This window comes from Xanthomonas sp. NCPPB 3174 (genome assembly GCF_056725205.1).
In genome coordinates, this window is sequence record NZ_CM161517.1 from 3564910 (window position 1) to 3622580 (window position 57671).

A 57671-nucleotide genomic window follows, 5' to 3' on the forward strand; every position below is an offset into this window, starting at 1 on the left:
CAGAGCACCGCGACGCTGGACAAGCGCGCCGCGCTGGTGGAGTACTTCGAGCAGGCGCCGCCCGCCGACGCGGCCTGGGCGATCTGGCTGCTCAGCGGCGGCAAACTGCGGCGCATCGCCAACACCCGCGAACTGCGCGAATGGATCGCACAGGAAAGCGGCCTGCCCGGCTGGCTGGTGGACGACAGCTACGACCACGTCGGCGATCTCGCCGAAACCCTGACCCTGCTGCTCGACGATCCGGCGGAAACCCCGGACCCGGCGCCGCTGCGCGACTGGATCGAGGAGCGCCTGTTGCCGGTGGCTGCGCAGGACGACGCCGCGCGCCGCGCCGCGGTGGTCGCCGGCTGGCGCAGCCTGGCCTTCGACGAGCGCCTGCTGTTCAACAAACTGCTGACCGGCGCGCTGCGTGTGGGCGTGTCGCAGCGGCTGGTGCAGCAGGCATTGGCGGCGATGTCCGGAATCGACATCGCACGCATCGCCCAGCGCATGCTCGGCGCCTGGTCGCCGACGCCGCAGGCGCTGGAGCAACTGCTGTCCGATGAGGTGCTGGCCAGCGACCGTCAGCAGCCCTACCCGTTCTTCCTCGCCTCGCCGCTGGAAGCCGAGGCCGCCACGCTCGGTGCCCTCGACGACTGGCTGCTGGAATGGAAGTGGGACGGCATCCGCCTGCAACTGATCCGCCGCGACGGCGAGGTGGCGCTGTGGTCGCGCGGCGAGGAACGCCTGGACGGGCGCTTCCCGGAAATCGAAGCCGCCGCGGCGACGCTGCCGCGCGATGCGGTGATCGACGGCGAACTGCTGGCGTGGCGCGAGGGCGAGGATGCACCGCTGCCGTTCACCGCCTTGCAGACCAGGATCCAGCGCCGCAAGCCCGGCGCCAAGAACCTGGCCGACACGCCGGCGCGCGTGCTCGCCTACGACCTGCTGGAACTGGACGGCCACGACCTGCGCGAGCAGCCGCTGCAGCAGCGCCGCGCGCAACTGCAGGCCTTGCTGGAAGCGCACGCCGATCCGCGCCTGACGCTGTCGCCGCAGGTGCAGGCGACGACGTGGGAGCAGGCGGCGGCGCTGCGCGAGGACGCGCGCGTGCGCGGCGTGGAAGGGCTGATGCTCAAGCGTGCGACGTCGCCCTACCAGTCCGGCCGCCGTCGCGGCGACTGGTGGAAATGGAAGGTGGCGCCGCTGACCATCGACGCGGTGCTGCTGTATGCGCAGGCCGGGCACGGCCGGCGCAGCACGCTGTACACCGACTACACCTTCGGTCTGTGGGATGGCGAGCAACTGGTGCCGGTGGCCAAGGCGTACTCCGGCCTGGACGACAGCGAGATCCTGGCGCTGGACCGCTGGATCCGCGCGCACACCACCGAGCGCTTCGGCCCGGTGCGCGCGGTGACGCCGTATCACGTGTTCGAGCTCGGCTTCGAGGCGGTGAATCGCAGCAGCCGGCACAAGTCCGGCATCGCCGTGCGCTTCCCGCGCATCCTGCGCTGGCGCCATGACAAGCCGTTCGCCGAGGCCGACCGCTTGAGCACGCTGCAGGCGCTGGCGCGATGAGCGCAGCGGCGGCGCGGCGGCGCCCGGCCGATGCGCCGCTGTACGCCTGGTTCGCGCAGCAGGGCTGGCAACCGCTGCCGTTCCAGCGCGCGTTGTGGGGACATTACCTGGACGGCGGCTCGGGGCTGCTGCACACGCCCACCGGCAGCGGCAAGACCTTGGCCGCATTCGGCGGCCCGTTGCTGGAGGGCCTGCGTGCGCAGGCCGCGGCGCAGGCGGCCGCCGCCAAGAAGAAGCCCGCCCGTGGCAACGGCGCCAGCGCGGCTGCCAAGACCGTCTCGCCGCCGCGCACGCGCCGGCAGGCGCAGCGCGACCTCCAGGTGCTGTGGATCACCCCGTTGCGCGCGCTCGCCGCCGACACCGTGCGCGCGCTGCGCGAACCGGCGCAGGCGTTGGGCCTGGACTGGCAGGTCGGCCTGCGCACCGGCGATGCCAGCGCGCGCGACAAGCGCCTGGCGCGCAGCGGCAAGCTCGACGTACTGGTGACCACGCCCGAATCGCTGGCGCTGCTGCTGTCCTATCCCGATACCGCACCGCAACTGGCCACGCTGCGCTGCGTGATCGTCGACGAGTGGCACGAACTGCTCGGCAACAAGCGCGGCGTGCTGCTGCAGCTGTGCCTGGCGCGGCTGCGCGGCTGGGCGCCGGCGCTGCGCACCTGGGGCCTGTCGGCCACGCTCGGCAACCTCGACGAGGCGCGCGACGTGCTGCTGCCGCACCTGCCGCAGGCGCCGATCGTGGCCGGGGTCAAGCCGCGCACGCTGACCCTGGAGACGTTGGCGCCGGCGGTCGGCGAGCGCTTTCCCTGGGCCGGCCACCTGGGCCTGGCGCAGTTGCCGCGGGTGCTCGAGAAGCTTTTCGCGGTGCGCACCAGCCTGTTGTTCACCAACACCCGCGCACAGGCCGAGCTGTGGCACCAGGCGCTGACCTCGGTGTGGCCAGAAGAGGCGCATACGCTGGCGCTGCACCACGGCTCGCTGGATCCCGCACTGCGCAGTGCCGCCGAGCAAGGCTTGCGCGACGGCAGCCTGCGCTGCGTGGTGGCGACCTCGAGCCTGGACCTGGGCGTGGACTTCCCCGCCGTCGACCAGGTACTGCAGGTCGGCAGCCCCAAAGGCGTGGCGCGCCTGCTGCAGCGCGCCGGCCGCGCCAAGCATCGCCCCGGCGAGGCCGGCCACGTGCTGTGCGTGCCCTCGCACGCGCTGGAACTGGTCGAATACGCCGCGGCGCGCCGCGCCATCGCCCATGGCCGCATCGAATCGCGGCCCTCGCCGCGGCTGTCGCTGGACGTGCTGGCGCAGCACTGCATCACCTGCGCGCTGGGCGGCGGCTTCGACGCCGACGCGCTGTACGCCGAAGTGCGCGGCACCGCCGCCTTCGCCGCGCTGGATGCGCCGACCTGGCAGGCGGTGCTGGAGTTCGTCGTGCAGGGCGGACGCGCGCTGGCGCAGTACCCCGACTACCGCAAGGTGGTGCTGGACGCGGACGGCCTGTACCGCGTGCACGACCGCCGCATCGCCCTGCGCCATCGCCTGTCGATCGGCACCATCACCAGCGACGGCAGCGTCGCGGTGCGCTTCCTGCGCGGCGGCCGGCTCGGCGCGGTGGAGGAGCAGTTCGTCGGCCGCCTGCGCCGCGGCGACCGCTTCCAGTTCGCCGGGCGCCTGCTGGAACTGGTGCGGCTGGAAGACATGACCGCCTACGTGCGGCTGGCCAAGGGCGGCGACGGCAGCGTGCCGAAATGGATGGGCGGGCGCATGCCGCTGTCTTCGGAACTGGGCCGCGAGGTGGAAGCGGTGTTCGCCGATCCGCGCGGCGAGGCCGAACTGCGCGCGCTGGCGCCGCTGCTCGGCCTGCAGCGCGCGCTGTCGGCTCTGCCCGCACCGCAGCGATTGCTGGCTGAGCGCGTGCGTGCCCGCGACGGCCAGCACCTGTTCGTGTATCCGTTCGCCGGCCGCCAGGTGCACGAAGGCCTGGCCGCGCTGCTGGCGCTGCGCTGGGGCCGGCGGCAGCGCAATACCTTCAGCTTCGCCGCCAACGACTATGGCTTGGTGCTGTCGCCGGCGGAGGACGCGCCGATCGATGCGGCGCTGCTGCGCGAACTGCTGAGTCCGGCGCAGTTGTTCGAGGATCTGCGCGAGAGCCTCAACCTCGGCGAACTGGCGCGCCGCCAGTTCCGGGAGATCGCCCGTGTCGCCGGCCTGCTACCGCCCAGCCTGCCCGGCCGCCTGCCGCGCAGCCTGCGTCAGTTGCAGGCTTCCAGCGGCCTGCTGTACGACGTGCTGAGTCGCTTCGATCCCGAGCACCTGCTATTGGCGCAGGCCGAGCGCGAGGTATTGCAGGGCCAGATGGAACTGACCAGGCTAGCCGCCACCCTGGACGATTGCGCCGCGCGCGAACTGGCGCTGCATAGCCCGCGCAGCCTCACCCCGCTGGCGTTCCCGCTGTGGGCAGAAAGCATCCGCGGCCAGCTCAGCACCGAAGACTGGAAGGCGCGTGTGATGCGTGCGGCAGCGCAACTGGAGCAGCGCCATGCGCGCTGAACTGGACTGGCTGCTGGCTGGCGAACCGATGCGCCTGCTCGGCGATCGCGCACTTTACTGGCCGGCGCGGCGGCGGCTGCTGATCGCCGACCTGCACCTGGGCAAGGCCGACGTCTTCCGCCGCGCCGGCATCGGCCTGCCGCGCGGCGGCACCGCGCTCGACCTGGCACGGCTGTCGGCCCTGCTGCAGGCGCAGGATGCGGCGGAACTGTGGATCCTCGGCGACGTGCTGCACGGGGCCGCGCCCGACGCCGACTGGCAACGCCAATGGCATGCGTGGCGCGCGCAGCATCCGCAGCTGCGCGTGGCGGCGATCGCCGGCAACCACGACCGCGCTCTGGCCGGCGCCGGGCTGGACATCGCCCTGCTCGGCGCGCAGGTGGAGGACGGTCCGTTCGTGCTGCGCCACGATCCGGTGACGGATGCGCAGCGCCATGTGCTGTGCGGGCACCTGCACCCGCTGGCCAAACTGCCTGGCCTGCGCCCGCGCTGGCCGGCGTTCTGGCTGCGCGACGGCATGACCGTGCTGCCGGCGTTCTCGCACTTCACCGCTGGCGTCGCCCCGGTCCTGGCGCCCGGCGAGCGCCTGGTCGCCTGCGTCGAAGGCGCGGCCTTGGCATTGCCGGTGGCGACGGCGTAGGTCGGAGGCGGCTGCGTCTCGTCGATCAGTGACGGACACCTCGAGGACGTATCCCCTCCCTTGTGGGAGGGATTTTGGTCCTGGCGCTTTCGCCATCAAGGCGTCGGGGCTGAAGCCCCTCCCACAGTGCAATCGCGAAGTCTTGCGCGAGAGGCTGGCAGCGGTACCGCCGGAACTTCAACGTGACGCCGAACAGTCTGATAGCTACGACTGAAGCAGCAAGCGCCCTGTGCTCTTGATCGCGACGACGGACGCAGCAGGCGCCTGCGCTCTTGTGGGAGGGACTTCAGTCCCGACGCGTTCGCCAATCAGGCGTCGGGACTGAAGCCTCTTCTACACGGAAGTAGCGAGGCGGGCAGCACGGCGTTGTTGCATTTGGAGAGACATGGCGATCGCGCCACCCCGCGATGCATTGCCCTCTCTCGTAGGAGCGGCTTCAGCCGCGACCGGGCTCTACCGGGAACGCCCGGTCGCGGCTGAAGCCGCTCCTACGACGAGGCAGCGTGGCCGCGCGCACTACGTCGTGTTCTGCAACACGCAGCCACCGCGGCGCATCGCGAAGATCGCCTGAAACTCCTCGCAGACCTCACCGCCTACGGCAGCGCCACGCGCCGCGCCATCGCCTCCTGCAACGCCGCGAAAAACTCCGGCGCCAGCGGCAGCTTGCCGAACCAGCCGTGCTGGGTGCCGCTGAGCACGCGCAGCATGTGTCCACGGCCACCCGGCATGCGCCCGGCCGGCAGCATCCCCACGTCGCGCAGCCGCGCCACCAGGTCGCGCTCGGACTGGAACAGCGGGGTCAACCAGCGACTCCAGAACTGGTACACCGCCACGTGCGCCTGCCGCTGCGCCTGGTAGCGCGCCAGCGCCGCGTCGATGTCCGGCGCGGTGCGCAGGCTCTCGCTCAGCGCCCAGGCGTCCATCAGCGCCATGTTGACGCCCTGCCCCAGCTGCGGACTCATCGCATGTGCGGCATCGCCGGCCAGGACCAGGCGGCCGCGGTACCAGTGCCGCTGCACCGCATCGCGGTAGCTGGCCCGCGCCAGTTGCGCGGGTGCGTCGATCTGCGCCAGGCGTTCGCGCGCCTGCGGCCACAGCTGCGCGATCTCCTCCAGCCACGGCTGCATGCCGCGCGCCTGCCAGGCCTCGAAGTCGGCGGTCGGCAGGCTCCAGAAGAAACTCACCCGCGGCTCGGCATCGCCCGGGCGCGTGCCCACCGGCAGCAGGCCGATCATCTTGCGCGCGGCCACGTAGCGCTGACGCAGTTCGTCGGCGAAGGCCCAGTCGCCGCGCGGCAGCAGGCACCACAACGCGCCCCAGGGATAGACCCGATCCAGCCGCGTCGCCTGCACCCGCCCACGCAGCGCCGAGGCCGAGCCGTCGCAGGCGATCACCAGGTCGAACGGTCCATGCCAGCGGCCGTGCTGGTCCTGCACCCGGCGCAGCGTGTCGTCGATGGCGACGATGCGCGTATCCCGCTGCAAGGTGGCGTAGCCGTCCCAGGCCTGCGCCAGCAGGGCGAACAAGGCGCCGCGCTGCATGCCCAACCCGAACAGGCGCGCGTCCAGGTCGCGATAACGCATGTCCATCACCGCGCGTCCGCACGGCGTCTCGCCGTACAGGCGATGCACCGGCGCGCCGTAGGCCAGCGCCTGCTCGAGCAGGCCGATCCGCCACAGCACCTGCAGACCGGTCGGCTGCAGCAGGAAGCCGGCACCGACCGGCCCCGGCTCGGCGGCGCGCTCGAACACCTGCACGCGGTGCCCGTCGCGCGCCAGCAGCAGCGCCAGCGCCTGGCCCGCGGTGCCGTAACCGACGATCCCGATCTGCAGTCCTTGCTTCATTGCATCCACTGTCTGCGAACGCCACGGCGGCGGCGTCTCCCACAAAAAACCCCGCCGAAGCGGGGTTCAAGGCACAACCGAGTCAACGCGAGCGCTTACTCGACCGGCGTGATATTCGAGGCTTGCGCGCCCTTCGGACCCTGGGTCACGTCGTAGCTGACACGCTGTCCTTCCTGCAGGCTGCGGAAGCCCTTGGAGTTGATCGCGGAGAAGTGCGCGAACACATCGGCGCTACCGTCTTCCGGAGAAATAAAACCAAATCCCTTGGCGTCGTTGAACCACTTGACGGTACCGTTCGGCATGGTGATGCGAGACCTTTTGCAGTGAATGGGTGGTGGTTGTGCGGCAGCCGCACCGGCGGAGTATGCAAAGCTTGCGCAGCGAAGACAATCACCCGCGCGCCAGTTCCCCCACCAGCTCCGGCAGGCCGACCGAGGCCGCCTCGACGTTGGCCAGCACCTCGGCCAGGGTGATCTCCTCGGCGTCGCCGCAGCCGGCCGCCCAGTTCGCCACGATCGCCAGGCAGGCGTATTCCAGGCCCAGCTCGCGCGCCAGCCCGGCCTCGGGCATGCCGGTCATGCCGACCAGGTCGCAGCCGTCGCGGCGCAGCCGCGCGATCTCGGCAATGGTTTCCAGGCGCGGGCCCTGGGTGGCGGCATAGCAACCGCCATCGACCAGAGCGGTGCCGGTGACGCGCGCGGCGGCCAGGATCTTGCTGCGCAGCAGCGGCGAATACGGATGGCCGAAATCCACGTGCAGCACCTCGCTGCCCGGCTCCTCGCACAGGGTGGAGATGCGCCCCCAGGTGTAGTCGATGAGCTGATCCGGACAGGCCAGCACGCGCGGGCCGAAGCGCTCGGTGATGCCGCCCACCGTGTTCAACGCGAGCACGCGCGTGGCGCCGATCTGCTGCAATGCAGCAAGGTTGGCGCGGTAGTTGATCTTGTGCGGCGGCAGCGAATGGCCTTCGCCGTGGCGTGCCAGGAAGGCGACGCGATGGCCGAGCAGCGTGCCGACCCGCACCGGGCCGGAGGGCGCGCCGTAGCGCGTTTCGACCTCGTGGGTCTGCACGTCGTCGAGCTGTGCGAGCTTGTAGACGCCGGTGCCGCCGATGACGGCCAGTGCGATGTTGTCCATGCGGATCCTCGAACGGAAGGGAACGCCTGCGCTGGCGACGCGCGCCGGCAGCGGCAAACGACGGCGGCGGAGGCGAGGCTCGCCTGACCGCTTACTCCTTCATCGCGTAGATCGCCGGCAGGTTGCGCAGGGCCTCGTTGACGTCCATGCCGAAGCCGAACACGTAGCGGTCGGGCACCTCGACGCCGATGTAGTCGGCGCTCACCCCGGGCACGCAGCGGTCGTGGCGCTTGACCGTCAGCGCGGCGATGCGCACGTCGGTGGCACCTTGCTCCAGGCACCACTCGCGCACCGCCTTCAGGGTCAGGCCTTCGTCGAGGATGTCGTCGAGCAGCAGCACGCGGCGGCCGTACAGCGCGGTGGCCGGGCGGTGCTTCCACACCAGTTCGCCGCCGACGGTCTCGCCGCGGTAGCGGGTGGCGTGCAGGTAGTCCAGTTGCAGGTCCTGGCCGCGGCTGCCCAGTTCCAGCGCCAACTGGCCGGCGAACGGCAGCGCGCCGTGCATGATGGTCAGGTAGACCGGGGTTTCGCCGCGGTAGTCGGCAGCGATGGCGTCGGCCATCTGGGCGATGGCCTGGTCGATGCGCGGGCGATCGACCAGCAGGTCGGCCTGGGCCAGGGCCTGGGCGATGGTGAGAGTGGACATCAGGCGGTTTTTCCGAAGGTGGAGAGGAGATGGGATTGGGCGTGGCCGTAGCGGGCGTCGGCCAGCAGGCCGTCCCAGCCGAGGCCGCCGCGGCCGATCAGGCCGAGCAGCGCGGCGGTGTTGAGCGGGCGGTCGCGCACGGCCTGCAGCGAGTCTTCGACCAGTTCCGGGTGGCAGACCAGCACGACATCGCAGCCGGCATCCAGGTGCGCGGTGACCCGCGCGGCGACGCCGCCGGCGGCGAACGAGGCGGCCATGCCGATGTCGTCGGAGAACACCACGCCGCGGAAGCCCAGTTCCTGGCGCAGGATCTGCTGGATCCAGCGCGGCGAGTAGCCGGCCGGTTCCGGCGCCACCTGCGGATAGACCACGTGCGCCATCATCACCGCGTCGGCGCCGGCGGCGATGCCAGCGGCGAACGGCACCAGGTCTTCCTGGCGCAGGGTCTCCAGCGGACGCGGATCCTCGGCGTCGTCGACGTGGGTGTCCTCGAGCACGGTGCCGTGGCCGGGGAAATGCTTGAGGGTGGCGCCCATGCCGACGCTGTGCATGCCGCGCACATAGGCCGCGGCGAAGGCGGCGACCACCTGCGGATCGTCGCTGAAGGCGCGGTCGCCGATGGCGCGGTTGCCGCGGGCCAGGTCCAGCACCGGGGCGAAGCTGAGGTCGACGCCGCTGGCGCGGATCTCGCTGGCCATCAGCCAGGCGTGCTGCTCGGCCATCTGCAGCGCCGCGGCCGGATCGCGCGCGTACAGCGCGCCGAAGCCCTGCAGCGGCGGCAGCGCGCTGTAGCCCTCGCGGAAGCGCTGCACGCGCCCGCCTTCCTGGTCCACGCAGAGCAGCAGCGGCCGCGGCGTGGCGGCGCGGATCGCCGCGCTCAACTCGGTCACCTGCGCGCGCGAGGCGAAATTGCGTTTGAACAGGACCACGCCGGCCACCGCATCGTGCTGCAGCCAGTCGCGCTCCTGCGCGGTGAGTTCGGTACCGGCAACGCCGATCGCGAGCATGCGGGGGATTCCTCCTGCCGGCGCGGTTCAGGCGCCTGTGGGCCGGCATTGTCGCAGATGCCGGCGTCGGCGGCAGGTCGGCGCGTGGCGCGCCGGCCGTCCGCGCCCGTCGGACGCGATCGCTACCGGGCTGGGGGGCGGAAGCACCGAGGCGCCGCAGCCGCAATCGCCCGGACTGCGGCACGTCTCAGCGCGACGCCGGCGGTCGTCACCGCTCGCCGCGGCGACGCGCTAGACCGCGCACCCGTCCGGACCGCAATCGCGGCCCGCCTGGGCGTCGGCCAGCAGGCCGCGCACGGTCGCCGCGAACACCTCCGGCGGCTGCGCGCCCTGCAAGGCCTGGCGGCCATCGATGACGTAGGTGGGCACCGCGCGGATGCCCATTGCCTGCGCCTGCTGCAATTCCGCCTCGATCTCGTCCAGCCCCTCGTCGCCGGCCAGCAGCGCCTGCACCCGCGCCGCCGGCAGCCCGCCCGCGGCGCCGGCATCGCACAGCGTCTGCGCATCGGCGAGGTTGCGACCCTCGGCGAAGTGCGCATGGAACAGCGCTTCGGCGACCGCGTCGACGTCGCCCTCGCGCGCGGCCAGCCACAGCAGCCGGTGCGCCGGCAGCGTGGTCACCCGCACCTGGCCGCGGCCGAAGTCGAACGGCAGGCCTTCGGCACGCGCGGTGGCCTGGGTCTGCGCCAGGATCTGCTCGGTGCGCGCCGCACCGCCGAACTTGGCCGCATAGGCCTCGCGCAACGGCACCGGCTCGGTGCCGGCGTCCGGGTCCAACTGATACGGATGCCAGTGGACCTCCAGCGCCGGCGCGTCCGCGCCGAGCGATGCAAGACCTTGCTGCAAGCGGCGCTTGCCGATCCAGCACCAGGGGCAGACCACGTCGGACCAGATATCGATGCGCATGAGCGGGGATTCGGGATTCGGGATTCGGGATTAGGGATTCGCAAAAGCATAAGCCGAATCGCTGCAGCTGGCCCGCTTTTGCCAATCCCTAATCCCGACTCCCCAATCCCGTCCATTCGCAGAATGGACACGTCGCCAGCGCCACGTTGTAGTACCGGGGATCGTCGGTGACTTCGGCGCCGAGCCAGTCCGGCCTGGCGAACGCCTCGTCGGCGCTGTCCAGCTCGATCTCGGCGACCACCAGCCCGGCGTTGTCGCCGAGGAACTCGTCCACTTCCCAGAGGTGGCCCTGGTACTGCACAAGATGCCGGCGCTTGTCGATCAGCCCGCCCACGCACAGCGCCAGCAGCGCGCGCGCATCGTCCAGCGGAATCGGATACTCGAACTCCTGGCGGGTATGCCCCAGCTCGCGCGACTTGAGGTTGAGGAACGCGGCCTCACCCTGCACCCGCACCCGCACCGACGCCTTCTGCGCCCCGCTGGCCAGCGCCGCCTGGTCGTTGAGATAGCCCTGCGCCATCGGAATCACCGCATGCGCGGCAGCGCGCCAGCCGTCGCCGGTCACCAGGAATTTGCGTTCGATTTCTAAGGGCATGGGATTGGGGAGTGGGGATTCGGGATTGGTGAAAGCATAAGCCAGCGCGCGGATGCGCCGTTGCAAATCCCCAATCCCCAATCCCGAATCACGGCTTTTCAAACACCGCAATGCTCTCCACATGCGCGGTATGCGGGAACATGTCCATCGCGCCGGCGGCCTTGAGCTCGAAACCCTGTTCGTTGACCAGGTAGCCGGCGTCGCGCGCCAGCGAGCCGGGATGGCAGCTGACGTAGACGATGCGCTGGAACTGTTTCAGCGGCAGTTGCTGCAGCACCTCCAGCGCGCCGGAGCGCGGCGGGTCCAGCAGCAGCTTGTCGAAGCCCTGGCGCATCCACGGCGCCTGGCGCTGGTCCTGGGTCAGGTCGGCGGCGAAGAACTGGGCATTGTCCAGGCCATTGCGCTGCGCGTTGTCCCGCGCCCGCGCCACCAGCCCGGCGTCGCCTTCCACGCCGACCACCTCGCACACGGTGCGCGCCAGCGGCAGGGTGAAGTTGCCCAGGCCGCAGAACAGGTCCAGCACGCGGTCGCCGGGCTGCGCGTCGAGCAGCGCCAGCGCGTGCGCGATCATCTTCTCGTTGAGCGCGGCATTGACCTGGATGAAGTCCAGCGGCCGGAACGCCAGCTCCACGTCCCACTGCGGCAACCGGAACGACAGCGGCACGGTTTGCGGATACAGCGGATGCACGCTGTCCACGCCGCCGGGCTGCAGGAAGATGGCGAAGTCGTGTTCCTGCGCGAAGGCGATCAGCGCATCCTGGTCGCGCGCGCTCAGCGGCTGCATGTGGCGGAAGGTCAGCGCCACCGCGGCGTCGCCGGCGATGAACTCGATCTGCGGGATGTCGCGCTTGCCGTCCAGGCTTTCGACCAGCTCCGCCAGCGCGGTCACCTTGAAGCCGATCTGCGGGATCACCGTATGGCAGACCGACAGATCGGCGACGAAGCGCGGGTCCTGCTCGCGGAAGCCGACCAGGGTCTTGTCCTTCTTTTCCACCCGCCGCACCGAGAAGCGGCCCTTGCGCCGGTAGCCCCAGGGCGCGCCGGTGAGTGCCGGCAGCACCGCCTGCGGGGTCACGTGGCCGATGCGCTCTAGGTTCTCGGTCAGCACCCGCTGCTTGGCGACGATCTGCTGGTCCTCGGCCAGGTGCTGCAGCACGCAGCCGGCACAGACGCCGAAATGCGGGCAGCGCGGCGTCACCCGCTGCGGCGAGGCCTGCAGCACCTGCACGGTGCGCGCCTCGTCGAAGTGGCGGTTGCGCGCGGTCGGTTCGGCCAGGACGGTCTCGCCAGGCAGCGCGCCGGCGACGAAGGCGACCTTGTCGCCCTCGCGGCGGGCCACGCCGCGGCCATCGTGGCTGAGGTCGGCGATGTCGGTCTGGAAGGGCGTACGGTCGAGACGGTTTCTGGATCGGGCCACGTGGCAACAGGCTGCGGGCGGAAAAGGGCGGCTATTGTCGCAGATGGGCCGGGCCGGGACCGGCTTGCGATTGCCGCGCCGGCGAGGCAAAGTGGCGCACGCACGCGCGCCGCCGCGCGGGATGCGACCACGCCGCATGGAGGCATCAGCATGGCATCGACCCAGGACCCGGTAACGCGACTGCTGCTCGTCGAAGACGACCCGATCAGCCGCGCCTTCTTCGACGCGACCCTGCAGGCGCTGCCGGCGCAGGTGGACCTGGCCGACTCCGTCGCCAGCGCCCTCGACCGCGCGCAGACGCAGGCCCACGACCTGTGGCTGATCGACGCCAACCTGCCCGACGGCAGCGGCAGCGACCTGCTGCGCCAGTTGCAGCGGCAGCGCCCCGGCACCCTCGGGCTGGCGCACACGGCAGACGCCAGCGGCACCGTTCGCGCGCAGCTGCTCGATGCCGGGTTTGCCGATGTGCTGCTCAAGCCGCTCAGCACCGAACGCCTGCTGCAATCGGTGCGCCGGCTGCTGGCGCGCGGCCACTCCGGCGGCACGCCGGGGACTGCCGAGCCGACCCTGGACTGGGACGAGACCACCGCGCTGGCCGCGCTCAACGGCGAGCGCGCACATCTGATCGCGCTGCGCGAGCTGTTCCTGGCCGAGCTGCCCGGCACCCGCGACGCGGTCGCCTCGGCCCTGCAGCTCAGCGACGACCAGACCGTGCGCAACCATCTGCACCGGCTGCAGGCCAGCTGCGGCTTCGTCGGCGCCGCGCGCTTGGCGCGCGCCGTGCGTCAACTGCATGGCGACCCGGCCTCCTCGCAGGCCCGCCACCAGTTCAGCGAGGCGGTGGCGGCGTTGTTGCACTGAATGCCGGGATTCGGGATTCGGGATTGGGGATTGGGGATTGGGGATGCCGATCGGCGTCCGCTTGGGCTGGGGGGGGGGACGCGGCTTCGGTTGCGATCCGCGCGCTCCCGGGCGTTGCCAGGGCGGTGCAGGCCGCGGCCGCCCTCGCCCACCTGCCGTCATTGATTCAAACGTCACGAAAGTTCTCGTAGGAGCGGCTTCCGCCGCGACAGGCGTTACCGGGAACGGCCATCGCGGCTGAAGCCGCTCCTACAGAAAAACGTGCATCTGGTGACGTGTGCGGTCGCCTGGGTGCCCTTATGGCCGCGGCGCTCGCGACGCCGATCCGGCGCGATCACGACGCCGCGGACGGCGGCACCTTCGCCGCTTCCACCGTGGACTCCGCCATCGCGTCGGATGTGGACTCCAGACCGGCGTCCGCGTCGGGCGTCGCCGCGCGGAGTGCCGCCTCCGGCGCCGCGGTGGCGGCGCTGCGCTGCCGTGCCAGGTCCTCGACCATTTCCCAGGACTTCAGGCCGCGGCCGCCGAGGTGATGCAGCAGCACCACGCGCATGCCGCGGCGCAGGCCGGGCAGATCCTCGGCGACCGGTTCGGTGTCGTCGGCCAGGGCCAGCAGCGCGCGGCCGGTGGCCATGCCGCTGCGCTGGTCGTGACCGCGGTCGCTTAACAACCGGCGCGGTCCGTGTTCGGCGTCGAGCACGTAGCGCGCGGCCGGGTCGATCGGCTCACCGTCGCCGTCGTGGCGCAGGTCGAAGCCCACGCCCAGCGCCTCCAGCAGATCGCGCTCGAAGCAGCGCAGCGACCAGGCCAGCGGCGCCTCGGCCGCCAGCCGTGCGCGCACCCGCGCATAGGCCAGGTACAGGTCCGGCGCCGGGTCGTCGCGCGGGGCCAGGCGCAGGGTCAGTTCGTTGATGTAGAAGCCGGCCAGCATCGCCTCGCCGCTCAGCCGCGGCGCCGCATCCAGCGCCTCGGCCGTGCGCAGTTGCGCCAGTTCGCCGCGGCGCTGCGCGCTGAAGCGGATCGACTGCAGCGGCTGCAGCGCCGCGCGCAAGGCCTGCTTCTTCGGCCCCTGCACGCCGCGCGCCAGCACCCCGAGCCGGCCGTGGTGCACGCTCAGCACCTCCACCAGCAGGCTGGTCTCGCGCCAGGGCCGGGCGTGCAGGACGAAACCGGGTTCGTGCTCGATCAAGGCGGGGATTCGGGAGTGGGGATTGGGGATTCGCAGAAGCGGCGGTCAGGGAACGGAACGCGTGCGCGGGAAGCGGGATGCCGGAAGCGGTGCTGTAACGAATTGAATGAGGCCAAGCAATGAAATGGCCGCGCCTTTTGTAGGAGCGGCTCTTGTCCCCTTTTTGTGGGATCAGCCGCGACGCGCGTCACCGGGACAGCCTGTCGCGGCTGAAGCCGCTCCTACAAAAACGCCATACCTATGACGATCTAGCGGAACTTCCGAATCCCGGCTCCCAACAGCCGAAGGCTGGTCATCCCGAATCCCGAATCCCGAATCCCGGCTTTACTCCCCGTACCCGAACGCCTTCAGCGCCGCCTCGTCGTCGGACCAGCCCTCGCGCACGCGCACCCAGGTCTCCAGGAACACCTTGGCGCCGAACAGGCGCTCCATCTGCTGGCGGGCCTTGGCGCCGATGTCCTTCAGGCGGGTGCCGCCCTTGCCGATCACGATCGCCTTCTGGCCTTCGCGCTCGACCCAGATCACCGCGCCGATGCGCAGCAGCGCGCCGTCCTCGGCGAAGCGTTCGATCTCCACGGTGGTCGCGTACGGCAGTTCCTCGCCGAGCTGGCGCATCAACTGCTCGCGCACCAGTTCGCCGGCCAGGAAGCGCTGGCTGCGGTCGGTGATCTCGTCTTCGCCGAACATCGGCGGCGCTTCCGGCACCAATGCCAGCAGGTCGCGCACCAGCGCTTCCAGACCCTTGCGCTTGAGCGCGGAGATCGGGTGTACCGCGGCGAAGCTGCGGCCCTCGCTGACCTGCTGCAGGAACGGCAGCAGCGCGGTCTTGTCCTTGAGCCGGTCGACCTTGTTGACCACCAGCACCACCGGGATGCCGGCATCGCTGAGCACGTTGAACGCCAGCGTGTCCTCTTCGTCCCAACGCCCGGCCTCGATCACCAGCAGACCGGCGTCCACGCCTTCCAGCGAGCCGCGCGCGGCGCGGTTCATCACCCGGTTCATGGCGCGCTTCTGCTCGCGGTGCAGGCCCGGGGTATCGACCAGCAGCAGCTGCCCGGCCGGGAAGCTGGCGATGCCCAGCAGCCGGTGCCGGGTGGTCTGCGGCCGGTTGGAGACGATGCTGACCTTGGCGCCCACCAGGGCGTTGGTCAGGGTGGACTTGCCCACGTTGGGGCGGCCGATCACGGCCACGCTGCCGCTGCGGTAAGGGGGAGTGGCTTGTTCGTTCACTTGCTCGAATCCAGTTGCTCGATGGCGGCGGCGGCGGCCTGCTGCTCGGCCAGGCGCCGCGAGGTGCCCTCGCCCTCGGTCACCAGGGCGGGCTCGGCGAGTACGCAGCGTACCCGGAATAGCTTGGCGTGGTCGTCGCCGGTCTCGCTGATCAGTTCGTAGGCCGGCAGGGTCCGCTGCCGGGCCTGCAGCCATTCCTGCAGGCGGGTCTTGGCGTCCTTCTCCACCTTGCCGACCGGCAGCGCCGCCAGCGCGGCCTCGAACCAGGGCAGGATGGTGGCGCGGCAGGTCTCGAAGCCGGCGTCCAGGTAGATCGCCGCAACCACCGCCTCCACCGCATCGGCCAGGATCGAGTCGCGGCGATGGCCGCCGGACTTCATCTCGCCCGGGCCCAGGGTCAGACGTTCGCCCAACTCCAGTTGCCGGCCGATGGCGGCCAGCGAGGCCTCGCGCACCAGCTCGGCGCGGGCACGGGTCAGCGCGCCCTCGTCGGCCTTGGGCCAGCGCTGGTACAGCGCCTCGGCGATCAGCAGGTTGACGATGCCGTCGCCGAGGAATTCCAGACGTTCGTTGTGCGGCGCGCCGGCACTGCGATGGGTCAGCGCCTGCGCCAGCAACTGCGGCTCGGCGAAGCGGTGACCGATGCGGTCACCGCGCAGGATGGTCTTACTGGCCACCACGCGTCGTCAGGTCCTGGGTGGCGTCGAACTTGCCGACCACGTCCAGATTGGCGATCAGCGGGCGGCGCACTTCGTAGGCCACGTGCATCTTCACACCGGTGTCGGTGCGCTCGAAGGTGACGTCGCCGGGCTTGACGTTGTCCGAATTGTTGATGTCCAGGCGCCGGAACAGCGAGGCCTTGGCCTGCGACGGATCCATCTCGGCGCTGCCGGCTTCGGTCGCCAGGCCCTTCATTGCCGAGCGCACCGCATAGAACTCCATGTACATCGGGAACAGCTTCATGCCGATGTAGACGAAGAATCCGACCACCGCCAGCACGATCACGAACGAGGTCAAGGTCATGCCACTTTGCTTGTGCTTCATCGCGCTTCCCCTCACGCAAGTCACTGAATGGTCGTCCCGATCCGCGACGGATCGAAACTGCCGCTGCAAAACCAGCCTTCGCAATTGAGCCAGATCAGGAACGCCTTGCCGCGCAGGTTCTCCTCAGGCAGGAAATGGGTCTGGGTCCAGAACCGGCTGTCCTCGCTGTTGTCGCGATTATCGCCCATCACGAAGTACTTGCCCGGCGGCACCACCCAGTCGCCCTGGCCGGCCGGATTGTTGCGGTCGATCCACTCCAGCTCGGTGTGGGTGCGGCCCGGCAGGTACTCGGTGAGCAGCGTGGCACCGGTCATTTCCGCGCCCTTGCCCTTGCCGACGTACTCGCCCATGACCTTGTACTTCATCGGCGTGCCGTTGATGTACAGGGTGTCGCCGTGGAAGCCGATGCGATCGCCCGGCAGGCCGATCACGCGCTTGATCCAGTTCTCGTCCGGCTTGTGCGGCGGCTTGAACACCACCACGTCGCCGCGCTTGGGCTCGCCGACCGGAATGATCTTCTGGTTGGTGATCGGCAGGCGGAAGCCGTAGGAGAACTTGTTGACCAGGATGAAATCGCCGACCAGCAGGTTCGGCATCATCGAGCTGGACGGGATCTTGTACGGCTCGGCGATGAAGCTGCGCAGGATCAGCACCACCGCCAGCACCGGGAAGAACGCCCGCGAGTAGTCGACGATCACCGGCTCGCTGTCGAGCAGGCCGGCGCGCGCGGCGCGGCGCTTGGCGAAGAACAGCTTGTCCAGCAGGGTGATGATGCCGGTGGCGAAGGTCAGGACCACCAGCGCGATTTCAAACCATTTCATTCGGGTTCCTTCGGAACGGGATTTGGGATTGGGGATATGGGATTCGCAAGAACGGGACGGCGGCAGGCGCACCTGCCTTGGCCAATCCCCAATCCCGAATCCCCAATCCCGGCTACTTATCCATCTGCAGCACAGCCAGGAAGGCTTCCTGCGGGATTTCCACGCGGCCGACCTGCTTCATGCGCTTCTTGCCTTCCTTCTGCTTTTCCAACAGCTTCTTCTTGCGCGAGACGTCGCCACCATAGCACTTGGCCAGCACGTTCTTGCGCATCGCCTTGACCGTGGTGCGGGCGATGATCTGCGAGCCGATCGCGGCCTGGATCGCCACGTCGAACATCTGCCGCGGGATCAGGTCCTTCATCTTCTCGCACAGTTCGCGGCCGCGGCGGTCGGCGTGGCTGCGGTGCGCGATCAGCGACAGCGCATCGACCTTGTCGCCGTTGATCAGCACGTCCACCCGCACGAACGGGCCGGTGTCGAAACGCACGAAGTGGTAGTCCAGCGAGGCGTAGCCGCGGCTGACCGACTTGAGCTTGTCGAAGAAGTCCAGCACCACCTCGGCCATCGGCAGTTCGTAGCTGATCTGCACCTGGCTGCCCAGGTAGTTGATGCCGATCTGACTGCCGCGCTTTTCCTCGCACAGCTTGATGATGTTGCCGATGTATTCCTCGGGGGTGAGGATGTTGGCGCGGATGATCGGCTCGCGGATCTCCTCGACCATGTTGACCGGCGGCAGCTTGGCCGGGTTGTCCATGCTGATGATGCTGCCGTCGGTCTTCAGCACCTCGTAGACCACGGTCGGCGCGGTGCTGATCAGGTCCAGGTTGTACTCGCGCTCCAGGCGCTCCTGCACGATCTCCATGTGCAGCATGCCGAGGAAGCCGCAGCGGAAGCCGAAGCCCATCGCCTCGGAGCTTTCCGGCTCGAAGCGCAGCGCCGCGTCGTTCAGGCGCAGCTTGTCCAGCGCCTCGCGCAGGTTGGTGTAGTCCTCGGCATCGACCGGGAACAGGCCGGCGAACACGCGCGGCTGCATTTCCTGGAAGCCCGGCAGCGGCTTGCTCGCCGGGTCGCCGGCCAGGGTCAGGGTGTCGCCGACCGGCGCGCCGTGCACGTCCTTGATGCTGGCGGTGACCCAGCCCACCTCGCCCGCGCGCAGCGCCGGCAGCACCTTGCGCTTGGGCGTGAACACGCCGACGTTGTCGACCTGGTGAGTGCGGCCGGTGGACATCACCAGCAGCTTGTCGCCAGCCTTGATCTCGCCCTGCATCACCCGCACCAGCGAGACCACGCCCAGGTAGTTGTCGAACCAGGAGTCGATGATCAGCGCCTGCAGCTTGTCGGTGTCGCGCGGCACCGGCGGCGGGATGCGGTGCACGATCGCCTCCAGCACGTCGCGCACGTTCAGCCCGGTCTTGGCGCTGACCGCCACCGCGTCGGTGGCGTCGATGCCGATCACCGCCTCGATCTCGGCCTTGGCGCGGTCGATGTCGGCAGTGGGCAGGTCGATCTTGTTCAGCACCGGCACCACTTCCAGGCCCTGCTCCACCGCGGTGTAGCAGTTGGCCACCGACTGCGCCTCCACGCCCTGCGCCGCGTCCACCACCAGCAGCGCGCCCTCGCAGGCGGCCAGCGAGCGGCTGACCTCGTAGGAGAAGTCGACGTGGCCGGGAGTGTCGATGAAGTTCAGGTGGTAGACCTGCCCGTCCTGCGCGGTGTACGGCAGCGACACGGACTGGGCCTTGATGGTGATGCCGCGCTCGCGCTCGATCGGGTTGGAGTCGAGCACCTGCGCTTCCATCTCGCGCGCCTGCAGGCCGCCGCAGAGTTGGATGATGCGATCGGCCAGGGTCGATTTGCCGTGGTCGACGTGGGCGATGATGGAGAAGTTGCGGATGTTCCGCATCGAATCAGAGGACATGAGGTGGGCGGCGGCCAGGACCGTCGTCAGGATAACGGGCCATTATCGCATGGCCGGCGGCCGCTGGTGACGGCCGCCGGATTCGCCCCTGCCCCGGGGTACCGACCCGTCTGGATCGGCGCCCGGGATGGCGCCCGGCCTCCGCCGGGCGCGCGGGATCAGCCGCCGGCGCGCACCGCGACGAAGCTGGTGGTGTCGCGCACGCGGATCAGCAGCATCACCACGTCGCCCTTCTTGTAGGCGCTCAGCTGCTGGTTCAGGGCCGCCACGCTGCCGACCGGGGCGCGCCCGACCTGCAGGATCACCATGCCCGGCACCAGTTGCGCGTCGCGCGCGGCGCGGCCGGTCACCGCGGTGATGCGCACGCCCTTGCCCGGCTCCACCCCCAACTGCTGGCGGGTGGCGGCGTCCAGGTCGGCCACGTCGATGCCGAGCAGCGCATTGGCGCCGGTGGCCGGGGCGGCGCTGTCGCCCACCACCGGGCCGGCGTTGGGCTGGGCGTCGTCGGCCAGCGCGGTCAGCTGCACGGTCAGCTCGCGCGGCTTGCCGTCGCGCAGGATGCCCAGGCGCACCTTGGCGCCCGGCTGCATCGCGCCGATCATCGGCGGCAGGTCGCTGGAGGCGCCGATCTCGGTGCCGTTGACCGTGCGGATCACGTCGCCCACTTCCAGCCCGGCCTTTGCCGCCGGGCTGCCCTGCACCAGTTGGTTGACCAGGGCGCCGCGCGTATCCGGCAGGCCCAGGCCCTGCGCCTTCAGCGAATCGATGGCGCCGACCATGACCCCGAGCTGGGCGCGGGTGACCTTGCCGGTCTTCTTGATCTGCTCGACCGCGCTCATCGCCAGGTCGATCGGGATCGCGAAGCTGATGCCCATGTAGCCGCCGGAAGCGGAGAAGATCTGCGAGTTGATGCCGACCACCTCGCCGCGGGTGTTGAGCAGCGGGCCGCCGGAATTGCCCTGGTTGATCGCCACGTCGGTCTGGATGAACGGCACGTAGCGCTGGTCGGCGTAGGGATTGCTGCGGCCGGTGGCGCTGACGATGCCGGCGGTGACCGAGTGATCCAGGCCGAACGGCGAGCCGATCGCCACCACCCACTGGCCGGGCTTGAGCAGGTTGGAATCGCCGATGCGCACCGTCGGCAGGTTCTTGCCGTCGATCTTCAGCAGCGCCACGTCGTACTGCTGGTCGCTGCCGACCACCTTGGCGGTGAACTCGCGGCGGTCGGTGAGCTTGACCTTGACCTCGCTGGCGCCGTCGACCACGTGGTGGTTGGTCAGCACGTAGCCATCGGGCGAGATGATGAAGCCCGAGCCCATCGAGCGGCCCGCGGGACCATCGTCGTCCGGCGCGCCGCCGCGCGGCTGCCCGGGCACGCCCGGCATGCCGTCCGGCCCGAAGAAGCGGCGGAAGAACTCGGGGATCTGGTCGTCGTCGGGCATGCCGCCGCCCGAACGCGCGGCCGCGGCGCGGCGACTGATGGTGGTCTCGACGTTGACCACGCCCGGGCCGACCTGCTCGACCAGCCGGGTGAAGTCGGGAAGGTTGCCGACCAACTGCGGCGCCGGCGCGGACTGCGCAGCCGGCGGCGGGGCGCTGGCGGCACTGGGGCTGGGCTGCTGCGCACAGGCAGCCAACGGCACGGTCAGCGCCAGCAGGCCCAACAGATGGTGGCGGATACGGTGAGTCATCGGACGCGAGCCTCCGGTTCGGGAAGGGGAAGAACGAGGGGACGAAGCAACGGGGACCACGCGCCGGGACGAGAAACCGGCGCGCGGGTTCAGGGCTGCTGCGGCGGCGGGTTGGTCGCCGCGTCGGCAGGCAGCCGGGGTTCGAACGGATAGAACGCCGCCGGATCCGCGCCGCTGCGCGGGAAGCTGGCGGTGAATTCACCGCCGTCGGCGGCCGGCAGGGTCGAGCGCGGCCACGGCCGGGCCTGCAACGGCGTTGCAGGGTGCCCGAACGGATCGTTGGCGCGTTGCGCGACCATGGTCGGCGCGGCGACCGGCGCCACGAACGGGGTCTGTGCGGACGCCTTGGCCTGCGGCTTGGCGGGTGCCGCGGCCGCGTAGGCGCGCTCGGCCGGGGCGTTGCGGGTGCGTACCGCCTGTTCGCTACGGGCAGCCTCGCGCCGCGCCGCCGCGGCCGCCTCCTGGCGACGATTGGCGGCGATCGCCATCGCCGGCGCGGCGGCGACGGCTGCGGCGAGATCGCCCTGCGGATCGGCGGGCGCCGGCGCGGGCGTCGGAACCTGGGGTGTGGTGGCGGCAGGCGCCGGGGTGGGCGCGGCGACATCGGCGACCTGCGCCGGCGGCAACGCCTCGGGCGTCTGCGGCAGGCGTTGGGTCACGAACAGCGCGAGCACCGCGACCGAGGCGGCCAGGGCCGCACTCCCGCCCCAGCGCCAGTTGCGGCGCTTGCCGGCGGCGCTGGCCGCATCGGCACGCGCGGCCTGCTGCGCTTCGGCGGCCACCGCCTGGCGCACGCGGGCACTGAAATCGCTGGGCGCCGGCACGCTGACACGGCCGCGCAAAATGTCGCCGCACAGCTGCCAGCGCTCATGGCAGCCGGACAATTCCTCATCGTGCTGCAGCCGGCGCAGCACGAAGCGCGCTTCGTCGGCCGGCAGTTCGCCGTCGATCAGCGCGGACAGTTGCTGCCGGTAGTGCAGCTCGAACTTGTCCGGCGCTGCGCTGTCGGGCGCCGGCACTGGCTTGGGAAAGGGCGTGCTATCGGTCATACGCGGTGTCGCTCACGGGTGGCGCTGTCGGTATCCAGCAGGGGACGGAGTTCGGCGTCGATGGCCTCGCGGGCGCGGAAGATCCGCGAACGCACGGTACCGATCGGGCAGCCCATCTTCTGCGCGATGTCCTCGTAGCTCATGCCCTCCACCTCGCGCAGGGTGATGGCGGTGCGCAACTCTTCCGGCAAGGCGTCGACCGCCTTCATCACCGTGCGCTCCAGTTCCTGGCGCATCAGCTCGCGCTCGGGCGTGTCGGTGTCGCGCAGCCGGGTGCCGCTGTCGAACTGCTCGGCATCGAGCACGTCGACGTCGTCGGTGGGCGGCCTGCGGTTGTGCGCGACCAGGTAGTTCTTGGCGGTGTTCACGGCGATCCGGTGCAACCATGTGGAGAACTGGGCGTCGCCGCGGAAACTCCCGATCGCGCGGTAGGCGCGGATGAAAGTGTCCTGGGCCACGTCCTGACATTCGCTCCAGTCGGCGATGTAGCGCCCGATGAGGCCGACGATCCGGTGCTGGTACTTGCGCACCAGCACATCGAACGCCGCGCTTTCGCCGCGCTGCACACGCCGGACCAGTTCCAGGTCCAGCTCCTGGGGTGTTTCGACATCGGCCATAGCGGGCCGCACTCCTGTCAGCCCAACCTACGTCGGACCCTCTGACCGCCAATTCGGAAAAAAGTTCAGCGCCCCTCAGCGGATCGCCGCCCCACGACGTTAACCGGCGTTCCGTTAGGCTGGCGCAAGGCCAGCGGTCGCGGGACGCGCCTCAATTCCCCTGCATTGGGATTTGACGCGACGGAAACAACCTCTGGATGATAACGATCTTCTCCATACACAAGCGGATGGTCCTCCCCATGCTTTCAGGCTTCGACGGGCTCCGATTCAGTCACTGGCAAGCGGATATCCGCGGCGACGGCGTCGTCGTGCTCAGCCTCGACCGCCAGGACGCGCCCGTCAACGCGCTGTCGCAGGACGTGCTGCTGGAGCTCGGCAATCTGCTCGAGCGCATCGCCATCGATCCGCCCAAGGGCGTGGTGATCCGCTCGGCCAAGGACAATGGCTTCATCGCCGGCGCCGACCTCAAGGAATTCCAGGAATTCGACCGCCGCGGCACCGTCAACGACGCCATCCGCCGCGGCCAGGCCACCTTCCAGAAACTGGCCGAGCTGCCCTGCCCCACGGTCGCGGCGATCCACGGCTTCTGCATGGGCGGCGGCACCGAGATCGCCCTGGCCTGCCGCTACCGCGTCGCCTCCAGCGATGCGGCCACCCGCATCGGCCTGCCCGAGACCAAGCTCGGCATCTTCCCCGGCTGGGGCGGCAGCGCGCGCCTGCCGCGACTGATCGGCGCGCCGGCGGCGATGGACCTGATGCTCACCGGGCGTACCGTGTCCGCTTCGGCGGCGCGGGCGATGGGCCTGGTCGACAAGGTTGCCGCACCGGCGGTGCTCACCGACACCGCGGTGGCGCTGGCGCTGTCCGGCACCGCCCGTCCCTTCAAGCAGCGCGCCACCGCCTGGGCCACCAACACCTGGCCGGCGCGCAAGCTGCTGGCGCCGCAGATGCGCAAGCAGGTGGCGCGCAAGGCGCGCAAGGAACACTACCCGGCGCCATACGCACTGATCGGGGTATGGGAACGCAGCGGCGGCAGCGGTATCCAGGCGCGCCTGGACGCCGAGCGCAAGGCGGTGGTCAAACTCGCCAGCACCCCGACCGCGCGCAACCTGATCCGCATCTTCTTCCTCACCGAGCGGCTCAAGGCGCTGGGCGGCAAGGACCACGGCATCCGCCACGTGCACGTGGTCGGGGCCGGCGTGATGGGCGGCGACATCGCCGCCTGGTCGGCCTACAAGGGATTCGAAGTGACGCTGCAGGACCGCGAGCAGCGCTTCATCGACGGTGCGCTGAGCCGCGCCGGGGAGCTGTTCGCCAAGCGGGTCAAGGACGACAGCAAGCGCCCGGCGGTGGCGGCGCGCCTGAAGGGCGACCTGGCCGGCGACGGCGTGCCGACGGCCGACCTGGTGATCGAGGCGATCATCGAGAACCCGCAGGCCAAGCGCGAGCTGTATCAGTCCCTGGAACCGCGCATGCAGCCGAATGCGCTGCTCAGCACCAACACCTCCTCGATCCCGCTGACCGAACTGCGCGAGCACATCCAGCGCCCGGCGCAGTTCGGCGGCCTGCACTACTTCAACCCGGTGGCGCAGATGCCGCTGGTGGAGATCGTCTGCCACGACGGCCTGGCGCCGGAGAACCAGAAGCGGCTGGCCGCCTTCTGCAAGGCGATCGACAAGCTGCCGGTGCCGGTGGCCGGCACGCCGGGCTTCCTGGTCAACCGCGTGCTGTTCCCGTACATGCTGGAAGCGGCCACCGCCTATGCCGAAGGCATTCCCGGCCCGGCGATCGACAAGGCCGCGGTCAAGTTCGGCATGCCGATGGGGCCGATCGAACTGATCGACACCGTGGGCCTGGACGTGGCCGCCGGCGTGGGCGCCGAACTGGCGCCGTTCCTGGGCCTGCCGATCCCGGCGGCGTTGCAGACGGTGGAGCCGGGCAAGCGCGGCAAGAAGGACGGCCAGGGCCTGTACGCGTGGGAGAACGGCCGTGCCAAGAAGCCCGAACTGCCGAAGGACTACCGCGCACCGGACGACCTGGAAGACCGCCTGATCCTGCCGCTGCTCAACGAAGCGGTGGCCTGCCTGCACGAAGGCGTGGTCGCCGATGCCGACCTGCTCGATGCCGGCGTGATCTTCGGCACCGGCTTCGCCCCGTTCCGCGGCGGCCCGATCCAATACATCCGCGCTGCCGGCGCCGATGTCCTGCTGGCGCGTCTGCGCGCCCTGCACACACGCTACGGCGAGCGTTTCGCGCCGCGCCCGGGTTGGGAGTCGCCGGCGTTGCGCGAACCGGTGGTCTGAGGCGCTCTGGCGATTACATGTAGGAGCGGTTTCAACCGCGGCCGGCATTGCCGGTAAACGCCGGCGACCAACTCCCAACGAAAGACGCGCGCTGCGCCTGCACGAACGTCATCGCGCAGCAGCGCCAGTTACGGATGCGAATGCCCGTGCGCATGCCCATGGGTGCGATGCCCATGCGCATGTGCATGATCGTCATGACCATGCCCGTGATGACCGTGGCCACCACCCTCGCCCGCCGCCGGCGCGCCGCACGGCGTGGCGCCGCAATGGCCGGCTTCCATCTGCAGGGTGATGTGGTCGATGTCGAACTGCGCATGCAGGCCATCGCAGAGCGCGGCACGCACTGCGTCGGCGTCGGCACCATCGGCCACCACCACGTGCGCGGTCAGCGCCGGGGTGCTGGAGGCCAGCGCCCACACGTGCAAGTCGTGCACGCTGGCCACGCCCGGCGCCGCCTGCAGGTAACCGCGCACCGCATCCAGGTCCACGCCCTTGGGCACGCCTTCCAGCAGCACGTTGACCGCTTCGCGCAGCAACACCCAGGTCCGCGGCAGCACCCACAGGCCGATCAGCACCGCCAGGATCGGATCGATCAGCTTCCAGCCGGTGACGCGAATCGCCAGCGCGCCGACGATCACCGCCACCGAGCCGAGCATGTCGCTCCACACTTCCAGGTAGGCACCCTTCATGTTGAGGCTCTCGCCGCTGCCGGCCTTGAGCAGGCGCATCGAGATCAGGTTGATCAGCAGGCCGAACGCGGCGATGCCGAGCATGCCGACGGTGGCGATCTCCTGCGGCTGGCGGAAGCGCTGCACCGCCTCCCACAGGATGTAGCCGGCGACCACGAACAGCAGCGCGCCGTTGACCAGCGCGCCCAGCGCCTCCAGCCGCGCGTAACCGTAGCTGCGCTTGGCATCGGGCGGGCGCCGGCTCAGCCGCACCGCGATCAGCGCGATCATCAGCGCCAGCGTATCGGTCGCCATGTGCGCGGCGTCGGACAGCAGCGCCAGGCTGTTGGTGAGGAAGGCGCCAGCGACCTCCACCACCAGGAACAGCGCGGTGAGGCCGAGCGCCCACCACAGGGGGCGCTCGTGGCGGATTTCGGTAGGGGCGTGGCTGTGATCGTGGCCCATGGGGCGACCCGGCGGCGATGCGGAGGAAGATGGCCGCTACCTTAGGCCGCCGCCTGCGCGGAGACTATTACACCGCGGGTACGGCCGCCTGCCCCGGAACGAACACCGCGCGCACGCAGCCGTCCTGCTTGTGCTTGAACATCTCGTAGCCGCGCGCCGCGTCGTCCAGCGGCATGCGGTGCGTGGCCAGGAAGCGGGTCTTGAACGCACCGCTGCGGGCCAGTTCGAGCAGGCGCGGCACGTAGCGCTGGCCATGCTGCTGCGCGGTGCGCACGGTCAGGCCCTTGTTCATCACCGCGCCCAGCGGGAACTTGTCCATGAGGCCGTAGACACCGAGGATCGACAGCGTACCGCCCTTGCGACAGGCCAGGATCGCCTCGCGCAACGCCTGGCCGCGATCGGTGTGCAGATGCAGCGCCTGCTTGACCCGGTCGTAGGCATGACCGAGGCCGGTGCCGTGCGCTTCCATACCGACCGCATCGATGCAGGCATCGGGGCCGCGTCCGCCGGTCATTTCGCGCAGCATCTCGACCACACTGTCGACCGCGCTGTAGTCGATCACTTCGTTGCCCAACACGTCGCGCGCCAGCGCCAGGCGCTCGGGCAGGCGGTCGATGGCGATGACCCGCTCGGCGCCCAGCAGCCGCGCGCTCTGCTGCGCCATCAGTCCCACGCCGCCGCAGCCCCACACCGCCACGGTGGCGCCGGGCTGGATGTCGCAGAAGTCAGCGCCCATGAAGCCGGTGGGACCGGCGTCGGACAGGAACAACGCATCCTCGTCGTCCACCTCCTCCGGGATGGCGAAGCAGCCGACGTCGGCATGCGGCACGCGGATGAAGTCCGCGTGCGAGCCGGCGTAACCGCCGAAGGCGTGGGTGTAGCCATAGATGCCGGCGGTCGGATAGCCAAGCAGCGGCTCCTGCATCTCCCAGTTGGGGTTGGTGTTGTCGCACAGCGAAAATTCCTGGCGCCCGCAGTGCCAACACTCGCCGCAGGAAATGAACGAGGGCACGACCACGCGCTGGCCGACGCGCAGGTTACGCACGTTCGGTCCGATCTCGACCACCTCGCCCATGAATTCGTGGCCGATGATGTCGCCTTCGCGCATCGTCGGCAGATAGCCGTCGATGAAATGCAGGTCCGAACCGCAGGTTGTGCTGAGGCCCACCTTGAGAATGACATCGCGTGGATTGACGATACGCGGATCGGGAACCGTTTCCACCCGCAGATCGTTGACGCCGTTCCAGCACAGTGCGCGCATGGCGGACTCCTAGTGTTCGTGGTGATCGCGGCCGCGCGCGGACGGGTTGTCGCGCAACGTCGGCACTTCGCCGCACTCGATCCAGGCCTTGAAGCGGTGCAGCACCTTACCGATCAGCGCATCCGGGGCCGCACCTACAAGCTTTGCCACGGCCTGCGCGACGATATCGCCCTCGACGCGATACTCCAGCGCCAAGGTGGTTTCGCAGCCGAAGCCATCCGGCGCGGCACGCACGCTCAGCGTGGTCTGCAGTTGCAGTCCATGCTCGCCACTGCCGGCATAACTGACCGATTCCCCGAGGTGGACTTCGCCGCGCCGGTAATCCACGTCGAGATGGCGGTCCAGCGGCAGGCGCAGGCGCCATTGCGAGGCGTAGCCGTCGCCGGATTGCAGGTCTGCCAGGCCTGCCAGCACCTGCTGCTGGACGCCCATGTCGCACCAGGCATCGAGGATCTGGTGGGGTTCGCCGAGAATGCTGAGAGTGCGCACCAGGCGCGTACCGTCCAGGGTGACGGGCGCATCGGTCGCCGAAGATTCGCGCATGGGAAGCTCCTGACAGGACAGGAATGTTCGTTCGCGGAGCGGGTCACGGCGCCTCCTGCCGCGACCCGCAGCGCGGCTCAGCGGGTGGAACCGGCCGGCGACGTGCCGGCGCTCTGCAGCTGCTGCGCCTTGGCCAGGTGCTCGGCTACGTGGGTGCGCGTGGTGCGCAGATGCGCGGCCACGTCCGGGGTCTTCGCGGCGGGGATCAGGGTGCTGTCGAGCATCTGCAGGGCGGCCTGGTGATCCTTGACCATCGCCATGACATAGGCCTGCTCGAAGCGATCACCGTCCAGGGCCTGCAGCTTGCCGGCCTCCGCCTTGGCCTTCTGCATCTGCTGCTGCGCCGGCGCGGCCTTCGCATCAGGACCCCACGGCGCGATCTTGGCGTTGTTGTCCGAGTGCTCCTTGACCATCTGCATGGCGTAGTCGCGCACCGGGCCCTTGACCTGCTTCTGCAAGGCCAGGTTGCCGGCGTTGACCTCGCTGGTGTTGATCGCCGACAGCACGCCGAGCGCCTGCTTTTCGTTGAGCGCGGACGCGCGCGCGCCTTGCGCGCCTTGCATGCCGGTCGACGTCTGCGCGGCAGACGTCGACGGCGTTTGCTGCTGCATCGCGCCGGGGCCGGCACTGCCGGCCTGGCCGGACGTATCGGTCTGCGCATGAGCAAGGCCGACGCCGAGAACCGACATCAGCGCCAGAGAGAGACCGGAACGGTAGCTACGCATGACAATGTCCTTTGCATGACAGGAGCCGCCATGCTCCGCAGCCCACCGTGAGTGCATGGTTGAACGCGGGTGCAGGCGGTGCGAAATGCTGCAAACGCAAAGAAATCGCCGAAGCCGCGACTGCTGCGCATCGATGAGGGCGACGCCCGCGGCGCTTGACGCCACCACGATCCGCACATCACATCGCGCGACGCGCCATGGCCCACCCTGGAGCGCCCCACTGTGGAGCGCAGCACATGCCACAACGACATCTCCCACTCGCGCAACAGGTGATCGTGATCACCGGTGCCTCCAGCGGGATCGGCCTGTGTACCGCGCTGCTGGCCGCCGAGCGCGGCGCCCGCGTGGTGCTGGTGGTGCGCAGCCAGGGCGTCCTCGACGCGACCGTACAGACCATCCGCGATGCAGGCGGCGAGGCGATCGCGGTAGTCGCCGACGTGGCCGAGCGCACACAGCTGGACGAGGCCGCGGCGACGGCGATCCGGCACTTCGGCCGCATCGACACCTGGGTGAACAATGCCGGCGTGGCGATCTACGGCAAGCTCGCCGACGTGGACGAGCGCGACAGCCGGCGCCTGTTCGACGTGAACTTCTGGGGCGTGGTGCATGGATCGATGGCGGCGCTGCCGCATCTACTGGCCTCGCGCGGCAGCCTGGTCAACCTCGGCAGCGAGGCGTCGGAGGCCGTGATTCCGCTGCAGGGCATGTACGCGGCGTCCAAGCACGCAGTCAAAGGCTTCACCGACACCCTGCGGATCGAACTGGAGCACCTGGACGATGCGCCGCTGTCGGTGGTGCTGATCCAGCCGACCGCGGTGAACACCCCGTATCCGCAGCATGCGCGCAACTACCTGGACGAGGAACCGACGCTGCCAAAACCGATGATCGCGCCGCTGCGTGTGGCCGAGGCGATCCTGCACGCGGCCGAGCACGGCGGACGCGACGTCAAGGTCGGCTTGCTGGCCAGCGCCAACGTGGCAATGACCCATTTGCTGCCGCGCCTGGCCGACCGGCTCTCGGCCCTGCGCAGCGAACAGCAGCGGCAGGCGCAACCGGCCCGCAATGCGCAGGGCACGCTGTACCGGGCCGGCGAGAGCGGCCGCATCCATGGTGACAGCGGCGCTTGATACCGCTCCCACGTCGCTAGGGCAACCAGCGCAGCAGCAATACGCTGAGGCTGGCCAGTGCCAGCAGCGACAGCGTGCCGGCCGCCAAGACGCGGCCGCCGGACGCAAGCACCGTGCGCAGATTCACCGACAGTCCCAACGCGGCCATCGCCACCAGGGTGAACAGCAGCGACAGCGACTGCGCCGCTTCGATGAGCAACGCCGGCAGCACGCCCAGCGCGCGCAGGCCCATCATGCCGACGAAGCCGAACACGAACCACGGCACCAGCGCGTGCGTCGGGCGCCGCTGTGTTGATGATCCACCACGCACCAGCCCCAGCAGCAGCATCACCGGCCCGAGCATCAGCACCCGCATCAGCTTGACCAGCGCACCGACCTGCGCGCTCAGCGCGCCCACCGGTACGGTCGCCGCCAGCACCTGCGGCACCGCGTACACGGTCAGGCCGGCGAGGATGCCGTAGTGGCGCTGGTCCAGGCCCAGCACGGGCACCGCCAGTGGCAGCAGCAACACCACCAGCACGCCCAGCGCCGCGGTGAAGGCGATCGCTGCAGCGACATCCTCGGAGTCGGCGTCGATCACCGGCGCCGCCGCCACGATCGCCGAATTGCCGCAGATCGCATTGCCGCACGCGACCAGCGTGGCCAGCCGCGACGGCAGGCCCAGCGCGCGGCCGATGCCGTAGCCGAGGGCGATCGCCAGCAGCACCACCGCGGCGATGGCGCCCAGCAACAGGCCGCCAGCCGCACCGATGGCACCGATCCCGACCGAGGCGCCGAGCAGCACGATGGCCAGCTCCAGCGGCAGCTTGGCGGCGAAGGCGATGCCGGCGTGCGTGGACCGCGGCAGGCGCCACGCCGTGCGCAGCAAGGTGCCGAGCACGATCGCGAATACCAGCGCGTCGATCCAGCGCCGGCCCAACCATTGCAGTTGCGCGCGCTCGGCCAGCCAGGCCAGGGCCGCCACGCCGATGGCCAGGGCCAGCCCGGGCGGCAGCGTCGAAGGTCGATGCAGTGGCGCGTGCATGTGGAGCGATCCGGATCGAAGTGGCGACAGGCTGCGCCCGCAGACCGTTCCGATCCATCGCATAATTGTGCACACTTCATTCTGCCTCTCCGAACATTCGTCCCATGACCCTGGAACAACTCGCCCTGTTCGTGGCGGTGGCCGAGCGCCAGCACCTGACCCTGGGTGCGCAGGCCGCGCACCGCACGCCGTCGGCCGCCAGTGCCGCGATCAAGGCGCTGGAGCAGCAGTACGGGGTGGCGCTGTTCGACCGGGTCGGCCGCGGCCTGGTGCTGACCGCGGCCGGTGCGGCGTTCTGCGAGGACGCCAAGGCGATCCTGGCGCGCAGCCGTGCGGCCGAACTGGCGCTGAGCGAATGGCGTGGCGTGCTGCGCGGCACCCTCGACCTGCACGCCAGCCAGACCGTGGCCAGCTATTGGCTGCCGACCCGGCTGATGGCCTTCCATGCGCGCTATCCGCAGATCGAGATCCGTCTGAGCGTGGGCAACACCGACAGCGTGGCGCGCGCGGTGCGCGAGGGACGCGCCGAACTGGGCTTCGTCGAAGGCCGCGTGCAGGCTCCCGAACTGCTGAGTTCGGCGCTGGACCACGACCGGCTGCGCGTGGTGGCCGCACCGGACCACCCGCTGGCCGCGCGCCGCCGCCCCGGGCTGGCGCGGCTGGTCGCGGGCAGCACCTGGATCATGCGCGAGCCTGGCTCGGGCACGCGCTCGGCGTTCGAGGCGGCGCTGCGCGATGCCGGCATCGCCCCGGAACGCCTGCGCGTGGCCCTATCCCTGCCCTCCAACGAAGCGGTGCTGTCGGCGGTGCAGGCCGGGCGCAGCCTGGCGGCGATCTCGCAACTGGCCGCGGCGCCGTGGCTGGAGAGCGGCCGCCTGCAGGGCATCGAGGTGACGCTGGCCGAACGCACCTTCCATGTCCTGCGCCACCGCGAACGCGGCCTGGGCGCGGCGGCCGCCGCCCTGCTCGACTTGCAGGCGCAGCCCACCACGGCCTGAGGGTGGGGTGGCGAGGAGCGCGACGCGCCGCGCGACATCCATTCCAAAACGAGATAGCCCTCGGCAAATGCTTCATTGGAATGGAATGCCTGTCGCTTCTATCCTCGCTCCCGGTCTCTCGCGCGCCAGGGCAGCGGAAAGGGGATGTCCACGGCGCCGCCGCCGGACATGCCGCGCATGCCCCGCCGTGTCGACGGATACGCCATCGAGGACAGCGATCGGGACAGCCCGCAGACATGCACGGCGCCCTGCCGATGCCTCCCGGGCCGGACGCCTCCGGCCCACGCCAACTTGCTCGGTCACTTTTTGTCCTGGGAGGGAACAAAAATGCCTTTGGAACAGTCCCGTCGCCCGCTCGGCCGGCGCGCGCACCGCCCTGCCGCCCGCACCCTGCTGGGCGCGGCCATCGTCCTGGCCCTGTCCGGCAGCTTCGCCGCGCACGCGCAGAGCACCAGCGCCGATCCGGCGGATGCAGCCACGCCGCCCGCCACGACCGACGCCAAGAACGGCCAGCAGCCGGTCACCCTGGACAACGTGATGGTGGTCGGCCAGCGCGCCAGCCTGGAACAGGCGGTGCAGGCCAAGCAGCTCGACGACCACGTGGTCGAGGTCATCTCCGCCGACAACATGGGGCAGATGCCCAACGTCACCGTGGCCGAGGCGCTGGTGCGCCTGCCCGGCGTCAACGGCACCCGCGACCGCGGCAACGAAAGCCTGGCCACGGTGCGCGGCCTCGGCCCGCGCATGACCATGGGCACGGTCAACGGCCGCGAGATCGCCTCCTCCGAACCCAACCGCGCGGTGCGCTGGGAAGTCTTCCCCACCGAGATCGTCTCCACCGTCAAGGTCTACAAGACCCCATCGGCGGACCTGATCGCCGGCGGCATCGCCGCCACCGTGGACATCTCCACGATCAACCCGCTCGACCACACCGGCCCGACCTTCGTCGCCACCGCCGGCCCGGTCTACTACGACGAGGCCAAGGACGCGCGCGACTACTCGCCGTGGGGCCAGCGCCTGGGCGCCAGTTGGATCCACCGCATCAACGACAACCTGGCGGTCGCGCTCGGCGCCACCTACCAGAAGCAGAAGAACGCCGGCGTCTCGATCGGCAGCTGGGGCTACACCGACGCCAGCAACGCACGCGATGTGGATGGCGACGGCAAGGTCGACTACACCCCCTGGGGCGCGGCCGACCAGCTCAAGCTGACCGAGCAGACCCGCACCGGCGCCATGGGCACCGTGCAGTGGCGCTCGGGCAACCTGGAACTCAAGCTCGACGGCCTGTACTCGCGCATCCGCATCGACGAGGACCAGCGCCAGAACTGGTTCAACAACCTCGGCTACAGCATCTACTCGGCCAGCAATCCGTACACCACCCCGGGCTCGTCCTACACCATCGTCGACGGCGACGTCGTGGCCGGCACCCTGGCCAATTCCAACCTCCAGGTGGACCACGTCATCGCCAACTACAACGAGGTCAAGACGCTGGCGGCCGGCGGCCTCAACGCCAAGTGGAGCGGCGACGTGTGGACGCTGGGCAGCGACCTGTCGTTCTCGCAGGCCAAGCGCGACAACGACTGGCGCGCGGTGCGCTTCGGCAGCAACCCGGACACGGTGTCGTTCGACTTCCGCCATGGCGTCACCCCCACCATCAGCACCAGTTCCGACGCGCCGGAATGGGGCATCAGCGGCCAGACCGAGCCGCAGGCGCTGCGCGACCGCATCGCCGCGCTGGCGCTGAGCGCGAGCCGCGCGATCGCCGATTCGCCGGTCACCGCGCTGGAGTTCGGCGCGCGCGCCTCACGCCGCGAGAAGCAGAACCGCCACTTCACCAGCTTCCAGTCCGGCTACAGCCAGCCGATCTCGGCCTACCAGGACCTGATCTACCCGGTGACGATGCCGGACCTGAACGTGCCGACCCTGACCGGCGGCGACCTGGACGCGATCGCCAAGCTCGGCTTCGGCGGCTTCGATCCCAGCCTGGCCGCCGAGCAGCGCCTGGATCACTGGAACGTCGAGGAGAACGTGCGCGAGGCCTTCGCCAAGGCGGTGTTCAGTTCGCAGTGGTTCGGCGTCGACGTCACCGGCAACGCCGGCGTGCGCGTGGTCCACACCGACACCGACAGCCATGGCTACGACACCGTCGGCGGCGTGGTGCAGCCGAGCAGCGCCGGCAAGACCTACACCGACGTGCTGCCCAGCGCCACGGTCAACTTCCTGATCGATCCCGAGCGCATCCTGCGCGTGTCGGTGGCCAAGGTGATGGCGCGGCCGCCGCTGGACGAACTGCGCACCGGGCGCGCGCTCGACGATCCCAACACCACCGTCGGCCAGCTCACCGGCAGCGGCGGCAACCCGCAACTCAATCCGTTCCGCGCCACCCAGCTCGACCTGTCCTACGAGTGGTACTTCCACAAGGAAGCGCTGGCGGCGCTCGCGCTGTACCGCAAGTGGGTGGATTCGAGCATCGGCTACAAGACCCAGCACGAGACCATCGACGGCCGCGACTACCTGATCAGCGGCCCGTTCAACGGCGGCGGCGGCTACATCAACGGTGCCGAGCTGACCTTCCAGGCCCCGTTCTTCTTCATCCCGCACATGGAGAACTTCGGCATCTACTCGAACTACTCGTACGTGGAATCCAACCTGCACGAGTTCTCGCCGGCGGACAATCCGCTGCCGCTCAGCGGCCTGGCGCGCAACACCGGCACGCTGGACCTCTGGTACAACAACAGCAAGTTCGAAGCGCGGATCGGCTACAAGTACCACAGCCCCTACACCGTGGTGTACGGCTGGAACGCGGCGCGACTGGCGCGACTGGAAAGCGAAGGCACGGTGGACCTGAGCCTGGCCTGGCGCTACAGCGAGCACCTGGTCTTCAAGTTCCAGGTCGGCAACCTGACCAACGAACCGTTGCGCGCCTACAGCGACAACAAGCGCAACCGGCTCGCCAACCAGGACGATGGCGGCTACCAGCTGTTCGGCCGCCGCTTCGCTCTGGAAGCGACCTACACGTTCTGAGCCGGTGGAGACCCGCATGCGATCCAGACGCACCTGGCTGCCGGCGCTCGCGCTGGCCCTCGCCACCGCCCTCGCCGCGCCCGTGGCCGGCGCCGGCACGCTGTACCTCGGCGCCGACCTGTCCTACGTCAACGAGATGGAGGATTGCGGCGTGCAGTACCGCGACCACGGCGCGGTGCGCGACCCGTTCGAGCTGTTCCACGCGCACGGCGCCAACCTGGTGCGCGTGCGCCTGTGGAACGATGCGCGCTGGACCCGCTACAGCGACCTGAGCGACGTCAAGAAGACCATCCGCCGCGCGCGCGCACAGGGCATGCAGGTGCTGCTGGACTTCCACTACTCCGACGACTGGGCCGACGGCGACAAACAACTGATCCCCAAGGCCTGGGCCAACATCACCGACCAGGACGAACTGGCGCGCACGCTGTACGGCTTCACCTACGACACGCTCAGCGCGCTGGACCGCGCCGGGCTGATGCCGGAACTGGTGCAGGTGGGCAACGAGAGCAATTCCGACCTGATGGACAGCCAGCCCTGGGACAAGCGCCGGCCGATCGACTGGACCCGCAACGCCAAACTGTTCAACGCCGGCATCAGGGCGGTGCGCGACGCCGGCGCGCGCTCGACGATCAAGCCCAAGGTGATGCTGCACATCGCCCAGCCGGAGAACGTGGAGCCGTGGTTCGCCGACGCCGCCAAGGCCGGCGTGCGCGACTTCGACTTCATCGGCATCAGCTACTACCGCAAGTGGTCGCGCGAGACCATGGACCAGCTCGGCGCCACCATCAAGCGCCTGCGCCAGCGCTATCCGGCCGAAGTGATGGTGGTGGAGACCGCCTATCCGTGGACGCTGGAAAGCGGCGACCCCTCGCCCAACCTGCTCGGCGCCGACTCGCTGATCAAGGGCTACCCTGCCACCCCGCAGGGCCAGTTGAACTACCTGGTCGACCTCACCCAACTGGTGGTCGACAACGGCGGCAGCGGCGTCGTGTACTGGGAGCCGGCCTGGACCAGCAACACCTGCAAGACCCGCTGGGGCGTCGGCTCCTCGTGGGAGAACGCCAGCTTCTTCGATTTCCGCCACGGCAACGAGCTGCTGCCCGGCATCGGCTTCATGCAGCACGCCTACCGACCGGCGCCGGCCACGCCAACCGGCAAGGGTGCCGCGCCGGCGCAGGACGCGCAGCCATGATCGAACTGAGCCGCCGCGACCTGCTGCGCTCGCTGGTCGCCGGCGGCGTGCAGGTGGCGGTGCCCGGTGCCGCCGCGGCGCTGGCGCCGGCCACGCTGGCCGCCACGCCCATCGGCAGCGATGCCAGTGCGCCACTCTCGCTGGATCTGGACGACGATGCCCCGCGCCAGCGCCTGCTGTGCGATGGCGGCTGGCGCTTCCATCTCGGCCACGCCGACGACCCGGCGCGCGACTTCAATTTCGGCACCTTCCAGCGCACCTACGCCAAGGCCGGCAAGGACACCGCCGATGCGGCCCTGCTCGGCTTCGACGACAGCGCTTGGGAGCGCATCGACCTGCCGCACGACTGGGCGGTGGCGCTGCCGCCGCGCCAGGATCCGACCTCCACCCTGCTCAACGGCGAAGACCCGGCCGCCGCGCACGGCTACAAGCCGCTGGGCCGCACCGATCCGCAGACCAGCATCGGCTGGTACCGGCGCGTGCTGGAGATTCCGGCGGAGGACCTGGGCAAGCGGATCAGCCTGGAATTCGACGGCGTGTTCCGCGACTGCATCGTGTTCTGCAACGGCCACATCGTCGGCCGCAACGGCAGCGGCTACTGCGGCTTCGAAGTCGACCTCAGCGACGTGCTCGACTACGGCGCCAGGAACATCATCGCCGTGCGCGTGGATGCCACGCTCGGCGAAGGCTGGTTCTACGAAGGCGCCGGCATCTACCGCCACGTCTGGCTGCGCACCACCGACGCGCTGCACGTGCCGATGGACGGCGTGTCCGTGCGCAGCGCCTGGGACGGCGGCGACGCGCAGGCGCTGGTGGAGACCGAACTCGGCAACCACGGCGCGACGCCGCGGCAGTGCAGCGTGGTCTCGGTGATCCGCGCGCCGGACGGACGCATCGTCGCCCAGAATAGTTCTGCACCGATTACGGTCGAGCCCGGCGTGGTGCAGCGCGTGCAGCAAACCCTGGACCTGGGCACGCCCGCGCCGTGGTCGCCGGAGAACCCTCAACGCTACACGCTGTCCACGCGCCTGCTCGGCGACGGCCGCACCTGCGACGCGACCACCACCCACTTCGGCGTGCGCCGCCTGCAGTTCGATCCGCAGCGCGGCCTGCTGCTCAATGGCGCGGCCTACAAGCTGCACGGCACCAACAACCACCAGGACCATGCCGGCGTCGGCACCGCCATTCCCGACCGCCTGCACGAATGGCGCCTGCGCCAGCTCAAGTCGATGGGCTGCAACGCCTACCGCAGCGCGCACAACCCGGCCTCGCCGGCGGTGCTGGAGTTGTGCGACCGGCTGGGCCTGCTGCTGATCGACGAGACCCGGCGCATGTCCTCCGACGACGAGGCCATGGCCGAACTGACGTCGATGGTGCGGCGCGGCCGCAACCATCCCTGCGTGATGCTGTGGTCGCTGGGCAACGAAGAGCCGCAGATGGTCACCGCTCGCGGCGCGCGCATCGTCGCGCGCATGCAGCGCCTGGTGCGGCGCCTGGATCCGAGCCGCCCCACCACCTTCGCCATGGACAAGGGCTTCGACGACGGCGTCAGCCAGGTCGTGGACGTGGTCGGCTTCAACTACCGCACCACGCAGATGGACGCCTTCCATGCGCGCCATCCGCAGATCCCGGTCTACGGCAGCGAGACCGGCAGCACCGTCGGCGTGCGCGGCAACTACCGCACCGACGACGTGCGCGGCTATGCCCGCGCCTACGACCTCGACTACCCCTGGTGGGCCAGCAGCGCCGAAGCCTGGTGGAGCTATGTCGCGCAGCGCCCGTACATCGCCGGCGGCTTCGTCTGGACCGGCTTCGACTACCGCGGCGAGCCGACCCCGTACAACCGCTGGCCGAACGTGGCTTCGCAGTTCGGCATCCTCGACAGTTGCGGCTTCCCCAAGGACAACTACTGGTACTACCGCGCGCAATGGACCGCCGCGCCGGTGCTGCACCTGTTCCCGCACTGGAATTGGGACGGCCTGCTGGACGAGCGCGACAACGGCATGGTCGACGTCTGGTGCCACAGCAACCTGGACGCGGTGGAACTGCTGGTCAACGGCGTCAGCCAGGGCCTGCAGCAGGTGCCGGCCTACGGCCACGTCGAGTGGCGCGTGCGCTACGCACCGGGCCGCATCGAAGCGCGCGGCTATCGCGGCGGCAAGCAGGTGCTGACGCAGCTCCGCGAGACCGTGGGCGCCCCGGCAGCGGTGCGCCTGCGCTGCGAACGGGCGAATCTGCTGGCCGACGCCGAGGACGTGGCCGTGGTCGCGGTGGAGATCGTCGACGCCAAGGGCCGCGTCGTCCCGACCGCCAGCGACACCGTGCGCTTCGCCGTCCGCGGCCCCGGCCGTCTGATCGGCGTGGGCAACGGCGACCCGTCCAGCCACGAACCCGACAAGGCCGACCAGCGCCGCGCCTTCAACGGCCTGTGCATGGCCTTGCTGCAAACCACGCGCGATGCCGGCACGCTGACACTGGAAGCGACCGCGCCCGGATTGGTGCCTGCGCGGCTGGCGCTGAAGAGTGTGCGCACCAGGCCGCGGCCGTTCGTCGCCTGAGGCGGGCGCGCGCTTCCAAGGCGCCGTGCGGCGCCATCGTCATGCGCTCCCGGCTTGGTGCTCCTACGACGCTTCATTCCGAAGCCGATCTACGACGCCTCGCCAGCATCGCCCCAGCCACGAAGCTGCATCGCCCCCGCGATGCCCGCTCCCCCACCGCGCATCGCGGCGCGGGAGCGCCAGCCCTCATCGCAAGCGCGAGAAGGCACCGATACCGGCGATCGCCAGCCGCTCGGCGGGCAGAGCCGTTTCGGCGAACGACAGCCGCAGGTAACGGATCTGCCGGACCTCGGGGAAATTCAGCCGCTGGGTCGAGAGCGCGTAGGCGATATTGGACAACTCGCCGCCGCCGGCCGGCTGCCAATGCTGGCCATCCTCGCTGCTTTCGGCGCGATAGCCCTTCGGCGGCGCCGCACCGTTCATCACCGTGCGCGAGGGGGTGAGGCTGAAGCCGGCGACCTGGCGCAGCGCACCGAGGTCGATGGTCACCTGCACGGGATGGCCCGGCGTGGGAGCGGGCACGACCCAGATCGTGCCGGCATCGTCGTCGAGCAACTTCTCCGCTCCCGGCGCGCTGGCCGCGACGATGCGCCACCCCGCGGTGGACAGCACGTCCGGCGCGTTCGCCGTGGGCCGCGCGACCGCAACGGGCGCCACTGCGCGGAACAGCGCGAATTCGCTGATCGCCGGACAGACCGGCGCCTCGAGCACACGCAGGCGCACACGGCGCGCGGCGACCGGACGATCGAGCCGCAGGATCCGCTGCGCGCCGATGCATTGCGCTTCGGCCAAGCGCTGCCATTGCCCATCCACCTCGGCGTCGATCGCGAAGCGGGTGACGCGCACGCCCAGCGGCAGGTATTCGCGCAGCCGGATCAGGTCGAAGCTGTGCGCCGCCGACAGTTCCAGCGTCAGCGTCGGCGTGGTGACGTCGTCCGGCGTGGACCAGTAGCTGTCCGGCTGGCGGTCGAGCACACGCTCCGGCTCGAACCCCGGACCGCGCGACGCGCTGGCGCTGGCCTTGGCGCCCTTGGCCAGATCGATGGCGAAGCTGGCGCGGATCGCGTCGCCGAAGCTCTTCAACACCGCGACGTCGTGGTCGGCGATGCGGCCGCGTCGGTCCGGCGGAAGATTGAGGTTCATGTTGGTGCCGCGCGCGACCGAGGTATCGAAGTAGCGCACCAGATTCTCCGGGCTGCGCACCTTGCCGTCTTCGTCGGCATGGTAGAACCAGCCCGGGCGGATCGAGGTGTTGGTTTCCGCAGGCCACCACAGGGCCCCGCCACGCACGCCGGCGTTGCCGTTTTCCTGCGTGTAAGGCGCATTGGGCATGGTCGGCCAGCACGGATCGCCGGCCACGCCCTCCTCGTTGCCGACCCAACGGATATCTGCGCCCAGCGGGTCGAAGGTGCAGGCCATCGGCTGGTGTTGGTGGACCAGCTCGATCATCCGCGGCCAGTTGTAGTAGGCGGGGGCATCGATCTTGCGGGTTTCGCGCGCTCCGCCGTAGTAACCGTCGCCACCATTGGCGCCGTCGAACCAGAACTCGAACAGGTCGCCATAACCCGTACACAGCTCGACGATCTGCTTGCGGAAATAGTCCAGATAGCCGGGACGGCCATACTCGGCGTGGTTGCGATCCCAGGGAGAGAGATAGATGCCGAAGGCCAGGCCGGCACGCCGGCACGCCGCGGCCATTTCGCCGACGATGTCGCCCTTGCCGTTCTTGTAGGGCGAATTGCGAATGCAATGCTCGGTCAGGCGCGTCGGCCACAGGCAGAAGCCATCGTGGTGCTTGGCGGTGAAGATGATCCCCTTGAGGTTGCCGGCCTTGGCCGCAGCGACGATCTGATCGGCGGAGAAATCGCTGGGATCGAATCTGCGCGGATCTTCGTCGCCGTAACCCCATTCCTTGTCGGTGAAGGTGTTCATCGCAAAATGCACGAAGGCGTATTGCTCCCACCGGTGCCACCGCAGCTGCCGCGCGCTTGGCACGGCGCCCCACGGTGCCGGCCCTTTCGGGCGCGGCGCGGCCACGATCTGGGCGGCGGATGCGCTGAAGCCCGCGGCGACGGCCACGACACCCGTGGCAAGAAAGGTACGACGATCGATCATGGACGCCTCCGGCTCTACACAAGCCCGGATCTTAGCTTTTCCAACGGCGAAACAGTCCTGCCCGCAGCGACACACGGTCGTTCAACGGCCACAACGTCACCGTGTGGCCGATCCGCCGCCGCGTGCTCGGGAATTGCACTGCGTGCTGTCGCCGATCCCCTTTTTTACGGACAATTGCAGCTGGCGCCGAGACGACTCGCACGCGGTTGCTGCGGACTTGGCATTGCACGTACCGCGTGCGCACCGGACATCCACTGTCTCGCGATTGACCTTCTTGCCGTCGCCGGCGGCAACGGTGCGACCCCGACGTTGCACCGCGGATCGGCAGGTGGCGCATCGAACCACGCACCGGGCTGGCGACGCGCCACGCTGTCATTTGCTGCGGGCACCCGTCCATACTTGTCCACGGACAGTCACCCCGAAATTCATTAAGTCACTGAATCAGATGCAGAATCGAGAAAAGACCCAAGTTCCTGGAAGCGCAGCGGAGCACACCCCGCTGATGAAACAGTTCTTCGCCGCAAAGTCCGAGTACCCGGACCTGCTGCTGTTCTTCCGCATGGGCGATTTCTACGAACTGTTCTACGACGACGCGCGCAAGGCCGCGCGGCTGCTGGACATCACCCTGACCCAGCGCGGCAGTTCCGGCGGTGCACCGATTCCGATGGCCGGGGTACCGGTGCATGCCTACGAGGGCTATCTGGCGCGGCTGGTGGCGCTGGGCGAGTCGGTGGCGATCTGCGAGCAGATCGGCGATCCGGCGCTGGCCAAGGGCCTGGTCGAGCGCAAGGTGGTGCGCATCGTCACCCCCGGCACGGTGACCGACGAGGCCTTGCTGGACGAGCGCCGCGACACCTTGCTGATGGCGATCGCACGCAACAAGCACGGCTACGGCCTGGCCTGGGCCGATCTGGCCGGCGGCCGTTTCCTGGTCAACGAGGTCGACAGCGAGGACGCGCTGGAAGCGGAACTGGCGCGGCTGGAGCCGGCCGAACTGCTGGTGCCCGACGAGGACCAGTGGCCGGAATTCCTGCGCGAGCGCCGCGGCGTGCGCCGGCGGCCGCCGTGGCTGTTCGATGCCGACAGCGGCCGTCGCCAGTTGCTGGCGTTCTTCCAGTTGCACGATCTGAGCGGCTTCGGCATCGACGACAAGCCACGCGCCACCGCCGCCGCCGGCGCCCTGCTCGGCTATGTGGAGGAAACCCAGAAACAGCGCCTACCGCATCTGACGGCGATCGCGATGGAGACCGCCGGCGAGGCGATCGCGATGAACGCGGCCACTCGCCGCCACCTGGAGCTGGACACCCGCGTGGACGGCGACACCCGCAACACCCTGCTCGGCGTGCTCGACAGCACGGTCACGCCGATGGGCGGGCGCCTGCTGCGGCGCTGGCTGCACCGTCCGCTGCGTCTGCGCGAGGTGCTGGTGCAGCGCCACCACGCGGTCGGCACGCTGATCGACCGCGGCGCCGACGCCGACCTGCGCGAGGCGTTCCGCGCGCTCGGCGACGTCGAGCGCATCCTCACCCGCGTCGCCCTGCGTTCGGCGCGCCCGCGCGACTTCTCCACCCTGCGCGACGGCCTGGGCCTGCTGCCGAAGGTGCGCGCGATCCTCGCCCCGCTGGATTCGCCGCGGCTGGCGGCGTTGGCGGCGGAGCTGGGCCAGCACGACGAGATCGCGCATCTGCTGGCGGCGGCGATCGCCGAACAGCCGCCGCTCAAGCTGAGCGACGGCGGCGTCATCGCCGCCGACTACGACGCCGAACTGGACGAACTGCGCCGGCTCAGCACCAACGCCGACCAGTTCCTGATCGACCTGGAAGCGCGCGAACGCGCCAACAGCGGCATCGCCACGCTGAAGGTCGGCTACAACCGCGTGCACGGTTACTACATCGAGATCAGCAAGGGCCAGGCCGACAAGGCGCCGGTGCACTACAGCCGGCGCCAGACCCTGACCAACGCCGAGCGCTACATCACCGAGGAACTGAAGAACTTCGAGGACAAGGTGCTGTCGGCGCGCGAGCGCGCGCTGTCGCGCGAGAAGCTGCTCTACGAAGGGTTGCTGGACACGTTGGGCGAGCGCCTGGAGCCGCTCAAGCGCGCCGCCGCCGCGCTCAGCGAGCTGGACGTGCTGGCCGGCTTCGCCGAACGCGCGCAGGCGCTGGACTGGACCCAGCCGGAGCTCGAGACCGGCGCCTGCCTGCGCATCGAACGCGGCCGTCACCCGGTGGTGGAAGCGGTGCGCGAGCAGCCGTTCGAACCCAACGACCTAGACCTGCACCCGGATCGACGCATGCTGGTGATCACCGGCCCGAACATGGGCGGTAAGTCGACCTACATGCGCCAGAACGCGCTGATCGTGCTGCTCGCGCACATCGGCAGCTACGTGCCGGCGCGGCGCGCGGTGATCGGCCCGATCGACCGCATCCTCACCCGCATCGGCGCCGGCGACGACCTGGCGCGCGGCCAGTCCACCTTCATGGTCGAGATGGCCGAGACCAGCTACATCCTGCACCACGCCACCGCGCAGTCGCTGGTGCTGATGGACGAGATCGGCCGCGGCACCTCCACCTACGATGGCCTGGCCCTGGCCGACGCGGTGGCGCGTCACCTCGCCCACCACAACCGCTGCTACACGCTGTTCGCCACGCACTATTTCGAACTGACCGCGCTGGCCGACGAATCGGTCGAAGGCGGCCCCAGCGGCATCGCCAACGTGCACCTGGACGCGGTCGAACACGGCGACCGCCTGGTGTTCATGCATGCGGTCAAGGACGGCCCGGCCAACCGCAGCTTCGGCCTGCAGGTGGCGGCGCTGGCCGGCCTGCCCCGGACCACCGTGGCGCAGGCGCGGCGACGTCTGGCGGAACTGGAACAACGCGGCGGCGAGAGCCACGCTTCGCAGATGGCGCCGCAGGCGCTGGACGCGCCGCAGCAGTTCGGCCTGTTCGCGGCCACGCCGTCCGCCGCGCAGGAGGCGCTGGCCGCACTGGATCCGGACGAACTCACGCCCAAGCAGGCGCTGGAAGCGCTGTACCGGCTCAAGTCGCTGCTGTAGGCGGCCTGCGGCTTTAGCCCCTCTCCCCCCCGGGAGAGGGGTTGGGGTGAGGGTCCGGCGCGAAGCGTCTCGCAGCGTTAGGACCCATGATGCTGCGCCCGTACCCTCATCCGCCCCTTCGGGGCACCTTCTCCCGAGGGGAGAAGGAAGCGCACTAGCCCCTCTCCCCCCGGGAGAGGGGTTGGGGTGAGGGTGCGGCGCGAAGCGTCTCGCAGCGTCAGGACCACGAGGCTGCGCCCGTACCCTCATCCGCCCCTTCGGGGCACCTTCTCCCGAGGGGAGAAGGAAGCGCACTAGCCCCTCTCCCGCGGGAGAGGGGTTGGGGTGAGGGTCCGGCCATACGGCATGACCCAACCGCCAGCCCTCCACATTCCGCTAGGCGCTCGCCGGCACGGCGCTCGGGCGCGGCATGAACGGATTCGGATGCGCCGCCAGCAGCGCATCGTCGATGGCCGCCGCCCGCTGCGCCGCCGGCCGCGCCATGTGCCGCTGCGCGAACGCGACGAACGCCGGCCGCGCCTGCAGCACGCCGATGCGCGTGTAGAAGCCGAGGAACGCGGCGGCATACAGGTCGGCCGCACTGAAGCGGTCGCCGGCCAGGTACGCGCGACCGGCGACGCCCTGCTCCAGCAGGTCCAGCAGATCCTCGCCATGGCCGTAGCCGGCACTGTGCGCCGGGGCCAGCGTGCCGTGCTGCTTGGCGGTGAGGAAGGCTTCGGCCGGTCCGGCCAGCAGGAACAGCCAGCGGTAGTAATCGCCCCGCGCCGGCGATCCCGGCGGCGGCGCCAGTTGCCGTTCCGGCACCAGGTCGGCCAGGTAGGCGCAGATCGCCGCATTCTCGGTGACGGTGGTGGTGCCGTGGACCAGCGCCGGCACCTTGCCCATCGGGTTGATCGCCAGATACGCCGGCGCCTTCATGCCGGTGCCGTAGTCGAGGATCTGCGCGCGGTACGCCAGGCTGGTTTCTTCGAGCATCCAGCGCGCGATGCGGCCGCGCGACATGGGGTGGGTGTAGAGCACAAGATCGTGGGACATGGTCGGACTCCGTGGTGGACGCCGCGCAGTCTGCGCGGCCCCTGCTGACACCTGCTGTCAGGAGCCGACGCCGTACCCGGTGGCGGCGCGCCAGCGTCGGATCAGCTGATGCCGCCGCGTCGGGTAGCGCTCGCCGTCGTCGCGCAACGCCAGCACCCGGTCGGCACGGAAATGGCGGAAATCGCCGCGCAATTCGCACCACGCCGCGATCATGCCGTAGCCGCCCAGGAAGGCCATCGCGAACGGCCAGACGCGCCGTTGCGAGGCGCTGCCGCCGGCGTCGGCATAGTCCAGGTGCAGCACGTGCTCCAGGCGGATGCCGCGGCGCAGGACCGGCAACCATGGCGCCGCCGGCTGCGCGGGCGTGGCCGCCGGCACCAGCAGCCCGCTGGTCTCCAGCGCCAGCCGCAACGGCGCCGGCAGCGTCGCGCCGATCCGGGCGATGGCGCGCTGCGCGGCCTGCGCCAGCTCCGGGTCGGCCTGGCTCGCCACCCAGCGCGCACCCAGGGTCAGCGCTTCCAGTTCGTCCTCGCTGAAGTTCAGTTCCGGCAGCAGGAAGCCGGGGCGCAGCACGTAGCCCACGCCGGGATCGCCGAGGATGTCGGCGCCCTGCCCGCGCAGGCTGGCGATGTCGCGATACAGCGTGCGCAGGCTCACCCCCAGGTCGGCGGCGAGTTGCGCCCCGGCCACGGGCCGGCGGCGCCCGCGCAGGGCATCGAGCAGGCGCAGCAGGCGGGTGGCGCGTTGGGTCATCGCGACAGGATAGCGAGCGCAGCCGACCCAGCGCACATGGGCCGGATACGCCGACACGTGCCCGAAGGTTCAAGCGGCCAGCCATTCCGTCGAATGCAGCGATAGCCAATCACTATCGATTGATTAGAATAATTCGAATTCTATAGATGACCGCTTGCGCCTATCGTGTCTCCAGTTTCACCGCAGCGCCGCCGTATGATCGCGGCGCCACGCCACCACATCGTCCATCGAGACAGAGGCAGCCTCCCATGACCAGCGAATCGAAATGCCCGTTCCACCAGGCTGCCAGCGGCAGCGGCACCAGCAATCGCGACTGGTGGCCCAAGCAGTTGCGCGTGGACCTGCTCAACCAGCACTCCACCCGCTCCAACCCGCTGGACCCGCAGTTCGATTACGCCAAGGCGTTCAAGCAGCTCGATCTCGAAGCGCTCAAGCGCGACCTGCACGCGCTGATGACCGATTCGCAGGACTGGTGGCCGGCCGACTTCGGCCACTACGGTCCGCTGTTCGTGCGCATGGCCTGGCATAGCGCCGGCACCTACCGCACCGGCGACGGCCGCGGCGGCGGCGGCCGCGGCCAGCAGCGTTTCGCCCCGCTCAACAGCTGGCCGGACAACGTCAGCCTGGACAAGGCGCGGCGCCTGCTGTGGCCGATCAAGCAGAAGTACGGCCAGGCCATCTCCTGGGCCGACCTGATGATCCTCACCGGCAACGTCGCGCTGGAATCGATGGGCTTCAAGACCTTCGGCTTCGCCGGCGGGCGCGCCGACACCTGGGAGCCGGACCAGGACGTGTACTGGGGCCGCGAGACCAAGTGGCTGGGCGGCGACGAGCGCTACGCGCACGGCTCGCCGGGCGTGGACGAGGCGCACGGCGTGCTGGTGAAGGACGACGACAGCGAAGTGCGCCATACCCGCGACCTCGAGAACCCGCTGGCCGCGGTGCAGATGGGCCTGATCTACGTCAATCCCGAAGGCCCGGACGGCAACCCCGACCCGCTGCTGGCGGCCAAGGACATCCGCGACACCTTCGGCCGCATGGCGATGAACGACGAAGAGACCGTGGCGCTGATCGCCGGCGGCCACACCTTCGGCAAGACCCACGGCGCCGGCCCGGCCGACCACGTCGGCGCCGAGCCGGAAGCGTCCGACCTGGAGAGCCAGGGCCTGGGCTGGTCCAACAGCTTCGGCAGCGGCAAGGGCGGCGACACCATCACCAGCGGCCTGGAAGTCACCTGGACCAAGACCCCGGCGCGCTGGAGCAACGACTTCTTCGAGCACCTGTTCAAGTTCGAGTGGGAGCTGAGCAAGAGCCCGGCCGGCGCGCACCAGTGGGTGGCCAAGAACGCCGAGGCGGTGATCCCGGACGCGCACGATCCGTCGAAGAAGCGCCTGCCGACCATGCTCACCACCGACCTGGCGCTGCGCTTCGACCCGGCCTACGAGAAGATCTCGCGCCGCTTCCTGGAGAACCCGGAGCAGTTCGCCGATGCCTTCGCCCGCGCCTGGTTCAAGCTGACCCACCGCGACATGGGCCCGCGTGCGCGCTACCTCGGCCCCGACGTGCCGGCCGAAGAACTGCTGTGGCAGGACCCGATCCCGGCCGTGGACCACCCGCTGGTCGACGCGCAGGATATCGCCGCACTGAAGAAGACCCTGCTCGACTCCGGGCTGAGCGTGGCGCAACTGGTGTCCACCGCCTGGGCCGCGGCCTCCACCTTCCGCGGCTCGGACATGCGCGGCGGCGCCAACGGTGCGCGCATCCGCCTGGCCCCACAGAAGGATTGGGAGGTGAACCAGCCGGCGCAACTGGCACAGGTGCTGGCCACGCTGGAGCGCATCCAGACGCAGTTCAATGGCGCCCAGAGCGGCGGCAAGCGGATCTCGCTGGCCGACCTGATCGTGCTCGGCGGCGTCGCGGCGGTGGAACAGGCGGCCAAGCTGGCCGGACAGACCGTCCAGGTGCCGTTCGTGCCCGGCCGCATGGACGCCTCGCAGGAACAGACCGACGTGGAATCGTTCGCGGTGCTGGAACCGATCGCCGATGGTTTTCGCAACTACGCCAAGCGCCGTTACGCGCTGTCGGCCGAAGCGCTGCTGATCGACAAGGCGCAGTTGCTGACTCTGACCGCGCCGGAGTTGACCGTGCTGGTCGGCGGCCTGCGCGTGCTCGGCGCCAACAGCGGCCAGTCCGCACATGGCGTGTTCACCGATCGCCCGGGCGTGCTCAGCAACGACTTCTTCGCCAACCTGCTGGACATGGGCACCGAGTGGAAGGCGACCTCGGAGATGAAGGACGTCTACGAAGGCCGCGACCGCAAGAGCGGCGCGTTGAAGTGGACCGGCACCCGTGCCGATCTGGTGTTCGGCTCCAACTCGGTGCTGCGCGCGGTGGCCGAGGTCTACGCCAGCGCCGACGCGCAGGCGAAGTTCGTGCGCGACTTCGTCGCCGCCTGGACCAAGGTGATGCAGTTGGATCGCTTCGACCTGGCCGGCTGACGGCTGCAGCGCGCGTCCCGACAACGCCCCGCTCGCCGGGGCGTTGTCGTGTCTGCGGCGGGCCATCGCCATGCTGCGACCGCATGGCGGAACAGCGGCGTGCGCCGGTGCGGCGGACGCGTCGTCGCCCGCCTCAGGCCGGCTTGAACCACAGCGTCGCCACGACGCCCTTGGTGGCGCCCGGGCGCACGTTGACCTGCCAGCCATAGAGATCGCACAGCCGGCTGACGATCGACAGGCCGATGCCGCCGCCCTGCGAATGCCCGGCATGGGTGCCGCGATAGCCGCGCTGGAACAGCTTGGCCGCATCCTCCTCGCTCAAGCCGGGGCCGGAATCGATCACCTGCACCGCATCGCTCAGCACCCGCACCACCACCTGGCCTTCCTGGGTGTACTTGACCGCGTTGCCGATCAGATTGCCCAGCGCCACCGACAGCGCCGCTTCCGGCGCATCGATGGTGAGGTTGCGCTCGCCTTCCAGCAGCAACTGCAGGGGCTTGCCGCCCAACTGCGCGCGATGCGACTCGATCAACTGCTCGGCGACCTTGGCGACGTTGCTGTGGCCCTGCCCGCGCTCGTTGCGCGACAGCAGCAGCAGCGATCCGATCAGGTCGCTGCACTGCTGTTCGGCACGCTGGATGCGCTGCAGGCGCTGCAGCACCTTGTCGTCGAGATTGGGCCGGGTCAGCAGCAGTTCGGTGGCGCCACGGATCACCGCCAGCGGCGTGCGCAACTCGTGGCTGACGTCGGCATTGAACTCGCGGTCGCGCTGCACCACTTCGGTCAGGCGCGCCGAGTAGTCGTCCAGCGCCTCGGCCAGCTGGCCGACCTCATCGTCGGGAAAGTGCGGCGCCAGCGGCTTGGGATCGCTGCTGCCGCGATAGGCGCGCAAGCGTGCCGCCAGGTCCGACACCGGCCGCATCACCCGCGACGCCGACCACCAGCCGATCACCAGCGACAACGCGCTGAACACCAGCACAGACAGGATCAGGGTGCGCTTGAGCTGCACCTCGCCCTGCATGGTCTGGGTCATGTCGTAGGCGAGGAAGAACCAGACATTCGGGGTCTTGCGCACCGCCACCTTGTAGGAGAACGGCTTGCCGGTTTCGTCGCGACCGGACACGTTGTGGATGCCGTCAGAGAAGTTGTACCACTCCGGCTGCTCACGTCGCAGCGCTTCAAAGCGGTCGCTCTTCACCACCCGCCCGACCATCTGCTGCACCGGCAGATCCGGATTCTTCGACGGATCGGAGAAGAACCGGTGCGAGTATTCGTCGATGTTGCGGTTCAGCACCACCTCGACCAGTTGGTTCTCCACGCGCGCGCGCGCCCAGTTGGTGGCGAACGCGAACAGCGCGGTCAGGCCGAAGCCCAACAGCACGAACGAGAGGATGATGCGGCTGCGGAGGCGGCGGCGGTAGCGCCCGCGCCGCCGCACGACCCGCGGCAACGCCGGCGTTTCAGGCATCGGGCGCGGCGATGCGGTAGCCGATGCCGTGGCGGGTCTGGATCATCGGCACGTCGAACGGCTTGTCCACCACCGCGCGCAGGCCGTGGATGTGCACGCGCAGCGAATCGGAGTCGGGCAACTCTTCGCCCCACACGCGGGTCTCCAGTTCCTGCCGGGTCACCACCGCCGGGGCGGCTTCCATCAGCGCCTGCAGGATCTTCAGCGCGGTGGGATTGAGCTGCAGCAGCTTGCCCTGGCGGCGCACTTCCAGCGTGTCCAGGTTGTATTCCAGGTCGCCGGTCTCCAGCACCCGGGTGTGCACGCCCTTGCCGCGCCGCGACAGCGCGTTGAGCCGCACTTCCACTTCCTGCAGCGCGAACGGCTTGATCAGGTAGTCGTCGGCGCCGGAATCGAAGCCGGCGAGCTTGTTGTCCAGCGAATCGCGCGCGGTGAGCATCAGCACCGGGGTCTGCTTGCGCGCTTCGTTGCGCAACTTGCGACAGACCTCGATGCCGTCCATGCCCGGCAGGTTGAGATCGAGCACGATCGCATCGAACTCGTGCACCACCGCCAGGTGCAGGCCAGTGACGCCGTCGGCGGCGAAATCGACGGTGTGGCCGCGATCCTCGAGGTAGTCGCCCAGATTGGCAGCGATGTCGCTGTTGTCTTCGATCACTAGAATTCGCACCAACATTTACCCCGTCAGTCGTACTTGCCAGTTGGATTGCGCCGCATCAGTTCCTGCGCATCCTCGTTGTCGCGGCGGCGTTCCGCCACGGTCTTGCATTGCGTGGTGGTGCGCAGCGAACCGGTGACGGCCTCGCGCCTGCATACCATCCGGCTGTCCGCCGCCGCCTTGGTCAGCAGCGTATTCACCGTTTCCTGATCGTTGAACAACGCGACCTTCTGCTCCTCTTTCAAGGTGCCCACGTCCTGGTGGGCATCGAGTATCGCAGCCATTCGCGCCAATGCGGCTTCGACCTTGCTGCGATCGTCAGCATTGATTTCGGAATAGGTCTTGCCGTCGTTCAATTGCTGCCGGATTGTACTGAGTTGCTGCGCGAACGCTTTCTTCACGTTCATGGGCGCCTCACCTTTGGGCGCCGCCACCGCCGCGCTCGCCAGGAGCATGCCCAGCACCAAGGCCATCGAGCGTTTCATCCCCTTCCCCTTGCAGACCGGACCCAGCCGGCAATGTAGCCCCCGCCCAAACGCCGCGGCAAGCAGCACGCCGCGCGCGGGCCGGCAAGCGATCGCCAACAAAAAGACCCAGGCAGCGGGGCTGCCTGGGCCGAAAGTTTTCTATCCCGATTACCGTTCCTGCTGAGGAGGGCAGAGCTGCGGTCCGATGAAGCTTACGCAGGGCGGAATTAAACCGGCGTTAAGCCAGAACCCGCGGCCACAGAGTCGGCTAAGCCACTGATTTCTTTCGTTTCAGGCAGGCTTCGAGGTGGTCGATGACCTTGCCGGCGATATCCAGCCCGCAGACCGTCTCGATCCCTTCCAGGCCCGGCGTGGAGTTGACCTCCAGGACCAGCGGACCGCGTCGCGAGCGGATCAGGTCGACGCCGGCCACGCCCAGGCCCAGCGCCTTGGCCGAGCGCACCGCCACCTCCTGCTCGCCACGGCTGGCCGCGGTCTTCTCGGCGGTGCCGCCCAGATGCAGGTTGGAGCGGAAGTCGCCCTCGGGCGCGGTGCGGCGCATCGCCGCCACCACCTGGTTGCCGACCACGAAGCAGCGCAGGTCGGCGCCCTCGGCCTCGCCGATGAATTCCTGTACCAGGAAATTGGCGTACAGCCCGCGCAGCGCCTCGACCACGCCGCGCGAGGCGCTGGCCTTCTCGGTCAGGATCACCCCGGTGCCCTGGGTGCCCTCGTTCAACTTCACCACGTGCGGCGGCGGGCCGAGCATGGACAGCAGATCGCCGGTGTCGTCCGGGTTGTCGCCGAACACGGTCATCGGCATGTCGATGCCCTTGGCCGCCAGCAGCTGGTGCGCACGCAGCTTGTCGCGGGCGCGCAGGATCGCGTCGGACGGGTTGGGGGTGCAGACCCCCATCATCTCCAGTTGCCGCAGCACCGCGGTGCCGTAGCGGGTCACCGAATTGCCGATGCGCGGGATCACCGCGTCGTAGCCGGTGATCGGCTTGCCCTTGTAATGCATGGTGAAGGCGCCGGCGGCGATGCGCATGTAGCAGCGCAGCGGGTCCAGCACGCGCACCGTGTGCCCGCGTTCGCGGCCGGCCTCGACCAGGCGCCGGGTCGAGTACAGCTTGGTGTTGCGGGACAGGATGGCGAGCTTCATCGAAGGCGGCGGCGGTGGCAGGCCCGGCATCATACGTCGCGCCACCGGCACTGCGATGCCGCGCGTCGTCGCCGCCGTCGCCCGCGCGGCAAGGCCGGGATCGGCGGTGATCGCCATCACCCACGTTCCGCGCGCTGTCCCACAGCCGACATCGGACCGCCCCGAAACGTTCACAAAACCGTTGCATCGTGGCGGGCGGGCCGCGTACCGGCCCGGTGCCGGCTGCCCGCGCCCCGCGCGGCAGGACCGGAACGTCTCCCCCTCATGATTGGTGACTTTCGATGACCCCCACTTCCAGATCCTTGCGCCCGCACGCGCTGGTGCTCGCCGTCGTGTCCGCCCTGCCGGCCTTCGCCGCGCTGGCCGAGACCGCGCCGGCCGCCGCCACCGCCACCGCCGATGCGGCGGCCAGTGCGAGCGGCAACGATGCCACCATGCTCGACGCGATCACCGTCGTGTCCAGCGGCACCACCCGCCAGGTGCAGCGCATCACCCGTGAGGACATCGGAATCGCCGCCCCCGGTACCAGCGCGCTGAAGGTCCTGGACAAGCTGCCGGGCGTGCAGTTCCAGTCGGCCGACCCGTTCGGCGCCTACGAATGGTCCACCGCGATCAGCCTGCACGGGTTCGACCAGAGCCGCCTAGGCTTCACCCTGGACGGCGTGCCGCTGGGCAACATGAGCTACGGCGTCACCGACGGCCTGCAGGTGACCCGCGCGATCATTTCCGAGAACGTGGCCTCGGTGGAGCTGGCGCAGGGCGCCGGCGGCCTGGGCACGCCGTCGAGCAGCAACCTCGGCGGCACCGTGCGCTACTACTCGGCCGATCCGGATGCCGACGCCGGCTTCCGCTTCAGCCAGACCCTCGGCTCGGACAGCACCCGCCGCACCTACCTGCGCGGCGACACCGGCGACATCCACGGCTTCTCGCTGTACACCTCGCTGGTGCACGGCGAAATGGACAAGTGGAAGGGCTACGGCAACAACGAGTACAACCAGGCCAACGCCAAGGCGCTGTACCAGTGGGGCGACGGCAATCGCGTCAGCCTGTACCTGGACAGCTCGCACCGCAAGGAATACGACATCATGGACCTGTCGCTGACCTCGCAGCGGGTCCTCGGCTGGGATTGGGACTACCTGATGCCGGACTGGAACAGCGCGGTGCAGATCGCCAACGCGCTCAACGGCAAGGGCAGCTACCCGGCCAGCCTCAACGGCCTGCCGGCCGACTACGACAAGGCCGACGCGTCCTACTACTCCGGCGCCGGCCTGCGCCGCGACAACCTGGCCGCACTCAGCGGCACGTTCAACCTCGGCGGCAGCGCCACGCTGAACCTGACCGGCTACTACCACGACAACAACGGCGAAGGGCAGTGGACCACGCCGTACGTCGCGTCCTCGGCCAGCGTGCCGCTGTCGATGCGCACCACCGACTACCGCCTCAACCGCCATGGCGTCACCGGCTCGCTGAACTTCACCGTGGCCGGCAACGAGATCGAGGTCGGCGGCTGGTACCAGAACGCCAAGACCGTGCAGGAGCGCAACTACTTCCTGCTCGATGGCCCGTTCACCGATCTGTACTACTTCAACAAGAACGGCACCCTGTTCGCGCGCGGCTTCGCCCAGCACTACGACACCGACACCACCATGGTCTACGCGCAGGACACGCTGCGCCTGCTCGACGAGCGGCTGACCCTGAACTTCGGCGCCAAGAAGCTGATCGTCGACACCACCGCGCAGTCGCAGGTGCCGTCCGCGTCCAATGCCGCCGGCGAGATCAAGGCCGACTCGGACCTGCTGCCGCAGGTGGGCGCCAACTTCAAGATCGACGAGCACCAGGAGGTCTACGCCTCCTACAACAAGAACATGGCCGGCTTCGGCTTCACCCCGTTCCAGGAATCGCAGGCCGCGTTCAACGCGATCAAGGGCTCGCTGGAGCCGGAGACCGCGCAGACCTACGAACTGGGCTACCGCGTGCGCGGCGCCGGCGTGGAAGCGTCGCTGGCGCTGTACCACACCACCTTCGACGACCGCCTGCTGGTGACCTCGCCGTGCAGCGCGATCCAGACCTGCTCGGCCACGCTCAACAACGTCGGCTCGGTGCGTAGCCAGGGTGCCGACCTGGCGGTGATCTGGCGTCCGATCGAACAGCTGCGCTGGCTGAACTCGCTGTCCTATGACGACTCGACCTACCAGGACGACTACCTCAACGGCGGCGTGGTGGCCACCTCCGGCAAGCGCGTGGTCGGCATCCCCGAGTGGATGTTCTCCAGCAGCCTGGCCTACGAGAACGCCGGCTGGCACGCCTCGCTGGACGGCAAGTACACCGGCCGCCGCTACATCAGCTACCTCAACGATTCGTCGGTGCCCAGCTACTGGCGCTTCGACCTGAGCGCCGGCTACGACTTCGGCCAGGTCGGCATGTTCCAGAACCTGGGCCTGAGCGCGAACGTCACCAACCTGTTCGACAAGCGCTACTTCGCCACCGTCGGCACCAACGGCTATGTCGTCTCCGACCCCAACGGCTACAACCAGACACTGATGGCCGGTGCGCCGCGCCAGTTCTTCGTCACCTTCAGCGGCAAGTTCTGAGCCGACGCGACACTGCCAGGGAAGGCATCACGCGCCGCCGCTGCTCTTGCAGCGGCGGCGTTTGCTTTTTAGGGCTAGCAACTATGTGTGGTGCGAGGCGGTCAAGCAGGATGGACCGGCGTTGCGGATCGCATGCGTTCGGAGCTGTCGCGGCTGAAGCCGCTCCTACGACAGCCGCACGGCCGCCCGTAGGAGCGGCTTCAGCCGCGACCGGGTACAGCCAGAAACCGCGACCGCGTTGGACTGCGACACTCCCTACGCGTTGACCGCGCGACCGATCGCCGGGTCGCTCATGCTCGGACGGCCGGTTTCGATGTGCCCGGCCAGGCGACGGCGCCATTGCGGCAGGGTCGCGCTGTCGATGGTCAGGTCGTACCAGTGGTGCTGCGCCTGCAACGGCAGACGCAGCACGGCGCGATCGCCGGCGGCCAGCGTGAGCGTCTGCTCAATGCCATCGCCGCGATACCCGTCGTGCACCCGCAGCGTGCACGGCTGCGTGCCGGCATTGCCGAGCGTCAGCAGCAGGCACTGCGCGGCGGCATCGTAGTCGGCCTCCGCCTGCAGCCCGGCATCGCCGATCCCGTCGCCATGGAACTCGCGCAGGAACCCGTTGGGCCCGTGCACGCGCAACGCGTAGCCGGCATCGGCGGCATCGCCGCGCCACGCGCGCGCATCCTGCAGCTCGCTGCCGGCGGCGAGCGTGTAGAACCAGGGCCCGGCCATGCCATCGTCGGCATAGGCATTGAGCGCCACGCCAGCGTCGCCGCGGTTGCGCATGCGCAACACCCGCGCATCCGCCTGCACCTGCAGCCGCACGTCGAAATCGTAGGGCAACGCGCGCGCCTGGCGCTGGCCGGGTTCCTGCACCGGCAGCGCCTGCTGCGCGGGACGCTGCGGCGGCGGCAGCGTCGCGGTGGCGTCGATGCGCGCGATGTAGTCGCGGGTGTCCGGCAACACCACCGGCGCCGGATCGTGGCCGACGAAATCCAGCGTGGAGGTCAGATCGCCGGCGACGGCGCGGCGCCACGGATTGATGTTCGGCTCCATCACGCCGAAACGGCGTTCGAGGAAGCGCAGCACTGAGGTGTGGTCGAACACCTGCGAGTTCACCCAGCCGCCGCGGCTCCACGGCGACACCACCAGCATCGGCACCCGCGGCCCCAGGCCGACCGGCACGCCGTGATAGTCCTCGCCATGCAGGTCCACGTTGCTGACGCCCAGTTCCGGCCGGATCGCCGGCAACGCTGGCGGCACGTGGTCGAAGAAGCCGTCGTTCTCGTCGTAGTTGATCAGGAACACCGTCTTCGACCAGACCTCCGGCGAGGCCGCCAGCACCTCCAGCAGGCGCGCGCTCAAGGACTCGCCATAGGCCGGCGTGGCCTCGGGATGCTCGCTGAGCAGGTATGGCGCGACGATCCACGACACCTGCGGCAGCGTGCCAGCGCGCACATCGCGTGCGAACGCCGCGACCAGGTGCTCGCCGCGCGAGGCCTTGGCATTGTCGGCGGTGGAACCGGGCACGATCGCGCGGCCGCGGCGGTACAGCGGTGAGGCGCGGTCCAGCTTGCGAAAGTTGGCGAAGTACGGATGGCTGTTGTCGCCGTAGTTGTCGAACTCCTGATACACCTGCCAACTGATGCCGGCGGACTGCAGGCGCTCGGAATAGGTGCTCCAGGTGTAACCGGGGAAGCGCGGATTGTCGCGCGCCATGTCCGCGGTCCAGTTGCCGTCGTCGCGGTTGTTCACCGCCTGCTCGCCATCGTTGCCGACGCTCAGGCCGCTGGTGCCGGTGAACATGTACATGCGGTTGGGATTGGTCGGGCCGAACAGCGAGGCGTGGTAGCCGTCGCAGATGGTGAAAGCGTCGGCCAGCGCGTAGTAGAACGGCAGGTCCTCACGCTGGAAGTGGCCCATGCTCATCGCGCTTTTTTGCGCGATCCAGGCGTCGTGATGCTTCCAGATTTCGTGCGAGCCCTTCCAGTCGTGGTTGAGATCCTTCATCCACTGCGCGCTGCTGGTCTGGCTGTTGAGCCGGAACGGCAGCACATAGCGATCGCCGCCCTTGCGCTCGGGCTGGTACCAGACCGGCTTGCCGCTTGGCAGCCGCAACGGCCGCGGATCGCCATAGCCGCGCACCCCGCGCAGGCAGCCGAAGTAATGATCGAAGGAGCGGTTCTCCTGCATCAGGATCACCACGTGCTGCACGTCCTGCAGCGTGCCGGTGACCCGCGCCGGCGGCACCGCCAGCGCGCTGCGGATGACGCCCGGCAGCAGCGGCATGGCCGCACCGGCCCCGAGGGCCACGGACGTGCGGGCGAGAAAGCGACGACGGCTGTGATCGACCACGGGGAGAGACCGGCGACGAGCTTGCGCTCACTGACCGCTCAGCGTAGACGCCGCGGATGAAGCGGGTTTGACAGGCACTCGTCGCCGCGCGGAACCGCCGAGCTATTTGAACAAGGAGATGGATGCCCGGAAGTGCTTGCGTCACCCACGCCGCGCTGGCCAGGCAATGGCTGCCGTCGGCAGTGCCGTGCGCGCAGATATCCTGCTACCGATTCAAGATTGGGCGAAGCCGGCCGATCTATGAGCAAATAAACACCGCCGGACGCGCGATGGGCGCGGACCGAGCACCACCCTCCAGCGCGCACATCGGAGCCAGGCCGACCGCAGCAAAAGCCGCCGTTCGATTGGACGCTCCATCAGGAGCATCGCAAGATCGCATACTCCTTCACACCGCATCGCCCTGTGCTGCAAGAGGACGCTCACCGCCCCATGAAATCTGCCCATCTCGCACGCGCCGTCCTCCCGATGCCGAATGCAACGTCTCCCAAGCAGGCACGATCGGGATATCACTCAAAGGTGCATGCGTCGCCATTGACCAGCGTAGCGCACGGCTAAAATGTCTTTCCTAGACTGGCACTCGGGTGCCTCCATGACGTCTGCGCAAGACCATCACTTCCGCATCGCGCAATACCGCTCTTTTGCCGCGAAAATGCCGATGCTGCTGGCTTGCCTGGTCGGATCGAGCTTGATCGAGTTCTTCATGCTGGACGATCTGGACCCGGTCTCAGCGTCAGGAGCGATCGAAATCGGCATCTGCCTGATCGCCCTGGTCACCGCAATCTGGTGGGTCAGGCACGGGGAAGACGAGATCGACCGCGATGGGGCCATGCGCCGGATGATGTACAGCATGATGATCTGCGTTGTCGGCGGCTTCATCAGCATCGTCAACGACATCCTGATCTACCTCGCGTCAGATCAGG

Annotated in this window: 44 protein-coding genes (2 of these 44 only partly in view); 14 read left to right on the top strand and 30 right to left on the bottom strand. The window is 69.4% G+C overall.

The features are described from left to right. The 3 genes in view from AC1PK7_RS15440 to pdeM are tightly spaced (each overlapping or abutting the next) and all read left to right on the top strand, a layout consistent with a single transcriptional unit that may run on beyond the window. Positions 1 to 1557, top strand: partial view of an ATP-dependent DNA ligase gene (locus AC1PK7_RS15440; protein WP_481098706.1) — the 3' portion only. 36 nt of this gene lie to the left of the window's left edge; the window shows 1557 of its 1593 coding nt (coding positions 37-1593); the start codon falls outside the window, past its left edge; it ends in the stop codon at positions 1555 to 1557. After that, a complete protein-coding gene (locus AC1PK7_RS15445; protein ID WP_481098707.1) occupies positions 1554 to 4100 on the top strand; it encodes a ligase-associated DNA damage response DEXH box helicase in 2547 nt (848 codons plus the stop codon). The genes AC1PK7_RS15440 and AC1PK7_RS15445 overlap by 4 nt, the downstream gene beginning before the upstream one ends. Beyond that, positions 4090 to 4740 carry a ligase-associated DNA damage response endonuclease PdeM gene (pdeM, locus tag AC1PK7_RS15450; protein ID WP_420007545.1) on the top strand — a complete coding sequence of 217 codons (651 nt, stop codon included), beginning with the start codon at positions 4090 to 4092 and terminating at the stop codon, positions 4738 to 4740. The genes AC1PK7_RS15445 and pdeM overlap by 11 nt, the downstream gene beginning before the upstream one ends. A gap of 593 nt (positions 4741 to 5333) precedes the next feature. On the opposite strand, the gene AC1PK7_RS15455 is transcribed toward pdeM, so the two are convergent. The 8 genes from AC1PK7_RS15455 to rlmD all read right to left on the bottom strand — a co-directional run bounded on the left by AC1PK7_RS15455 (position 5334) and on the right by rlmD (position 12292). Then, positions 5334 to 6584 (bottom strand): FAD-dependent oxidoreductase, encoded by a 1251-nt coding sequence (locus tag AC1PK7_RS15455; protein WP_371180844.1) that lies wholly within the window; start codon positions 6582 to 6584, stop codon positions 5334 to 5336. A 95-nt stretch (positions 6585 to 6679) separates the two neighbouring features. Continuing rightward, positions 6680 to 6886 (bottom strand): transcription antiterminator/RNA stability regulator CspE, encoded by a 207-nt coding sequence (gene cspE, locus AC1PK7_RS15460; protein ID WP_003488188.1) that lies wholly within the window; start codon positions 6884 to 6886, stop codon positions 6680 to 6682. 88 nt (positions 6887 to 6974) lie between these two features. Beyond that, complete coding sequence (locus AC1PK7_RS15465; protein ID WP_481098708.1) at positions 6975 to 7721, bottom strand: S-methyl-5'-thioinosine phosphorylase; 747 nt, start codon at positions 7719 to 7721, stop codon at positions 6975 to 6977. 91 nt (positions 7722 to 7812) lie between these two features. Further along, positions 7813 to 8367, bottom strand: a complete 555-nt coding sequence (locus AC1PK7_RS15470; RefSeq protein WP_010342284.1) for a hypoxanthine-guanine phosphoribosyltransferase — start codon at positions 8365 to 8367, stop codon at positions 7813 to 7815. Continuing rightward, a complete protein-coding gene (nagZ, locus tag AC1PK7_RS15475) occupies positions 8367 to 9374 on the bottom strand; it encodes a beta-N-acetylhexosaminidase (RefSeq protein ID WP_481098709.1) in 1008 nt (335 codons plus the stop codon). Before nagZ ends, AC1PK7_RS15470 begins: the two co-directional genes overlap by 1 nt. A 231-nt stretch (positions 9375 to 9605) precedes the next feature. Further along, positions 9606 to 10280 (bottom strand): DsbA family oxidoreductase, encoded by a 675-nt coding sequence (locus AC1PK7_RS15480; protein WP_481098710.1) that lies wholly within the window; start codon positions 10278 to 10280, stop codon positions 9606 to 9608. An 88-nt stretch (positions 10281 to 10368) separates the two neighbouring features. Next, positions 10369 to 10875, bottom strand: coding sequence for a CYTH domain-containing protein (locus tag AC1PK7_RS15485; protein WP_481098711.1), 507 nt, complete (start codon positions 10873 to 10875; stop codon positions 10369 to 10371). Positions 10876 to 10963: 88 nt separating this feature from the next. Further along, the gene (gene rlmD / locus AC1PK7_RS15490; RefSeq protein WP_481098712.1) at positions 10964 to 12292 is read right to left on the bottom strand and encodes a 23S rRNA (uracil(1939)-C(5))-methyltransferase RlmD; all 1329 of its coding nucleotides are present in this window, start codon (positions 12290 to 12292) and stop codon (positions 10964 to 10966) included. 144 nt (positions 12293 to 12436) lie between these two features. Here rlmD and AC1PK7_RS15495 point away from each other — a divergent pair, with 144 nt between their 5' ends. Further along, entirely contained in the window at positions 12437 to 13153 is a 717-nt protein-coding gene (locus AC1PK7_RS15495) for a response regulator transcription factor (RefSeq protein ID WP_481100908.1), read from the top strand. Positions 13154 to 13487: 334 nt separating this feature from the next. Here the strand turns inward: AC1PK7_RS15495 and recO are convergent, their stop codons facing one another. The 9 genes from recO to rpoE form a co-directional block, all read right to left on the bottom strand. After that, a complete protein-coding gene (recO, locus tag AC1PK7_RS15500) occupies positions 13488 to 14351 on the bottom strand; it encodes a DNA repair protein RecO (RefSeq protein WP_481100909.1) in 864 nt (287 codons plus the stop codon). A gap of 315 nt (positions 14352 to 14666) precedes the next feature. Next, a complete protein-coding gene (era, locus tag AC1PK7_RS15505; protein ID WP_010340598.1) occupies positions 14667 to 15572 on the bottom strand; it encodes a GTPase Era in 906 nt (301 codons plus the stop codon). Then, entirely contained in the window at positions 15569 to 16249 is a 681-nt protein-coding gene (gene rnc, locus AC1PK7_RS15510) for a ribonuclease III (protein ID WP_026143959.1), read from the bottom strand. Before rnc ends, era begins: the two co-directional genes overlap by 4 nt. Further along, positions 16239 to 16616 carry a DUF4845 domain-containing protein gene (locus tag AC1PK7_RS15515; RefSeq protein ID WP_010340596.1) on the bottom strand — a complete coding sequence of 126 codons (378 nt, stop codon included), beginning with the start codon at positions 16614 to 16616 and terminating at the stop codon, positions 16239 to 16241. The genes rnc and AC1PK7_RS15515 overlap by 11 nt, the downstream gene beginning before the upstream one ends. A gap of 20 nt (positions 16617 to 16636) precedes the next feature. Further along, positions 16637 to 17437, bottom strand: coding sequence for a signal peptidase I (lepB, locus tag AC1PK7_RS15520; protein ID WP_010340595.1), 801 nt, complete (start codon positions 17435 to 17437; stop codon positions 16637 to 16639). Between the two features lie 112 nt (positions 17438 to 17549). Further along, positions 17550 to 19340 carry a translation elongation factor 4 gene (lepA, locus tag AC1PK7_RS15525; RefSeq protein WP_019800425.1) on the bottom strand — a complete coding sequence of 597 codons (1791 nt, stop codon included), beginning with the start codon at positions 19338 to 19340 and terminating at the stop codon, positions 17550 to 17552. 173 nt (positions 19341 to 19513) lie between these two features. After that, complete coding sequence (locus AC1PK7_RS15530; RefSeq protein WP_481098713.1) at positions 19514 to 21046, bottom strand: DegQ family serine endoprotease; 1533 nt, start codon at positions 21044 to 21046, stop codon at positions 19514 to 19516. Positions 21047 to 21135: 89 nt separating this feature from the next. After that, a complete protein-coding gene (locus AC1PK7_RS15535) occupies positions 21136 to 22095 on the bottom strand; it encodes a sigma-E factor negative regulatory protein (protein ID WP_481098714.1) in 960 nt (319 codons plus the stop codon). Beyond that, positions 22092 to 22712, bottom strand: coding sequence for an RNA polymerase sigma factor RpoE (gene rpoE / locus AC1PK7_RS15540; RefSeq protein ID WP_010340494.1), 621 nt, complete (start codon positions 22710 to 22712; stop codon positions 22092 to 22094). The genes AC1PK7_RS15535 and rpoE overlap by 4 nt, the downstream gene beginning before the upstream one ends. A gap of 239 nt (positions 22713 to 22951) precedes the next feature. On the opposite strand from rpoE, the gene AC1PK7_RS15545 reads away from it, so the two are divergent. After that, positions 22952 to 25015: a 3-hydroxyacyl-CoA dehydrogenase NAD-binding domain-containing protein gene (locus tag AC1PK7_RS15545; RefSeq protein WP_481098715.1), complete on the top strand. Its 2064-nt coding sequence runs from the start codon at positions 22952 to 22954 to the stop codon at positions 25013 to 25015. A 128-nt stretch (positions 25016 to 25143) separates the two neighbouring features. Here AC1PK7_RS15545 and AC1PK7_RS15550 read toward each other — a convergent pair whose 3' ends face one another. The 4 genes from AC1PK7_RS15550 to AC1PK7_RS15565 form a co-directional block, all read right to left on the bottom strand. Continuing rightward, complete coding sequence (locus tag AC1PK7_RS15550; RefSeq protein ID WP_481098716.1) at positions 25144 to 26148, bottom strand: cation diffusion facilitator family transporter; 1005 nt, start codon at positions 26146 to 26148, stop codon at positions 25144 to 25146. Positions 26149 to 26215: 67 nt separating this feature from the next. After that, positions 26216 to 27409 carry a zinc-dependent alcohol dehydrogenase gene (locus AC1PK7_RS15555; protein ID WP_481098717.1) on the bottom strand — a complete coding sequence of 398 codons (1194 nt, stop codon included), beginning with the start codon at positions 27407 to 27409 and terminating at the stop codon, positions 26216 to 26218. Between the two features lie 9 nt (positions 27410 to 27418). Then, entirely contained in the window at positions 27419 to 27952 is a 534-nt protein-coding gene (locus tag AC1PK7_RS15560; RefSeq protein ID WP_481098718.1) for a hypothetical protein, read from the bottom strand. 77 nt (positions 27953 to 28029) lie between these two features. After that, positions 28030 to 28641 (bottom strand): DUF4142 domain-containing protein, encoded by a 612-nt coding sequence (locus AC1PK7_RS15565; protein WP_481100910.1) that lies wholly within the window; start codon positions 28639 to 28641, stop codon positions 28030 to 28032. 272 nt (positions 28642 to 28913) lie between these two features. Between AC1PK7_RS15565 and AC1PK7_RS15570 the strand changes: the two genes are divergently transcribed. After that, on the top strand, positions 28914 to 29804 hold the full coding sequence (locus tag AC1PK7_RS15570) for an SDR family oxidoreductase (protein ID WP_481098719.1): 891 nt from the start codon (positions 28914 to 28916) through the stop codon (positions 29802 to 29804). A 16-nt stretch (positions 29805 to 29820) separates the two neighbouring features. Here the strand turns inward: AC1PK7_RS15570 and AC1PK7_RS15575 are convergent, their stop codons facing one another. Further along, the gene (locus tag AC1PK7_RS15575) at positions 29821 to 30828 is read right to left on the bottom strand and encodes a YeiH family protein (protein WP_481098720.1); all 1008 of its coding nucleotides are present in this window, start codon (positions 30826 to 30828) and stop codon (positions 29821 to 29823) included. 104 nt (positions 30829 to 30932) lie between these two features. Here AC1PK7_RS15575 and AC1PK7_RS15580 point away from each other — a divergent pair, with 104 nt between their 5' ends. The 4 genes from AC1PK7_RS15580 to galA all read left to right on the top strand — a co-directional run bounded on the left by AC1PK7_RS15580 (position 30933) and on the right by galA (position 38600). Beyond that, entirely contained in the window at positions 30933 to 31826 is an 894-nt protein-coding gene (locus AC1PK7_RS15580) for a LysR family transcriptional regulator (protein ID WP_481098721.1), read from the top strand. Positions 31827 to 32153: 327 nt separating this feature from the next. Next, the gene (locus tag AC1PK7_RS15585) at positions 32154 to 34850 is read left to right on the top strand and encodes a TonB-dependent receptor (RefSeq protein WP_481098722.1); all 2697 of its coding nucleotides are present in this window, start codon (positions 32154 to 32156) and stop codon (positions 34848 to 34850) included. A 16-nt stretch (positions 34851 to 34866) separates the two neighbouring features. Next, entirely contained in the window at positions 34867 to 36042 is a 1176-nt protein-coding gene (locus AC1PK7_RS15590) for a glycoside hydrolase family 53 protein (protein ID WP_481098723.1), read from the top strand. Then, positions 36039 to 38600 (top strand): beta-galactosidase GalA, encoded by a 2562-nt coding sequence (gene galA / locus AC1PK7_RS15595; RefSeq protein ID WP_481098724.1) that lies wholly within the window; start codon positions 36039 to 36041, stop codon positions 38598 to 38600. The genes AC1PK7_RS15590 and galA overlap by 4 nt, the downstream gene beginning before the upstream one ends. 186 nt (positions 38601 to 38786) lie before the next feature. Here galA and AC1PK7_RS15600 read toward each other — a convergent pair whose 3' ends face one another. Then, positions 38787 to 40715, bottom strand: coding sequence for an alpha-L-fucosidase (locus AC1PK7_RS15600; RefSeq protein ID WP_481098725.1), 1929 nt, complete (start codon positions 40713 to 40715; stop codon positions 38787 to 38789). A 445-nt stretch (positions 40716 to 41160) separates the two neighbouring features. On the opposite strand from AC1PK7_RS15600, the gene mutS reads away from it, so the two are divergent. Further along, entirely contained in the window at positions 41161 to 43773 is a 2613-nt protein-coding gene (gene mutS / locus AC1PK7_RS15605) for a DNA mismatch repair protein MutS (protein ID WP_481098726.1), read from the top strand. 375 nt (positions 43774 to 44148) lie between these two features. On the opposite strand, the gene AC1PK7_RS15610 is transcribed toward mutS, so the two are convergent. Both AC1PK7_RS15610 and AC1PK7_RS15615 read right to left on the bottom strand, forming a co-directional pair. Further along, a complete protein-coding gene (locus tag AC1PK7_RS15610) occupies positions 44149 to 44808 on the bottom strand; it encodes a glutathione S-transferase family protein (protein ID WP_481098727.1) in 660 nt (219 codons plus the stop codon). 57 nt (positions 44809 to 44865) lie between these two features. After that, the gene (locus tag AC1PK7_RS15615; RefSeq protein ID WP_481098728.1) at positions 44866 to 45561 is read right to left on the bottom strand and encodes a helix-turn-helix transcriptional regulator; all 696 of its coding nucleotides are present in this window, start codon (positions 45559 to 45561) and stop codon (positions 44866 to 44868) included. A 248-nt stretch (positions 45562 to 45809) separates the two neighbouring features. Between AC1PK7_RS15615 and katG the strand changes: the two genes are divergently transcribed. Continuing rightward, positions 45810 to 48059, top strand: coding sequence for a catalase/peroxidase HPI (gene katG, locus AC1PK7_RS15620; protein ID WP_481098729.1), 2250 nt, complete (start codon positions 45810 to 45812; stop codon positions 48057 to 48059). A gap of 133 nt (positions 48060 to 48192) precedes the next feature. Here katG and AC1PK7_RS15625 read toward each other — a convergent pair whose 3' ends face one another. From AC1PK7_RS15625 to rimK, 4 genes are all read right to left on the bottom strand, one after another. Beyond that, entirely contained in the window at positions 48193 to 49527 is a 1335-nt protein-coding gene (locus AC1PK7_RS15625; protein WP_029561762.1) for a sensor histidine kinase, read from the bottom strand. Continuing rightward, positions 49520 to 50197, bottom strand: a complete 678-nt coding sequence (locus tag AC1PK7_RS15630; RefSeq protein WP_010340533.1) for a response regulator transcription factor — start codon at positions 50195 to 50197, stop codon at positions 49520 to 49522. The genes AC1PK7_RS15625 and AC1PK7_RS15630 overlap by 8 nt, the downstream gene beginning before the upstream one ends. 14 nt (positions 50198 to 50211) lie before the next feature. Continuing rightward, on the bottom strand, positions 50212 to 50670 hold the full coding sequence (locus AC1PK7_RS15635; RefSeq protein WP_029561761.1) for a hypothetical protein: 459 nt from the start codon (positions 50668 to 50670) through the stop codon (positions 50212 to 50214). 250 nt (positions 50671 to 50920) lie between these two features. Beyond that, a complete protein-coding gene (rimK, locus tag AC1PK7_RS15640) occupies positions 50921 to 51814 on the bottom strand; it encodes a 30S ribosomal protein S6--L-glutamate ligase (protein WP_371180870.1) in 894 nt (297 codons plus the stop codon). Between the two features lie 281 nt (positions 51815 to 52095). Between rimK and AC1PK7_RS15645 the strand changes: the two genes are divergently transcribed. Beyond that, positions 52096 to 54405 (top strand): TonB-dependent receptor family protein, encoded by a 2310-nt coding sequence (locus AC1PK7_RS15645; RefSeq protein WP_481098730.1) that lies wholly within the window; start codon positions 52096 to 52098, stop codon positions 54403 to 54405. 255 nt (positions 54406 to 54660) lie between these two features. Here the strand turns inward: AC1PK7_RS15645 and AC1PK7_RS15650 are convergent, their stop codons facing one another. Beyond that, positions 54661 to 56751, bottom strand: coding sequence for a phosphocholine-specific phospholipase C (locus AC1PK7_RS15650; RefSeq protein ID WP_481098731.1), 2091 nt, complete (start codon positions 56749 to 56751; stop codon positions 54661 to 54663). Between the two features lie 589 nt (positions 56752 to 57340). Between AC1PK7_RS15650 and AC1PK7_RS15655 the strand changes: the two genes are divergently transcribed. Then, positions 57341 to 57671, top strand: partial view of a putative bifunctional diguanylate cyclase/phosphodiesterase gene (locus AC1PK7_RS15655; protein WP_481098732.1) — the 5' end (the start) only. 1559 nt of this gene lie beyond the right edge of the window; the window shows 331 of its 1890 coding nt (coding positions 1-331); it begins with the start codon at positions 57341 to 57343; its stop codon lies beyond the right edge, outside the window.

Bases quoted from the DNA above. Each gene is read 5' to 3' on its own strand.
- AC1PK7_RS15445 (WP_481098707.1), top strand. From the start codon at position 1,554: ATGAGCGCAGCGGCGGCGCGGCGGCGCCCGGCCGATGCGCCGCTGTAC.
- pdeM (WP_420007545.1), top strand. From the start codon at position 4,090: ATGCGCGCTGAACTGGACTGGCTGCTGGCTGGCGAACCGATGCGCCTG.
- AC1PK7_RS15455 (WP_371180844.1), bottom strand. From the start codon at position 6,584: ATGAAGCAAGGACTGCAGATCGGGATCGTCGGTTACGGCACCGCGGGC.
- cspE (WP_003488188.1), bottom strand. From the start codon at position 6,886: ATGCCGAACGGTACCGTCAAGTGGTTCAACGACGCCAAGGGATTTGGT.
- AC1PK7_RS15465 (WP_481098708.1), bottom strand. From the start codon at position 7,721: ATGGACAACATCGCACTGGCCGTCATCGGCGGCACCGGCGTCTACAAG.
- AC1PK7_RS15470 (WP_010342284.1), bottom strand. From the start codon at position 8,367: ATGTCCACTCTCACCATCGCCCAGGCCCTGGCCCAGGCCGACCTGCTG.
- nagZ (WP_481098709.1), bottom strand. From the start codon at position 9,374: ATGCTCGCGATCGGCGTTGCCGGTACCGAACTCACCGCGCAGGAGCGC.
- AC1PK7_RS15480 (WP_481098710.1), bottom strand. From the start codon at position 10,280: ATGCGCATCGATATCTGGTCCGACGTGGTCTGCCCCTGGTGCTGGATC.
- AC1PK7_RS15485 (WP_481098711.1), bottom strand. From the start codon at position 10,875: ATGCCCTTAGAAATCGAACGCAAATTCCTGGTGACCGGCGACGGCTGG.
- AC1PK7_RS15515 (WP_010340596.1), bottom strand. From the start codon at position 16,616: ATGAAGCACAAGCAAAGTGGCATGACCTTGACCTCGTTCGTGATCGTG.
- lepB (WP_010340595.1), bottom strand. From the start codon at position 17,437: ATGAAATGGTTTGAAATCGCGCTGGTGGTCCTGACCTTCGCCACCGGC.
- lepA (WP_019800425.1), bottom strand. From the start codon at position 19,340: ATGCGGAACATCCGCAACTTCTCCATCATCGCCCACGTCGACCACGGC.
- AC1PK7_RS15530 (WP_481098713.1), bottom strand. From the start codon at position 21,046: ATGACTCACCGTATCCGCCACCATCTGTTGGGCCTGCTGGCGCTGACC.
- AC1PK7_RS15535 (WP_481098714.1), bottom strand. From the start codon at position 22,095: ATGACCGATAGCACGCCCTTTCCCAAGCCAGTGCCGGCGCCCGACAGC.
- rpoE (WP_010340494.1), bottom strand. From the start codon at position 22,712: ATGGCCGATGTCGAAACACCCCAGGAGCTGGACCTGGAACTGGTCCGG.
- AC1PK7_RS15545 (WP_481098715.1), top strand. From the start codon at position 22,952: ATGCTTTCAGGCTTCGACGGGCTCCGATTCAGTCACTGGCAAGCGGAT.
- AC1PK7_RS15550 (WP_481098716.1), bottom strand. From the start codon at position 26,148: ATGGGCCACGATCACAGCCACGCCCCTACCGAAATCCGCCACGAGCGC.
- AC1PK7_RS15555 (WP_481098717.1), bottom strand. From the start codon at position 27,409: ATGCGCGCACTGTGCTGGAACGGCGTCAACGATCTGCGGGTGGAAACG.
- AC1PK7_RS15560 (WP_481098718.1), bottom strand. From the start codon at position 27,952: ATGCGCGAATCTTCGGCGACCGATGCGCCCGTCACCCTGGACGGTACG.
- AC1PK7_RS15565 (WP_481100910.1), bottom strand. From the start codon at position 28,641: ATGTCGGTTCTCGGCGTCGGCCTTGCTCATGCGCAGACCGATACGTCC.
- AC1PK7_RS15570 (WP_481098719.1), top strand. From the start codon at position 28,914: ATGCCACAACGACATCTCCCACTCGCGCAACAGGTGATCGTGATCACC.
- AC1PK7_RS15575 (WP_481098720.1), bottom strand. From the start codon at position 30,828: ATGCACGCGCCACTGCATCGACCTTCGACGCTGCCGCCCGGGCTGGCC.
- AC1PK7_RS15580 (WP_481098721.1), top strand. From the start codon at position 30,933: ATGACCCTGGAACAACTCGCCCTGTTCGTGGCGGTGGCCGAGCGCCAG.
- AC1PK7_RS15585 (WP_481098722.1), top strand. From the start codon at position 32,154: ATGCCTTTGGAACAGTCCCGTCGCCCGCTCGGCCGGCGCGCGCACCGC.
- AC1PK7_RS15590 (WP_481098723.1), top strand. From the start codon at position 34,867: ATGCGATCCAGACGCACCTGGCTGCCGGCGCTCGCGCTGGCCCTCGCC.
- galA (WP_481098724.1), top strand. From the start codon at position 36,039: ATGATCGAACTGAGCCGCCGCGACCTGCTGCGCTCGCTGGTCGCCGGC.
- AC1PK7_RS15600 (WP_481098725.1), bottom strand. From the start codon at position 40,715: ATGATCGATCGTCGTACCTTTCTTGCCACGGGTGTCGTGGCCGTCGCC.
- mutS (WP_481098726.1), top strand. From the start codon at position 41,161: ATGCAGAATCGAGAAAAGACCCAAGTTCCTGGAAGCGCAGCGGAGCAC.
- AC1PK7_RS15610 (WP_481098727.1), bottom strand. From the start codon at position 44,808: ATGTCCCACGATCTTGTGCTCTACACCCACCCCATGTCGCGCGGCCGC.
- AC1PK7_RS15615 (WP_481098728.1), bottom strand. From the start codon at position 45,561: ATGACCCAACGCGCCACCCGCCTGCTGCGCCTGCTCGATGCCCTGCGC.
- katG (WP_481098729.1), top strand. From the start codon at position 45,810: ATGACCAGCGAATCGAAATGCCCGTTCCACCAGGCTGCCAGCGGCAGC.
- AC1PK7_RS15625 (WP_029561762.1), bottom strand. From the start codon at position 49,527: ATGCCTGAAACGCCGGCGTTGCCGCGGGTCGTGCGGCGGCGCGGGCGC.
- AC1PK7_RS15635 (WP_029561761.1), bottom strand. From the start codon at position 50,670: ATGAAACGCTCGATGGCCTTGGTGCTGGGCATGCTCCTGGCGAGCGCG.
- rimK (WP_371180870.1), bottom strand. From the start codon at position 51,814: ATGAAGCTCGCCATCCTGTCCCGCAACACCAAGCTGTACTCGACCCGG.
- AC1PK7_RS15645 (WP_481098730.1), top strand. From the start codon at position 52,096: ATGACCCCCACTTCCAGATCCTTGCGCCCGCACGCGCTGGTGCTCGCC.